Source organism: Virgibacillus sp. M23, from assembly GCF_034190895.1.
In the GTDB taxonomy this organism is placed as follows: Bacteria; Bacillota; Bacilli; order Bacillales; family Amphibacillaceae; genus Virgibacillus; species Virgibacillus salarius.
On the sequence record NZ_JAWDHA010000016.1, the window covers coordinates 1 to 57,671 of the forward strand.

A 57,671-nucleotide genomic window follows, 5' to 3' on the forward strand; every position below is an offset into this window, starting at 1 on the left:
GCAACGTGTTCTTCTTTGCAAAGTTAGTTGAGGCCGTGCCCACGGAAAGCGAAGTAATTAGTCGGAGCATTGCCAATATACATCTAACATTTCAAAATAACTACTTGGCTTAACGCAGTCATTGCACCGATTTTATACTTTCTTAACTTATAAAAAAGAGCTTGAATTTTTTCAAGCTCTTTACTAGATTATTGTCTTCTATTTTTGGAATTTATATGGACTTCTTTACTAACTTGTTTCATTCTTTCAATAATACGACCAGCTTTGACTTGCTCTACACCACTTTTCGTTTGAGCAAGGTGATCTTCCAGCTGCCCCATACTATAATTGGAAGTGAAAAAAACTGGGAGTCCTTCCATCATTCGATATTGTAGCAACGAACCGAGAATCTCATCTCGAAACCAGGAAGATTGCATTTCCGCGCCAATATCATCAAGCATTAAAACATCTGCTTTTTTGAAGTAATCCAATTTTTTATTAACGGTATCGTCTTTCATCGAGGATTTTATCTCGCGTACAAACTCTGGCATATAAATGAGTGTAGAGGAAATATGAAGTTCTTTTAATTTATTAGCCAATGCTCCTAAAAAATATGTTTTTCCTACTCCAAACGGGCCATAAAAGTAAATACCTTTTTCAGGTATTCCAGATTTTGCTTCTTCAACAAATTGCAACAAGTCTCGGACTGCCTTACTACGTTTTGGATCTGTATCGATATCATCAATAGCTGCTTCTAAGATTTGCTTAGGCATGTATAAGCTTTGCACTAACTTTTGTTGCTCTTGTTGTCTCTCATGATCTATACGAAGATGGCATTTTTCATAAGATAAATGTATCTCTTTTCCCTCTACATATAGATTTGGAGAATATCCCTGAAGCATATTTTTACATTCAGCGAAGCAAGTACAATTATCACACTGTTTTGATTGTGACTTGTATTCATATAGTTTCATTAAGTTTTTATCAATTTCAGACTGTGGTAATTGAGGATGCTGAGATAGAAATACCGATATTTCAGGGTCACTTAAAATTTCATGCTTAATTTTTGTATAGTTTTCTTGAAAGTTATTATTTCCCCTCATCCACTTTTTTAGTGAAGATTGTACTGGCTTCATTTCAATCATCCTTAATCATGCTTATTTATTGTTACTAGAATATCGCCTTAGCAATTCCTCTAATTCACGCTGTTCCTTCGCTTCGTCGATTTCCTCTTCTTTGGTAGCAGTCGCCTGTAGTTGTTTTTTCTTTTGCTCTTTAAACCAGTCTGGAATAACCTCTTTTTTGTTTCTTACACCATAACTACTATTGGTTTTTTTAACTTTTTGGTAGCTATCTTTTTCTTTCTTTGCAAATGCCATAGCCTCTTTTGCAGTTTGTAAATTCGCTCTTGACCAATGACTGGCAATTTTTTCTACATATGCTTTAGATAATTTCATATTGGATTGCAGCAAAACGTAATGAATTAACACATTCATAACTGGTGATGGCAGACCTTGTGACGTCATAATATCACGAATCAATCGCAAATCTTGCTCTGAAGCATGGTTCCCGCTAGATAAATCTTCTAGCAATTGTCTAGGAGAAATGGTTTCTAATTGCTCAATTAATTGCTCCTCTTTAGTGAGTGGCTGTTTGGATTTTGAAGTAGCGTTTTTCATTTGACTTGTTTTAGCTGAAAGTCTTATATTATTCCCTCTATACTTTTGCTTAAATACATCGTGACACGCCGCTTTAAACTCTTCTGTGTTTAAACAATTTTCCTCCGTTAAAGCCCATAATACCGATTTTTCAATATCATGGGACTCTAAATTATACAGAAACATCATTTGCGAAATGAGTTTTCGATTTTGAGTAGTAAGTACTTTTCTTATAGGTATCATACGCTGTTTTAAAGCATGCTCCATCCACGAGAAATCTACATCCAGCATATCCAATTCAGCTTCTTCCACATCCATATTTTCTTGCTGGTACGATGGTGTTACCGTTTCAAAGACATCCTGGAACGTAGCTGTAATGTTTACACCAAAGGACTCGTTTGGTGATGGAGTGAAATGCTGCTTTAAAAATTGAAATTTATCATTACCTATATGATGATACAGCAGCTGTGAAAGCATTGGATCTTTAAAAAAATGCGCTGGTGAAAATAGCTGTTGTAATTCATACGTAAAAACATTATTCGACCCTTCCGATCTTTTAAATGTTTTTAACATTCCAATTGCTTCTAGTTTTAATCTGGCGCTATAGATCTCATCTAATGGTAAATTTAAATAATTCATCAATGTATGGTGTGTTTGGGGTTCTGATTTATTAAGCTGTAATTCGATTTCATGAAGAAGTGTTTGATATAATGTGACCGCTTGAATTCCAATTAACGGTTGGTACAAATGCGTTAGGGATTTAGCATAATCTACCGGTAGTGTTTCTTTAAGTACAACATAATATCCTTCAACAGGTAAAATCTTTCCTATCCTGTTCACCATTGCTCTAATCCTTTCATTTAAGCATATAATGTTTATTTATTCTCTGTATTAATTAAGTCTTTTAATTCATCAAGAAAAACGCTAATATCTTTAAATTGACGGTACACAGAAGCAAAACGAACATAAGCTACTTCATCCACTTTTGAAAGTCGATCCATAACCCTTTCGCCTACCTCTTTACTATCAATTTCTGATACTCCTTCATTACGCAGTTCTTTTTCTACCTCAACTGCAATTTCCTCTATTTTTTCTAGTGGAACCGGTCGTTTTTCACAAGCTCTGATTAAGCCTCGTATTAATTTCTCACGATTGAATTCTTGGCGCACTCCATCCTTCTTTACAACAATTAAGGGAACATCTTCAATTCGTTCAAATGTTGTAAATCGAAAGCCACACTGCTCACATTCCCTACGTCTACGGATGGATTGTCCTTCTTCAATTGGTCTCGAATCTAGTACCTTTGTGCTTTTGTTATGGCAATTTGAACACCTCATACCGTTCAACCCCACTCCTCATGTCTACCTATGCATGTCTTGTTTTGTAATGATTGGTAACTCTTTACTTATTTCGTTATAAAGTCGCTGTATTACCTTTGTACTATAGCCAAAATCAAATGGTAAAATCGATTCCGTAGTTACGGAAAAATCTATTGCAGTTTGATAGGGACGTACCATTATAATAGTTGCAATGATAAATGCCTTTTTTCCCTTTTTTATATTTACACTGATTTCACCATGTTCTTTCGATATTGAATGTAGTTGATACGTATCAGAACGTCTGAACATATCTTCTAGCGTACCCATTCCTTTATCTCTGGTTGTTTTATAATAATGTGTTTGGAGTGAGGTATCCCAATGGTTATCTCTAGTTTCAGCATGGTTGCTAAAAAATTTGGCCATCGTATTTCGTAACGACATTCTCAACACCCCAATTGCGTATATTTTTCATATGTATAGTATTACTATATTAACATGTTTTGCTTAAAACCTCTAACAGAAATAATTCGCTGTTAACTTCATAGTTTCAGAGAACAAAAGCCCAAGCGCTCGATTAGAAACGTAGTGACTGGAGCGAGGCAACGGAGATAAAGGTATTACGGTGAGCTTGCGAGCCGATGATAACTTAGATTAGGGTGATTCGTGGAGTCGCCTCGTTTCTGAAGCTGGACGTAGCTCAACACGCGCCTATTTATCCACACGACTAATTTTATAATTTCTTAGACAGTAAAAAAGGTCGATATTCTGCTGCAAGTTCCACAGACCATCGACCTTTTTGTACTTATTGAACTATTCATTAAGCCTTTTTACGACTTTCCTTTATATTAACAGAACCTAGCCCTCGTGGTATTTCAACTTTTTCAAAACGCTTTGCCTCAAGTGCATTTGCAATATACTGAGCCGCTATATTCGGATCGATAACCTCCCCGCATGTGTATACATCTATACTCGCATACCCATGTTCAGGAAAGCTATGAATCGTTAAATGCGATTCTGAAATAATGACTACACCGCTCACGCCATGTGGGGCAAATTTGTGAAAAGCAACCTCACGAATCTCAGCTCCTGCTTTTAAAGCAGCATCCACAAAAATTCGTTCGATTAAACGCATATCATTTAATTTATTAACATTGCACTGCCAAAGTTCCGCAATAACGTGCCTTCCCATTGTATCCATGTATTTATCCCCCTCATGGTATTGTTTCTTGAAGCCCTACTTTCTGCCACGGGGGAAAGTTAGTCCGATGAGGTCCTAACCCTTTAAGCAGAAAAACAAATTAATCAAGAATACAACGAAAAGTATAACCTGTTTCACAGACATTTGCAATATTTTTCACATTGCTTAGACAGTACATGTATATGCGCTAATGAACATTCCAGTTAGCTAATTTGCGCTTGTTTTTGATAAAGGTAACTTCCAACATACTTTGTTAAATCGATCACTCGTTTGGAGTAACCCCACTCATTATCATACCAAGCAAGAACCTTTACTTTATGATTATCCATTACCATCGTAGATAAACCATCAACAACTGCTGAAAAATCAGTTGTAGTATAATCAATTGAAACCAATGGTTCTTCACTATAGCTAACTATACCTTTAAAATCTGTTTCTTGAGCTTGTTTAAAAATATGATTAACCTCTTCAACCGAAATGGAATTCTTTACATCGACAACCAAATCAACTAGGGATACATTAGGTGTTGGTACACGTAATGCCATTCCATGTAATCTTCCGTTTAAGTGTGGGATTACTTCTCCTAGTGCCTTCGCAGCACCAGTAGACGTAGGAATAATAGATTGTGTGCAACCCCGAGCTCGTCTAAGATCCTTGTGCGGGTTATCTATATTCTTTTGATCATTTGTAAATGCATGCACTGTGGTCATTAATCCATTTTCAATTGAAAAATGGTCGTCAATTATTTTGACAATCGGTGCTAAACAGTTTGTTGTACATGATGCATTTGATATTACATCATCCTTTTCTGGATTATATACTCCTTCGTTTACTCCCATAACAATAGTTTGATCAACTTCCTTACCAGGTGCAGTAATCACTACTTTTTTCGCTCCAGCACGAATGTGCCCTCCTGCACTTTCTTTCGTTTTAAATTTTCCTGTTGCTTCAATAACAATATCGATATTTAACTCATCCCACGGTAAATTTTCAGGAACACGAGAATTTACAAGTTTAATTTTCTTATCACTAATCATAATTCCTTCATTAACCGCTTTCACTTCTTTATCAAAAATACCGTGAACACTATCGTATTTAATAAGATGCGCCAGTGTCTCTGCAGGATAACTTGCATTTATAGCAACAACTTCAAGTTGTTCATCCAAAATCGCTTGACGAAATACCATTCGTCCGATTCGTCCAAATCCATTTATAGCAACACGAGTTTTATTCATACAAAGTCCTCCCACTATAAGTTATACTTTTTCTCTTTATTTATTAATTAGTATAACACATTAGGAGGTATATGTGTGTTTTATTTTAGATTTATCCAGATATTTTAGTTTTCAAACAATTAACCAAAGGTATTAATGTGTTTGAGATTAAAAAAGAGCAAGAACAAACGTATGTAATATTGTGAAATTTAAATCAGTTGGGGTAAGCAATACCTCAACTGATTGTTAGTGGAACCAATCGGACATTTACTGGCAATCGATCCATATTGGGTTCACTTTATTGCTTAAAGTGGGGATCTTACTGCCAGTAAATACGAGATCCATTTATAAGCCAAACAACATAATACCGACCCTCGGAAGTTAGATTTTTCACTCTAACTTCACGGGGTCGGTATCAATCCGTTCGACTTTAGTTATGAAATGATGATTAGCTCCATTTAGTAATGGAAAATATCTAGACGACTCCTTGAGGGAAAAGGGCACGGTAAGATCTATACTGAATGAGAAGTATTTACCGCTACATTACTCAAGCACTCCTCTCATACTACACAAATCGGTTATAATTTTTTAGAAATGTAGGGTTTCTTTACAAGTTAACGAATTCCCCAAGTACGTAAGATTTCCTCCAGTTGTTCATAAGAAGCATGTTTTGTTCCATTGTTATCAATAACAGCATCTGCCATAGCAGCTTTTTCTTTAACAGGTATTTGTGAAGCGATCCGCTGCTTGGCTTCTTTCTCAGAATAACCATTTCGCTTCATCAGTCTTTCGATTTGCACATGCTCATCAACATAGACAACAATTGTTTTATCAACTAGATAGGCTAGTTTGCTTTCAAATAGTAGTGGAATATCTAGAACGACACACGCTGCTCCCGCTTTTACATAACCTTCTTTTCGCATTAGCATTTTTTCTCTTACGGCCGGATGAACGATATCGTTTAATTGCTTTCGCTTCGCTTCATCTGCAAAAATAATTTCGCCTAATTTTTCACGATTGAGCGTTTTATCCTCTCGTAATACCTGTTTGCCAAAGGCTTCAATGATTTGATCGTAAGCTATCTCTCCCGGATTAACCACTTCTCTTGAGATTTTGTCGGCGTCGACAACTGGTATGTTATGATCGTCAAACATAAGGGATACGGTACTTTTACCACTAGCAATACTTCCGGTTAACCCAATAATTAGTGCCATGTCCTCACCTCTTTAATAGTTGGCAGGTTGTACAGATATGAGTGCCTCGTCCACCTATCTTCATTTTAATAATTTGTTTACCACATTTTTTACATGCCTTATCCTCTTGTCCATAAACGAATAACTCTTGTTGAAACATCCCCATTTCTCCTTGACCATTTACATAAGAACGTATCGTTGTCCCACCCTGTTTTACTGCTTCCTGAATGGTTACAATTGCCTGTTTGCGAACTTCTGTAATTTCTTTATGCGTTAGCTTATTAGCTTGCCGCAATGGGTGAACTCCTGCACGAAATAATGTTTCATCAACATAAATATTTCCCAATCCAGCGACAATTCCCTGATCAAGTAAGGCCGATTTAATAACTCGTTCTGTTTTTTTTAATTTATTTATAAAGTAATCCGTTGTAAATGCAGGATCAAAAGGATCTGGCCCTAATAAGTTTAATGGTTTACTTTTCATTTCTTCCCCTTTTTTGAAAAGGTGCATTGTTCCAAACTTACGAACATCATTATACCGAAGCTCTTCCCCATTCGTAAAAGAAAAAATAATATGGGTATGTTTCTTTAGTGGTTCAGACGACTTCGTAACACGATATTTACCTTCCATCCGTAAATGTGAAACTAATACGTAATCATCTAATTGGAATAATAGAAACTTTCCTTTCCGCAAAATATCATGTATTGTCTGTCCAACAAGTTCCATTTTAAATTGTTCCAAGTCATCAGGCCGTTTTATTATTTTTCCCCAATGAACATCAACATGATCGATTGTTTTATTTAAAACGAACTGTTTTAACGTTTTTCTAATCGTTTCAACTTCTGGTAATTCAGGCATCTTATTATCTCCTTATTTTGCATCAAACCAGCTATCACCAAAGGCATAATCAACCTTTAATGGAACCATTAATTCTACAGTGTTTTCCATCATAGCTGGGACTATTTCTTTTAGTTTTTCTATTTCTGATTTTGGTGCTTCTAAAATGAGTTCATCATGAACTTGAAGCAGCATACGTGCCTGTAGTTTTTCATCTTTTAGCTTTCCATGCAGGTCGATCATCGCTTTTTTTATAATATCAGCAGCACTTCCTTGAATCGGCGTATTCATGGCAGTCCTTTCGGCAAAGCTCCGCAAATTAAAATTCCTACTTGTGATTTCTGGTAAATACCTTCTCCGATTCATCAATGTACTTACGAAGCCTTTGTGCTTCGCTTCTTGTACGATTTCATCCATATATGTTTTAACACCCGGATAGCTCTCGAAGTATCGCTCAATGAATTGCTTAGCTTCCTTCCTTGTAATTCCAAGGTTTTGAGAGAGTCCATAATCACTAATTCCATAAACAATACCAAAGTTTACAGCTTTTGCTTGACGGCGCATATTAGCAGTTACTTCGTCTTTATCAACATGGAATACATCCATCGCTGTTTGTGTGTGGATATCTGAGTCATTTTTAAAAGCAGCAATCAATTTTTCATCTTTAGCAATATGTGCTAATACCCGTAATTCTATCTGTGAGTAATCAGCTGCAAACATAACCCAATCCTCATTTGCAGGTATAAATGCATGACGTATTTTTCTACCTTCCTCTAAACGAATAGGTATGTTTTGCAGATTTGGATCAATGGAGCTTAACCTGCCAGTTTGCGTTAACGCCTGGTTAAATCGGGTATGGATTTTATTAGACTGTTTATTTACTACTTTTAATAAACCTTCAATATACGTAGATTGTAACTTTCCAAGCTGACGATATAACAACAGCTTTGGAATTATTTCGTGCTCACCTTGCAGCTGCTCTAAAACATCAGCAGCAGTAGAATAACCTGTCTTCGTTTTTTTTATAACAGGAAGCTTTAGCTTTTCAAATAGGATAGGGCCTAGCTGTTTGGGAGAATTTAAATTAAATGACTCGCCTGCCAATTCATGCACTTCTCGCTCAAGATCCGCTAATCGCTCTTTTAAATCAGTACGCATTTCTTCCAAACGATCCGCGTCCACTAAAACTCCGGTATGCTCCATTTCTCCTAAAATTAATGCTAATGGCATCTCAAGCTCTTTAAACAGCTCATATTGTTCGTTATCTTTTAGTTGTTGTTGCATCGTATCTCTTAAGCTAAACAATATGTTGGCTTTTCGAGCTACATGCTCCGCTAAAATATCCAATTCCGGTACCTTTTGTTTAGCACCCTTACCATACACTTCTTCATCAAATAGACAATCAGCCTGTCCCAGTCGGTTCGCTATCGCGGGAATATCGTGATTATTCTCAGATGGATTCAGTAAATACGATGCTAGTAGCATATCAAAGATTATGCCTTTTGTATGAATGTCATACCTCAGCAAAGAAACCAGTGTTTTTTTCGCATCAAATACGACCTTATGTTTACTCGCATCCTCCAACCAATTTTTAAATGCTTCAGAATTCAAGGCATTTTCAGTGGATATAAAGTAGGCATTGTCCTTATTGACTATACCAAACCCTTCAATTGCTGACTGATGGTAGTTTTCTCCTAGCATCTCTATAATCAATGCCTCTTCACCTGTAAACGTATCATTAGTAACGTTTGATAGAATAGTGTAATCTATTTCTTTCTTTGGAACATGATTACTTCCTACTTCTACTTCTCCTCCGTCAATTCGATTTAGTAGGGATTGAAAGCCTAGTTGCTTAAAAATATTAGTTACATTGTTTTGCTGATAGCCTTTGTAAGGAATATCATCTGTAGAAATAGTTATAGGCGAATCTTGATTTATTGTTACTAGCTCTTTACTCATAAATGCGTCATCTTTATGCGTAATGAGCTTTTCTTTTAATTTCTTACCACCAATATCATCAATATTTTCGTAGACTTGTTCTAAGGTATGAAATTGTTTTAAAAGTTTTACTGCAGTCTTTTCTCCAACACCAGGAACACCGGGTATATTATCCGATTTATCACCCATTAATGCCTTTAAATCGATAATCTGATCTTGGGTGATTTCCATTTTCTCTTTTAAAAATTGAGGTGTATATCGTTCAACATCACTAATTCCCTTTTTCGTCAAACTAACAGTAACCTTGTCGGAAACAAGCTGTAACAAATCCTTGTCACCAGAAATGACCGTTACATTCCATTCATCTGGTGTTACAAGCTTCGATAACGTTCCGATGATGTCATCCGCTTCATAATTCTCCAGTTGGTAATGGGCAATTTCAAATGCGTCCAATACTTCCTTAAGTAATGGAAATTGTTCCGATAACTCCGGTGGTGTTTTTTGGCGTCCCCCTTTATATTCTTTATATGTAGCATGTCTAAAGGTTGTTTTACCTGCATCAAATGCTACTAACATATGTGTTGGCTTTTCTTCTTCTAGTATTCTTAACAGCATTGTGGTAAACCCATATACAGCGTTCGTGTAAACACCTTTATCATTATTTAATAATGGCAACGCAAAGAATGCTCGATAGATAATACTGTTCCCGTCAATTAAAACCAGTTTATTGCCCATCTTCTCGCCTCCGTTAATTTCTTCATTAACCATATTTTATCATCCTAGCTTCATAAAGTGAAACGACATTCTCTATGTAAGCATATAACAGAAAAGATTACTGCCTTCCTTATCATTTTGTTCTTTCTTACTATGATGTGACTTCTTTCTAAACAGCTCTAAAAAAGAAGAAGATGGGACAAAACAAAACTTCATTACTCAAATACGAATAATCATGTTATCAATAGGAGCATCACCGACGCATCATGAAAATATACTCGCTTTCCGCGGGAACGGCCTTAGCTAACTTGGTAAAGAAAAACACGTTACCAAGTGGAGCTTCGAACTCGTGCTGTTCCTGCTAGATAAGGAAGGCTTCGGCAGCGATACATCGGCGCAGAAAAACGTTCTTCTTTTGAAGGAGCATTGCATTTTCAGGTGCTTCATTAATTATTCTAAGAACAAAAGCGCAAGCACCCGATTAGAAACGTAGCGAATGATGCGAGTCAACGGAGATAAAAGAATCACGGTGTGCTTGCGAGCCGAATTAGATTAGGGCGATTCGTGAAGTCGCCTTGTTTCTGGGTGCTGGAGCTGGGCGCGGCTCAACACGCCCCTATTTATCCACATCGGCACATTTTATACTTTCCTAGACCACCAAAAAGCGAACGATAATTAGTTTTAACTAATTATCGTTCGCTTTTTATTGTTTATTCATTACTTTTGTCGTATGCTGTTAGTCATCTATTCTCACCTTTGGTAAATACACAGTTACAGCTGTCCCTTGCCCAGGTTCGCTTTCTATTTGTATGTCTCCGTCATGAACCTCAACAATATGTTTAACGATGGCGAGGCCAAGCCCTGTACCACCTGTATTTCTACTCCGTGCTTTATCTACCCGGTAAAAACGCTCGAAGATACGAGGAAGTGCATCTTTTTCAATCCCAATTCCAGAATCTTTCACTTGAATACTAACGGTGTCATCACTTCGCTTTACTTCCAAGTTAACTCTACCTTTTTCGGGGGTATAATTAATAGCATTATCTAATAAGTTAATCATAATTTGTTTTATTTTTTCCATATCTGCAGTTAATTCTAACCCCTCTTCTACATCAACAGAAAATGATAGGTCCTTTTTTTTCATCTTATGTTCTACAATTAGCTTAACTTCTCGAACGAGCTCCTTCACATTAAATGTCGTTAAAACCAATTGAAAATTTTCTTTCTCCAGCCTCGAAAGTATTAGTAAATCCTCTATTAACAGCTGGAGGCGATGACTTTCTTTATAAATAATTTCTAGAAATTCCTTGTTATCTTCTGAATGTGGCATGGAGTTATCCAAAAGCGTTTCAGCGAATCCTTTAATAGAAGTAATCGGCGTTTTTAACTCATGGGATACATTTGCTACAAAATCCTTACGCATTAATTCAAGCTTCTTCATTTCTGTAATATCGTATAAAACTAACACAGCTCCTTTTAGCATATTTCGATCATTAAAAATAGGAGCACCAACGATTTCAATATAAAACTTATCAATTCCTTTAAAATGCGTGAATTCCTCTTTTACATTTCGTTCGTATAAGAAGGTTTTTTGGACTGTTTCATGGATAATTTCATTGTCCAACACATCATAATATAAATAACCTTGATAATCCTTTGCGGTTAATCCGAATAACGAAATAAATTTACCGTTAACGAAATGGATGTAGCCTTTTGAATCAATTAAAACGAGCCCACTTTGTGTATTTTCTATAATCGTAGACAGCTGTTCAGACTGCATTTGTTCTTGAATAGATAATTCGCTTAAGTTCCGCGCTAACGAATTGATCTTATTACTTAACATACCAATACTGTCTCCACTTGGGTGATGAAATCTAGCACGGTAATTACCTTTAACAATCTCATCCACAGTCTTCGTTGCTTTTTTAATTGGTTTTATAAATCTTTCATGAAAATGAAGTAAAAACAGTAATAATATTATAAATTGAATGAATAACACTGCAGTTAGCGTAACATAGTTTCCTAGTAATACGCTTAATAAAATTCCTGTTATCGCAACAACCATAAAGATTCCGATAACATAACCAAAAATTGGCTTCCTAAATAAAAATTGCATTAACTAGGGTCCTCCATTTTATACCCCAGACCCCTTACCGTTTTAATATAAACAGGTTTTTTAGAATCTGGTTCTATTTTATCGCGAAGATGAGAAACATGAACATCCACAATTCGCGTATCACCAACAAAATCATAATCCCAAACACCGCTAAGCAGTTGATCTCTAGAGATGACTTTCCCTTTATTTTTCGCCAGATAGTAAAGGAGTTCAAACTCCTTTCGCGTAAATGTAATTACTTTATCATTCATTTCTGCCTCGTATCTCTCAGGATAGACTGTCAAATCTCCAATTTGTATATAAGAAAAATTTGATTTCTCTACTTTATTCGATCTTCTTAATATCGCTTTTATTCGTGCTATTACTTCCTTCGGACTAAAAGGCTTTGTTAAGTAATCATCAGCGCCAAGCTCAAGTCCGAGCACCTTATCAAACTCTTCATCCTTTGCAGTTAACATTAAGATTGGTGTATCTATTTTATTGTTACGCAAATACCTACAAACTTCCATTCCATCCATTTCAGGAAGCATAAGGTCTAGAACAATTAAATCATAATCATTTCCTTCAGCTTTCTTTACAGCCTCTGCTCCATCATAGGCAACATCGGTAATAAAGCCTGCTTTTTCAATATTAAAGTTTAGTAATGTAACAATCGACTTTTCATCATCGACAATTAAGATTTTCTCGTTCATGTACAGTCCCCGTTTCTGTTCGCAAGTAGAATATTTGGTACACCTTTCATCTTACAATGAATAGTAGTTAATGTGAACAAGTTAGGAGTTTGTAAATTATTTTTTACAAAATCAAAAAGAAATACTACCCCTCTTTAGAATAGTATTTCCTAACATTAGAAATTATTAAAAAAAGTTTTCTAATGATTTTGCAGTCAATGAATTAGGTTTACAAGCTGGACTTACATACAGCTTACCGCGAACGACAATCTCATTTTCATGATTCGTTCCAGTCACACTCATAGCAACTTGCTTGTTCTGGTAATCGATTGCAATTACTTCTAACGTAAAAGCTACTGTTGTACTATGGTAAACTGGAGCAGGAAAAGTCATTTCATGTTGTGTAATGTGGCTACCAGGTCCCGGAAGAGACATAGATACTAATGATGAGACCATGCCAAATAACATAACAGATGGTACAATCGGCTTTTCATAAGCAGTTAATGATGCATAATCATGTTGAAGATACAAAGGGTTTGCATCACCTGTTAAACCTAAATATAATAATAAATCCCTATCATCCATTTTTTTCGTTTCCGAGTAAGTATCTCCCACTTGAATTTCATTTAATTCTTTTCCTAATGGTCGTTTCTTACCTAGCATAACTACACCCCCGTAATGTAAGCGCTTTCTATTATAACAAAAACTCAGCTATATTACCACTTTTTACAGATAAAACGAGCGAAGAGCCATAAAGAAACATAGCTAAACAGAGTAATATCTAAAGCCGAAATAATCCTTATTCTATCATCGCATCGCAAACGGAAGTATGGGGCAGCGGGGTCTAGCTACGTGACTAAGCAAAATTATTGTAGTTGCGTAAACCTGCAAATTCATGCTGTTTTCCGCAATTCGTAGGTCGGCTCGGCTTTGATTAACGGACCATTGTATCCATGCTTTGGCAGTAATCATCACTATGTCGAAAAAGGGGAATAATAAAACACCCTCCAAGTGTCAGATTGTATTTTTTAATCTGTCTACTTAGAGGGAGCATTCAGTATAACTTCGTATCCTAAGATTGTGCTCTTTTTATATATACAATAATTAATCTAATATGTTTAAAACATTTTTAACAGAGTCAGCTGATTTATCTAAAGCTGCTTTCTCTTCATCTGTTAATTCTAACTCAATGATCTCTTCAATTCCTTTTCCGCCTAGCACAGTAGGAACACCTAGGTAAATATCAGAATAGCCGTATTCACCTTCTAAATATGCAATTGCTGGAAGAACGCGACGCTGATCCTTCAGAATAGCCTCGGCCATAACTGTTAATGATGCAGCAGGAGCATAATAGGCACTTCCATTCCCTAATAGACCGACAATTTCTCCCCCGCCTTTACGTGTACGTTCCACAATTGCATCTAAGCGATCCTTCGAAATTAGCTTTTCTAATGGAATTCCACCTGCATAGGAATAACGAATTAATGGCACCATGTCATCACCGTGTCCACCTAACACAAATCCAGTAACATCTTTAACCGATAAATTAAGTTCTTGGGCAACAAATGTACGGAACCTTGCTGTATCAAGTACACCAGACTGACCAATAACACGTTCTTTTGGAAGACCAGATTCTTTAAAAATTGTATAAGTCATGGCATCAACAGGATTTGTTAACACTACAATATACGTTTCAGGCGAATAGTTAACAACTTCTTTTGCAACGGATTTCATGATTTTAGCATTTGTATTAACTAAATCATCACGGCTCATACCTGGTTTTCGAGCAATTCCAGCTGTAATGATTACCAGGTCAGAGTCTTTTGTATCTTCATAATTTGATGTTCCACTAATGGAAGCATCAAAGCCCTGTACAGGACTAGCTTCTAGCATATCAAGGGCTTTTCCTTTTGTTGGGTCTTCCATGTTTGGAATATCAACAAGGACTATATCTCCTAGTTCTTTTTGAGCTAGCATTAAAGCAGTAGTTGCCCCTGTAAAGCCTGAGCCAATTACAGATATCTTACTTCTCTTTATAGCCATTTAAAAAATCCCCTTTGTGTATTAGTCCATGTTTTTAATAAGTTCGTTACCAAATTCTGAACATTTAACCTCTGTTGCACCATCCATCAAGCGAGCAAAATCATAGGTTACCACTTTAGAAGCAATTGTTTTATCCATTGCATTTGTAATAAGATCAGCTGCTTCTCTCCATCCTAAATGCTCTAACATAAGAACAGCTGATAAAATAACAGATGACGGATTTACTTTATCTAACCCTGCATATTTAGGAGCTGTACCATGAGTAGCTTCAAAAATAGCATGACCTGTATCGTAATTAATATTAGCGCCTGGTGCTATACCAATTCCACCTACTTGTGCAGCAAGTGCATCTGAAATGTAGTCCCCATTTAAGTTCATTGTCGCTACAACATCAAACTCATTTGGACGAGTAAGAATTTGTTGTAGGAAAATATCAGCGATTGCATCTTTAACTAAAATTTTACCAGCTGCTAATGCATCATCTTGCGCTTTGTTAGCTGCATCTTTTCCTTCTTTTTCAACAATACGATCATACTCTGCCCATGTAAATACTTTATCACCAAACTCTTCTTCTGCTACTTCATAGCCCCAAGCTTTAAATGCACCTTCTGTAAACTTCATGATGTTACCTTTATGTACTAAAGTAACACTTTTACGCCCTTCATTTAATGCGTATTGAATACTTGAGCGTACAAGTCGTTTTGTACCTTCTTCAGAAACTGGTTTTACTCCAATACCAGAAGTTTCCGGGAATCGGATATTAGAAACGTTCATTTCATTTTTTAGAAACTTAATCACTTTCTTAACTTCATCCGAGCCTTTTTGCCATTCAATTCCAGCGTAGATGTCCTCCGTATTTTCACGGAAAATTACCATGTCCACATCTTCTGGACGTTTAACTGGTGACGGAACACCTTCAAAATAACGAACTGGGCGTAAGCAAGTAAATAGATCTAATTCTTGACGAAGCGCTACATTAAGAGAACGAATTCCTCCACCAATCGGTGTTGTAAGCGGACCTTTAATCGCAATCTTATATTCATTAATTTTATCAAGTGTATCCTTTGGTAACCACTCACCTGTTTTGTCATAGGCTTTTTGACCAGCATAAACTTCTAACCATTCAATTTTTTTCGTTCCATTGTAAGCTTTCTCAACCGCAGCTTCAATTACTTTACTAGCAGCAGCCCAAATATCCGGACCAGTACCATCCCCTTCAATAAACGGTACAATCGGTGTATCTGGAACATTCATTTGTCCATTTTCTACAATAATTTTTTCCCCTTGTGTCATAGCAATCGTTACCTCCTATAATTCATTCTGCATCTATAGTTTAGCAAAGAATTACTTATGTGAAAATCTTTGCTTGCTACCAAACTAGTAGTGATGTTGTTTCTTTCCCCTCATAACGGCATAAAGATTACGCTAATAACACGATATTAGCGTTTGTCTATAGCTACATATTCGGGCGATTTTGGACCAATGTAATCAGCACGAGGGCGAATTAATCGGTTATTATCGTATTGTTCAAGAATATGAGCTAACCATCCCGAAACACGGCTTATGGCAAATATCGGTGTAAATAAGTCGTGGTCTATTCCCAAGCTGTGGTATACAGAAGCCGAATAGAAATCTACGTTTGCAGGAAGCCCTTTATGCTCTTTAATGTAATCTTCAATTTTAACGGACATATTATACCATTTCGGTTGACCAGTTAATTCTGTGAGCTGTCTTGACATTTCTTTTAAAAACTTGGCACGTGGATCACCATTACGATAAACGCGGTGTCCCATACCCATGATTTTCTCTTTGCTTTCTAGTTTTTTCTTAATATATGGTATAGCATTTTCCTCTTCGCCAATTTCGGTTAGCATTTTCATAACACCTTCATTGGCTCCCCCATGAAGTGGGCCTTTTAAAGCACCTATTGCAGCAGTAACGCCTGAGTAGATATCAGATAACGTTGCCACACATACACGAGCAGTGAATGTGGAAGCATTCAATTCATGATCTGCATGAAGCACGAATGCTTTATTAATTGCTTCTACTTCGACATCTTTTGGTTCTACACCGTTAAGCATATACAAGAAGTTCTCGGAGTAACTATATTCTTTTTTTGGCTTAATAGGGTCTTTACCCTGACGAATTCTTGCAAAAGCAGTAACAATTGTAGAGATTTTCGCTTGTATACGGATTGCTTTCTTCTTATTGACTTCCCTCTCCATGACATCTGCCTCTTCATCATAAAGCCCTAATAAAGAAATAGCAGTTCGCAGCGCTGCCATTGGGTGAACAGAAGAAAGATCATAGGATCGTAGATGATTAAGTACTGCATCAGGCAATTCCATATTTGCAGCAAGCTCTTTTTTCATAGCATCTAATTCAGTTTTTGTTGGAAGTTTTTGATTCCATAACAGGTAAATGATCTCTTCAAAGCTCGAATTCTCGGCTAAATCATCAATCTTATATCCAACATATGTCAGCTGGTCATCTATGATAGAACTAATTGACGATTGAGTTGCTACAACTCCTTCAAGGCCTTTCGTTGTTGCTGTCATAACAAACCCTCTCCTTTATTAATTATTCAGGATATTATCTTTTTTTCGACAATATTCTTACAAAATTATAATTATCCCCATGGATAATTATAAAGTATTATGAATCTAATGTGAATTGAAACCGATTAATTTTACCAATAAATTTTACAAGAACCACGTATTTCTTGCAAAAAATGGATTTACTTCAATAAATATTCCCCAAATTTAAATTCATATAAAGTGAAGCTTCAATCCTTAGGGTTTTGTTTACCCCCCAAGGTTTTACCACAAGAGGTATGACCTAAAGGCCTTTGAACCACTCGGACATTTACTGGCAGTCGATTCCCACTTACATATCGCTTGATTGCTTAAAGTCAAGGTCAGTTATATGTAGAAAAAAAGAAAACCAACGCTCGTTTGTACAATGAACATCGATTTTACTAATTTATACGTCTATTCCTCATTAAAATTTCATATGTAATTAAAAGAAGCTATTAGAATTCTATAAAAATGAGGTTACATTATGTACAAGCCAATTTTATTTCAAACATTACGTTTTTTTATTGTTGCTATCGTCTTCATTGTTTTGTGCATCGTTGTTACGAAAAGCTTTGCATATTTATACCCTTTAGTGATTGCAATACTTCTATCAGCTCTAATAAATCCAGTAGTATCAATCCTTGAAAGAAAGCTGAAATTCCCTAGAATGCTAGCAGTTACCTTTATCATGATTATAATCATTGCCACTCTAGGGGGTATTCTACTATTCATTTTTTCCGAGCTATTACAAGGCACACAATTTTTAGCAGATGAGATACCACAGCATTTCCAAACAATTAGTCTCTTCGTAACAGATTTTATTAATAACACCATCATACCATTATATCAGAAAATTATTTCTTATGTTCGCATGTTAGACACTTCTCAACAATTAGCGATCAGTGAAAATATAAAACAGTTTGTTACTAATCTTACTGCAAGCGGAACCACTTTTGTACAAGATCTACTCTTCAAGATACCAGCTTTCATTACTAGCTTACCTAGTTCTATCACTGTCATTCTCTTTATTCTTCTTGCGGTTTTTTTAATTACAAATGATTATGACAGCCTAAAGCATCTTTTAAAGAATTTGAGTCCAAGCTTCGCCAAGCAACCAATGGCTAATATCGCGAGACATTTAAAAAGAACAATATCTGGATATATCAAAGCTCAATGTATTCTTGTATTGATAACTGCTTTACTCGTTTATGTTGGTTTATTACTATTAAACATCGAACATGCTTTTACAATTGCACTCTACTCGGCAATGATGGACATCCTCCCATATATTGGCTCGGGAATTATCTTTATTCCTTGGATGGTCTACGTATTCCTAATTGGTAATTATTCTATGACTATTAGTTTAGCTATTCTATATGGTTTAATTATTATTATTCGTCAGTTTATTGAGCCAAAAATCCTTGCTTCAAGTATGGGACTTCACCCTTTAGCAGCATTAATTACATTGTTTGTAGGTATACAGCTTTGGGGCGTAGTTGGATTTATACTAGCGCCTGTCTTCTTGATCATCATAAATGCATTACATCAAGCAGGTACATTTCAAGAAATTTTGCAGTTTATTAAAGGCTAATATTACCATCTACGGTAGATTATCTTTCGATTTGTAATCAATCGTTTTATAAATTGCTCTATCTTTTTCCTAAACGGTCTCCGTGTTGTTGGGATTACTAACATAAACCCAATAAAATCTGATATAAAACCTGGCGTTACTAATAAAACAGCACCAATTAAAATACAGATGCCATCAATAATGTAGCCAGTAGGCGCTTCTCCTTTCTGCATAGAAAGTTGTGCGCGCTTCCATGTTTCAATACCCTGTTGCTTCGCTAATAAAAACCCTACTGCACCAGTTAGTAATATTAATAGAACAACCCACCATGCGCCTATCATACCACCAACCCATATAAATACACCTATCTCTAACGCGGATAATAAAAACGCTATCAACAAAAACCAACGCATAGATTTAGCTCCCTCTACAAAGTATTGTCATAATATGATACGAATTAAAGAAAAAAGTAAACAGTGAAAAAGGATTATCGTCCTTTTTCACTGTTTCTTCGTTAAAGGACTCTTGTATGTCCTTGATAAATATCACCTTTTGCGCCATCAATTGTAATATCTTCTGCATTTTTGATAACATCAAATACGTTTTTAACACCTACAACAACCGGAATACCAAGGCTTAAACCAACAACCGCCGCATGAGAAGTTAAGCCACCTTCTTCTGTTATGATGCCACTGGCTTTTTCAATTGCTGGCATCATTTCTCTGTCTGTACCATATGTTACTAAAATATCTCCTTCTTGTACTTGCCTCACTGCTTCTTCAGCAGATTTCACAACGACTGCTTTGCCATATGCACTTTTTCTCCCAATTCCTTGTCCCTTTGCGATAACGTCACCTATCACGTGTACCTTCATCAGATTTGTTGTACCACTCTCACCAACGGGAACTCCAGCTGTAATGATTACTCTATTCCCGTGTTCAACAATCCCTGATTGCAATCCACGCTCAACTGCGACATCGAGCATTTCGTCCGTTGAATTTGCTCGATCACCCATTACTGCATGAATTCCCCAGACCAATGCTAGTTGACGATTTACTCTTTCTGAGAAGGTTACTGCCAATATTGGTACCTGTGGACGATATTTGGAAATCATGCGTGCGGTATGCCCACTCTCTGTTGGTGTAATAATGGAACTAACAGACAAATTCATTGCCGTATGCGTAACCGACTGACTAATAGCATCTGTGATTGTCATATCAACGTGTTTGGATCGATCTCGTAAAATAGAATGATGATCTAAACCAGTTTCTGCTTTTATTGCAATATTGCTCATTGTTTGTACCGATTCAACTGGATAATCACCAGCAGCGGTTTCTCCTGATAGCATAATTGCGTCCGTACCATCGAATATAGCATTTGCAACATCAGATGCCTCTGCTCTTGTGGGACGTGGATTTCGTTGCATAGAATCTAACATTTGCGTTGCTGTAATCACTGGTTTACCTGCTGTATTACATTGTTTAATTAATTTTTTCTGTACTAACGGCACATCTTCAGCAGGAATTTCTACTCCCAAATCTCCACGTGCAACCATTAGTCCATCGCTCACTTCAAGAATACTGTCGATATTATCAACACCTTCTTGATTTTCAATTTTAGGGATAATTTGTATATGTGTAGCATGATGTTTTTCTAAAAGCTCTTTAATTTCTAATATATCAGATGGACGTCTGACAAATGATGCGGCAATGAAATCGACATTTTGTTCAATACCGAACTCAATATCCTTAGCATCCTTTTCAGTAATACCTGGAAGGTTTACGGATACATTTGGCACGTTTACCCCTTTTTTATTTTTTATTAGTCCAGAATTTAAGGCTGTCGTCTTTAATTCTTGGTTCGCTTTATCAACATCGGTAACCTCTAGTTCAATAAGACCGTCATCTAATAGTATCTTAGAACCTTCGTGTACATCATTTATTAATCCCGGATACGTGATAGAAAAACGCTCAGCAGTACCTTCAACTTCTTTCATGGAAACATATACATCATTACCTTGAACAAGCTCTGCCTTTCCATCTTTAAAGTTCCCTGTACGAATTTCTGGCCCTTTTGTATCTAATAGTATACCTACTGTTTTCCCTGTTTTTTCGGCAGCCTTACGAATATTACGTATACGAGCACCATGCTCTTCAAAATCACCATGCGAAAAGTTTAACCTAGCAACATTCATACCTGCTTCAATCAGTTTTTCTAATTTGTCGATTGATTCCGAAGCGGGTCCAATCGTACATACAATCTTTGTATTTCTCATTTCTTGCTTCCTCCTTAGCTAATACCAATAAAGTAACACTTATTTAAAAGAATTCATTCCCTTAGAGAAACGGTGCTAACGGCAGTTCTTTTATCGTCTATACGTCAATAAAAATATGTTGAGTGAAAATAAATTACAATTCGTTACCATCCGAAAAAACAACTAAACTATATAGATAATTCTTGTGACAGCTTGTACATCTCATCATTAATGGTATGTTCTTCGTTCAATGTCGTAATGATGTCATGATCTACTAAAGAATTATTTTTAATTCCTACCATTCTTCCAGCTTTTCCTTGCAGCAACAGATCTACCGCTTTTGCTCCTAGTCTGCTAGCTAAGACTCGATCTGAAGCAGTTGGTGATCCGCCACGCTGAATATGTCCCAATACGGTAACACGCGTATCAAGATCTGTTGCTTTTTCAATACGTTTACCATACTCAAAACCACTTCCAACACCTTCAGCGAGCACAATTATACTATGCTTCTTACCACGCTTATGCCCACGCCTTAGCTTTTCTATAACCATATTAAAATCTTCTTGTTTTTCAGGGATAAGAATACTCTCGGCACCATCTGCTAAGCCAGCCCAGAGTGCAAGATCTCCTGCATCTCTTCCCATCACTTCTATAATATATGTTCGTTCATGCGAAGTAGCTGTATCACGTATCTTATCAATAGCCTCGATGACAGTATTAAGTGCTGTATCGAAACCAATGGTAAAATCAGTTCCAGCAATGTCATTATCAATGGTTCCTGGCACACCTATACAAGGATAGCCTTTTTCGGTTAGTTTTTGAGCACCACGAAAACTACCGTCACCGCCTATAATGATTAATCCTTCAATTCCAAATTTCTCCAACTGCTTAATACCTTTTTGTTGCCCTTCCTCTGTTTTAAATTCTTGACTTCTTGCAGAATAAAGAATTGTACCACCACGATGAATAATATCACCTACTGAACCAATTTCCATTCGTTCAATATTACCTTCCATTAATCCTTGATAGCCATATTTAATACCGTAAACCTCTATATTATGATAAATGGCTTTTCGTACTACTGCTCGAATGGCTGCATTCATTCCTGGAGCATCTCCACCACTAGTCAATACACCAATTTTTTTCATAAATACAATTCACCTCTAGTCGAACTTTTTATCTATGTTTAATAATACCCTCTCTTAAAGATAATTGGAATTTAGTAAAATAGCAATTGAAAGCATGTAGAACATAGAGAATTTCATCAAAAACACGAAGATGAGGTTGACATAAAATGTCAACCTCTAAAAATAATGTACGCGCCTGATATGCTTAACACTTTACAAACTGCCTTGCAATCTTTAAAAGAAGAAAGAACAGCACTTGAGTTATAACAGATTATAATCACCGATCTGTTTATATTTTTGCCATCTATTCTCAAGCAATGTGTCTGCAGAGCATTTACTTAACGTATGCAACGATTGCTCTAATACCTCATCCAAATAAGCCGCTTGTTGGTCTAAATCTCGATGTGCTCCACCTTTAGGCTCAGGTACTATCTTATCAATCACTTGCAATTTCTTCAAATCATATGCGGTAATTTTCATTGATTCAGCTGCACGCTGAGCATATGCCGAATCTTTCCACAGGATGGATGCAGCTCCCTCCGGAGATATAACAGAGTACGTACTGTTTTCCAGCATATGTATCTCATCACCAACTCCTAAGGCAAGGGCACCACCGCTGCCTCCTTCGCCAATAACCACACATACGATGGGGACTCTTAAGCCTGCCATTTCCATTAGATTACGGGCTATCGCCTCACTTTGGCCTCTTTCTTCAGCAGCTTTTCCTGGATATGCACCCTTTGTATCTATAAAACAAATGATTGGTCGTCCGAACTTCTCTGCCTGCTTCATATGTCTTAATGCCTTACGGTAGCCTTCTGGATGTGGCATACCGAAATTTCTTCGTAAATTTTCTTTTGTATCTTTCCCACGTTGATGCCCTATAACAGTAACTGGATTATCTTTATAATATGCTATTCCAGCAATTATTGCCTCATCATCACCAAATAACCGATCTCCATGAAATTCAATAAAATCGGTGAACAGTTTATGAACATAGTCTAATGTAGTCGGACGCTCTGAATGTCTTGCAAGTTGGACTCGATCCCAGGGTTTTAAGTTTCCGTAAATATCATTTTCTAATACAGCTAGCCTTTTCTCTAATGTTGTAATTTCATCCGATAAATCAATCTCACTATCCTGTGTAAATCGCTTAAGTTCAGAGATTTTCTCTTTTAAATCAACGATGGGTTTCTCAAATTCTAAAACTTGTTTCACGCTTCTTCCCCACCTTTCTGATGAAACTTAAGCAACTTTGATAATAGTTCCTGCATTTCTTGACGGTGAACAACCTTATCGAGCTGTCCATGCTTTAATTGAAACTCAGCAGTCTGAAAATCTTCTGGTAATTTTTCCCTAATTGTTTGTTCAATAATTCGTCTACCTGCAAATCCGATTAACGCTCCAGGTTCTGCGATATTATAATCACCTATTGATGCAAAACTTGCAGATACTCCGCCAGTTGTAGGATGCGTCATGACAGAAACCATAAACCCACCTGCATCGCTAAAACGTTTCACGGCAATAGAAGTCTTTGTCATTTGCATTAAGCTTAATAAACCTTCCTGCATCCTCGCTCCACCAGATGCAGTAAATATAATAAAGGGCAGTCCTTCATTCTTTGCGTTTTCTAATGCTCTTGCAATTTTTTCACCGATTACAGATCCCATACTTCCCATTCGAAAAGTCGAATCCATGACAGCAAACGCTGTAGCTTGTCCTTCAATTGTACCTTTTCCTGTAACGACACCCTCATTTAAACCTGTTTTTTTACGATCTTTTACCACTTTTTCTTCATAACCAGGAAACTGAAGTGGGTTACTCGTAATAAGATCATTATCCCATTCTTCAAAGCTGTTTTCATCAAATAATGTATCGATACGATCCCAAGCTTGTAAGGGGTGATGATACCCACAATTTGGACAAACTTGTAAATTCTTATTCATTTCTTTTCGATAATATATTTTATGACATCCGTTACATTTTTGCATTAGCCCTTCTGGAACATCTGCTTTTGCTTGTTCGCTAGGAATGGATGCGTATTTTCTTCGCTTGCCAAAAAAATCCTTAAGCAAGGCAATTCCTCCTTTTTTCAACAAAACCATGGCATACGAGCAACAAAGCCTGGTGCCTTAAAGACAGCAAGAATGAAACCCTATAATATATAGTATAGCGAACTCAAATTAAAAAAATTGTCATAATCCGCCGTCTAAAAACCTTTATTTATCAGCTAAAGCGTCGAATAACGTTTCAATCGAATTAAAATTTCGTTCAACGTACAGCTGAATGAGTTCTTGATAAAATATGGAACTCGTATAAACATCCTCTACGGTGATAGCAAATTCATACATTAAACGCCATACCTTCGTAAATAACAAATTATCTGTTCTTTCAAAGATATAACTAAAAAAAGCAGCGTGCCTATCGTTTGGCTTTCGTTCATCACTAGTTATAATCGTTTTCAACGCTTTGATTTCTGTTTCATGTATCCTATCAAAAGCAAGTTTTGCTGCCTCTTTTTCTAATATTCGAATAGTAAGTAATAATTCAACCTTTATTTGATCTCCTTGTAATATAAAAGAAGAGAGCAATTCAACCGTCTGATAAGAACGATAAGCACTTAAATAAGTACCCTCACCATGCCGTGTCTCAATTAAACCTAGTAGTTCCATTGCGCGTAATGCCTCACGTATGGAAGACCTTCCGGCTTGGAGCTTTTCAGCAAGCTCTCTTTCCGAAGGAAGCTTGTCTCCTGGTTGTAAATTATTACTATTAATAAAGTGTCGAATCTCGGTTAATACACCGTGATATACTTTTTGTTTTGATGGCATGGACACAGCCATGACTCACTCCTTTTAACACATCATTTTTCATCAATCTGTGTTAATCTTCTCGTTTTCTCCGCTACGTCTTCTGGATCAACTTCTATTCTAGCCACACCTGATTCCATTGCGGCAAGTGCGACACTTTTGGCGACGATAGGCGCAACTCTAGCATCAAATGGAGCAGGAATTACATAGTCCTCATTTAACTCACTTTCTGAAATTAGCGAAGCAATAGCATTTGCTGCTGCAACCTTCATACGTTCGTTAATTCTAGTAGCTCGGACATCCAATGCACCACGAAAGATCCCAGGAAAGGCAAGTACATTATTAACTTGGTTCGGAAAGTCAGAACGGCCAGTCCCAATCACCTTTGCGCCAGCTTCCTTAGCCAACTCCGGCATGATTTCAGGATCAGGGTTTGCCATCGCAAATATAATCGAATCATCATTCATTTTCTCTACCATTTCCTTCGTTAGTGCACCACCTACGGATACACCAATAAATACGTCAGCACCATCAAGCATTTCTTCAAGACTACCTTCTTTTTTAGCCTGATTCGTATATTTTGCCACTTTTTCTTTCACGTCGTTCATACCATATGAACGTCCCTCAAATATGGCACCTCTAGAGTCACACATAACCATATCACGTACGCCAAAGCTATATAATAATTTAATAATTGCAATCCCAGCTGCTCCAGCTCCGTTTGCTACAACTTTAATATCCGAAAAAGACTTACCGACTAATTTAAGTGCATTGATTAATCCTGCAACAGTTACAATAGCAGTCCCATGCTGATCATCGTGGAATATAGGTATATTTGTTTCCTTTTTAAGACGCTCTTCAATGATAAAACAATTTGGTGCTGCTATATCCTCTAGATTCACTCCACCAAATGTAGGCTCCATCAGCTTTACAGCATTTACAATTTCTTCTACATTTTGGGTAGCCAAGCAAATAGGAAAGGAATCTACACCAGCAAAGCTTTTAAATAAGACAGACTTCCCTTCCATTACTGGAAGTGCTGCCTCTGGCCCAATATTTCCAAGTCCTAACACCGCTGAGCCATCACTGACAACCGCAACCATATTCCCCTTCATTGTATAATCATAAACCGTTTCCTTATGGTCATGAATTTCCTTACAAGGTTCAGCTACTCCAGGAGAATATGCTAGACTCAACTCCTTTGCATTGGTAACTGGTATCTTTGATTGTGTCGTTAGTTTACCTTTATTTACTTTATGCAAGTGCAACGCTTTATCTCTTAAGCTTGCCATCTTTACTAATCGCTCCCTTTCGCAGAAAAAATACTAATTACCTTCGATGCTTATAGTGGTCTGACCACCCTTAACCTCTCCATTATAACAGATGCTTCGTGTCTGTAAAGTAATGATTATTGTTTGTCTGAATCGAACACAACAGATTCTTTTCCAAAGTATGTTTCCAAGTTTTTGATGCTTTCTCTATTTGGATGAATGAAATATTCCTCAGAAAGCTGATATGTCCTTCTTGTATCTTCCTGAAAAATAATGATTGGCGTATTACCAGGGTTATAATTCGCTATTTGCTTGATCTTTTTTAATTCCGACTCACTACTATTCCCAGAAATTTTTATAAACAGCCTACCTGTTGTTAATTTGTATAGCACCTCCTCCGATAACAGCTCTACTGATGAGAGTAACCATTGTATTCGTTGATTTCGAGATTCTATTTTCCCTTCCATAATAACAAGCAACTCTTCCTTCAACCACCGATTAATTTGACGATATAAATCTGGGAAGACCACTGCCTCCATTTCACCTGTTTCATCTCCTAATGTAAGAAAAGCCATTGGGTCTCCACGCTTTGTCCGAATCGTTTTAATTTGTTGAATAACAGCCGCACTCTTTACGTTTCTTTTTCCAATTAACTTACGTGCATGTGCTAGCCTTATATAGCCACTTCGCTGTAACTGTTTTCTGTACGAAGTTAATGGATGATCAGAGACATAGATACCTAGTAATTCTTTTTCATCTGCTAGCTTTTTTATTTGCGTAAAGTCTTCAATTAGTACATACTCACCTTCTAATTCTATTTGATCATCGAATAAACGAGGCTGTCCTTGAAACTCTTTAAAGAGCTCACCTTGTTCTATTGCTTGATCAATAGTTGCCATCAAGCTAGCTCGGTTGCCATGGAATTCATCCATTGCGCCTGACATAACCAAAAGTTCAATTGTTTGTCTGTTCACTGTCTTTAATGAAATACGTAAACAAAAATCAAAAAGATTCTTAAATGGACGTTCTTTGCGGGCTTGGACAATCTCATGTACTACTTGCTTCCCAATACCTTTGATTTGAAGAAGGCCTATGCGAATACAATCCCCTTCTACCGAATAACGCCCGTAGCTTTTATTGATAGATGGTGGTAACAGCGTTAATTGTAACTCCTTCATTTCCCTTACATACGTTTGTAGTTTGTCATGTTGATTAACGGAAGAGCTTAAGAGTTCAGCAAAAAAAGCAGCAGGAAAATGTGTTTTTAAATAAGCTAATTGATAAGTTATTTTACTATATGCTACTGCATGACTGCGATTAAATCCATAATTAGAAAATTTAACAATCCAAGCGAATAGCTCTTCAGCAACAGATAGATCATAGCCATTTCCAATACAGCCATCAATGAATTTCCCTTTTTGTTCCTCCATTACCGATTCCTGTTTTTTACTTACTGCTCTACGTAATATATCAGCTTCCCCTAGAGAAAAACCAGCAATCTTACTAGCAATTTGCATAATTTGCTCTTGATAAACAAGGACTCCGTAAGTTTTAACCAAAATGGAAGCAAGATCAGGATGTGGATAAACAATAGCTTCTTGCTGATGTTTTCGTTTTATATATGTCGGAATATATTCCATCGGACCAGGCCGATATAGTGCGTTAACAGCTACGATATCCTCAAATGTTGATGGTTGTAATTCGCGAAGTACTTGTTTCATCCCTTGGGATTCAAGCTGAAATACACCATTGGTTTTCCCCTCTTTAAGCAAAGCAAATGTTTCCTGATCATCAGCAGGGATTTCGTTCAGATGAATTGTTTTATTTTTCGAGTAATTTATCGTTCTATTAACACGCTCCATTAATGTTAAATTTCGTAGCCCTAGTAAATCAATTTTTAATAATCCTATATCCTCTAAATCATTCATTGGAAATTGAGTTAGCCAGATATCTGACCCGCTTGTTGCTAAAGGAATATACTCTACAAGCGGATCCTGTGTTATGACAATTCCAGCAGCATGTGTCGAAATATGCCTAGGAATTCCCTCTAATGTTGTTGCAACGGTAAACAGCACTTTTAATTGTTCAGATCCCTTTACATACTCTTTTAATTCCTTTGATTCGTTAACAATGTGAACAATACTTTTCTTTGACTGAACTGGAATATGTCGCAAAATGAAGGATGCATCCTGTTGATTGATATCCATTGTCTTTATGAGCTCCCTCAGCAATGAACGAGCTGCATAGGTTCCAAATGTTATGATCTGAGCCACATGATCATGCCCGTATTTCTCACGAATGTACATCAACACTTCGTCGCGTCTAGTATCAGAAAAATCTATATCGATATCCGGCATGGTCATGCGCTCTGGATTTAGAAAACGTTCAAATAGAAGGTCATATTCTATCGGATCTATCTCCGTAATCCCCAGAATATAAGCGACTAATGAGCCTGCAGCAGATCCCCTACCTGGTCCAACAAAAATATTATTTTGTTTAGCGAAACGAATGAAATCTGCCACAATAAGAAAATAATCACTAAACTGCATAGATTCAATGACACGTAGTTCATAGGTTAACCGACTACGTAGTTCATCTGTTAGCAAGGTATATTTAGAGTTTACTGCCTTCCAGCATAACTTTTCTAAAAACTCATGTGCATCCTCATTCCCATTTGGAAGTGGAAAAGATGGAAGATGACGTTGATTAAATTGAAAGTTAACGTCACATTTGGCTTTTATGTTTTCCGTTTCTGTCAATACTTCTGGCCAGGAAATAAATATATGATCCATCTCTACTTTAGAACGAAGATGATGATGCTGAAGATGCGTACTTATTTGTTTTCCATTCCACTTTTCATTCATTTTCATCGCTTGTAAGCAATCAAAGGCAATGGCTTCTTTCTCCTCTAAATAGCGAACATCATTTAATGCAACTACAGGAATGGAGTATTGATCCTTGAACTCCATTCCTTTTTGAATCAGTACCGTGTCTATTTCAGTGCGACTAGCTTCGATGCCAAGATAGAAATCTCCTTGCTTAAACAAGTTCATAAATCCTGATAAAAGTGTATGAATATCCTCATATAGGTTTGATGATAGTATTTTTGCTATAGAGGAATGATTAATCGAAAGAATACCAACGCAGTCCGCCACATAAGGAGATAGCTCATTTATAGTAATACCTCCTTCTCCATTTTTCTGAATGTGTGTACTTAGCTTAGCTAAGTTCTGATAACCGTGATTATTTTTAGCTAATAATGTTACTTGTTCTTTATCATTATTTTTCTCGCCTCTCACTGTGATAATCATCCCTATGATAGGCTTGATCCCATACGCTTTGCATTGCCTATAAAAATCAATTGCTCCGTACAGCACCTGATAATCCGTAAGTGCTAAAGCATCATACTCTAACTCAATAGCTTTTTTCACTAATTTTTCGATTGTAATCGTACTGTCCAGCAAACTATAGCTGCTACGTACTTGTAAATGTGTAAACGACATCGTATCCCGTCCTTTAAAATCTCTACTTCTTATTATACCAATCTAGATAGAACATGCATACGGAAAAGCTGATTCAAAAGCATAACCTGTCCTTATTAATCATACAATGGAACTAACATGGCTCACGAGGAGTGCGTTCTTATGGAAGAACGATTTTTTGAGACGTTTATACATTGTTACTTTATTGCTTTTGGTGTCATAATTGGTGGATCAATTATTGGAAGTATCGGTGCATTTGTCACTGGAGATGCACCAATATATGATATTGGTCGAATTGCTAACCGTTTACGTATTTGGGCAATAGTAGCTGCGATTGGTGGAACCTTTGATGCAATTGCGAATTTTGAAAAGGGTATCTATGATGGATCAACCATGGATTTAGTAAAACAGGCATTATTTATTCTTTCCGCAATGGGTGGCGTGAAAACAGCGATACTTTTGTTAAATTGGCTTATTCAGGAGGAAATTAATTGATGCATATCCCTCCTTATCATAAAAAAGTAACTTGGCAGCGTTTTTTTGTTGGAGTAATGATCGGTGGTGTAATTGCCTACTGTACCCTTCTTTATATGTATGGATCGATGTATGAATCATTACTTGAGGAAAACAATCAATTTCGCAGTAAAATAAATGATTTACAAAATCAAAACGAATCCTTATTAGAAGATAACGATGAGTTAAGCGAAAAATCGCAGAAGGCGGTAACTATTGAGTCCGTATCGTTAACCATTGAAAATACAGATGAGTTGCCTTTGGATCGACTTATTATTGATAATTTAGAAGAGATGGTAAAAACCGAGTTAAAACATATTTACGGAAAGGATCTTTCTCTTATCGCAGAAAGTGAAAAATTACTTGTATCCACCATTGAAAACAAAGCCTATACTGTAGACGAGTTTACCTACAACTTTACAATAACAAAGCTAGTTATATCCAAACATATTAAAATAACCGTTAAAGCAGATCTTGCTAACTAATGTGAACGTTTTATGAAATATTTGAAAATTTATGGTAATATCGTTATTTTTTGTTTAAAATAAAAATAAGAAAAGAACATTTGCGATTAACTTTCATATACTGCTTAAGATGAAAGGAGTGGATTTTCATGTTGGTAATGAATCATAGACGGATGCGTGATGAAAAAATAGCTCGACTAAAAGAGGGCCATTCCGCTTATGCTGAATCACATGAGCTCATTCGCTTAATAAAACGTGATATTGAGAAGGAACACTTGGACGTCATTTATGACAACACAAATTCAGGTTGCTGGTTTATCCCGAACTCCAATAGAAAAAGTAGTTAATTACTTACGATGAATAAACGAGCCGGTACTTTCGGCTCGTTTTTTATGCGTTATTATATGTTACACATATTTCATCTAATTCACGTACTAGTCTATCCGCTTCCTCCCACGTACTTACAGAAGCGCCCGATGCCATGGGATGACCTCCACCATTAAATTTAGCGGCTAACTCATTAATAACAGGTCCCTTCGACCGCAAGCGAACTCGGATGATCTCATCCTCTTCAATAAATATTACCCATGCACAAATTCCTTCAACATCTCCTAAAGCTGTTACCAATTGACCTGTATCGGTTGGTTGTACTTGAAATTCTTCTAAAATTTGTTTTGTTAGCTTAACAGAAGACATACCTGATGGAGATAATGTAAAGTTTTGCAAAATATAGCCACGTAACTTCGCTATATTCGCTTTCACATTATATATTCCATCATATAATGCTGTGCGATCAAATGAATAGGTTACTAGTTCTGCAGCATATTGGAACGTTTTTTTCGATGTGCTCGGATATAAAAATCTACCCGTGTCTCCTACTATGCCTGCATAAAGAAGACGTGCTGCTTCATGATTACATGAAAAGCCATGATTCTTTGCTTGTATAAAAAATTCATAGATCATTTCACTTGTAGAGCTAGCCCCAATATTTATCCACTGTATATCACCGTATTCATCCGTATTGGGGTGATGATCAATTTTAATCCATTTACTACCTAATTGATAACGTTCATCAGATATTCGCTCCGTATTTGCTGTGTCACATACAATAACAAGTGCGCCTCGATATTGCTCATCAGAAATAGTATCCATTCTTGCTAAAAAAGTTAATGTATCCTCTTCTTCACCAACAGCATAGACATTTTTTTCTGGAAATGAATGCTTAATAAGTGCTTTTAATCCTACTTGTGATCCAATGGCGTCTGGATCTGGGCGAACGTGTCGATGAATAATGATTGTATTATACTGTTTTATTGCTTCAATTATTTCCTGCAAAATATCACCTTTTTCGTAGCTTTTATTCTCTCATTGTAGCTAAAATTTAAGAAAAACGTTACAATTAATTTTGTGGATAATGGTAATTTAGATTAGGGGCGATTACATATGTTTATATTTTCTATATTTATTGTAATATCTATTGTACTTTATGTATATTATAAAGTTGCTATTGTAAAAAGCAAGGATGGTCTAACACAGGCATACTTCAATGCTAAATCCAGAATATGTCTTGGTAGTTTTGTGCTTTTCTTCACGGCTAATCAATATATTCTTTACCAAACAAAGCTATCATTATTTATAGGTATAGTTCTCCTCATCGTCGGAGTTCCACAGATTTATCGAGGTATAAAAGAAGTAAAACACTATCGAAATGAATGGAAGAGATTAAATCCATCCTAAACAAATAAAAGCGCAAGCGCGAATAGAAACGTAGCGACTGGAGAGAGTCAACGGAGATAAAGGAATCACGGTTAGCTTTCGAGCCAATGATAACTTAGATTAGGGCGATTCATGAAGTCGCCTAGTTTCTGGGCACTGGAGCTGGACGTGGCTCAACACGCCCGTATTTATCCATAGGCTCAAATTTTATAATTGACTTATAAAGCTACCGGAGTGAGTGCTTCTTATCCATTAAGCACTCCCCCCAGTAGCTTTATTCCTTCAGTCCCTACTGATCAACACAAACCTCATTAACCGTTTATTACTGATAGATTAATTAACGGTTAATGAGCTGAGCCATCAGCAATCCTTTACCAACTAGTTTTCTCTCGTCAAATACTTCCACATCAATTTTTGCATACATCCTACCGATTTCAAGCAGCTTCGGTTTTATTTTCAATGTGCTGTCAATTTGTACTGGCTTAATAAAATACACGGACAGATTTTCCGCTACAAGATCACCTTTTTTATACTGAAGAAGCATTCTCCTACTCGCTTCTGTTATTAATGATGTAAATACTCCATTTGATAATGTTCCAAGTTGATTCGTCATCTGTGGTGCAACGGTTGTTAAATAGGTATCCTTCTGATTGTCCGCTTCTCGCAAATTACGAGAAACAATATCATCTATTGTCTCACCAACCTGAGGCTGCCTTTGTATTTGTTGTAATGCTTTTAATACATCCTGTCGAGAAATGACTCCTTGTAAATGATTGGATTCATCTGCTACTGGCATTACTTCTATACCTTCCCAAACCATCATGTGGGCCACAGAAGCTAAAGAAGTCTTTGTCTGAACAATCTTCGGATGCCTACTCATTACTTTTTCGATAGTTGTCTGATTCTCTTTCCCAATGATATCTTTTGAAGTAGCCATACCAATAACACGTTTTTTTTCATCAACTACCGGAAAACGAGTATGTGTCGATCTATGATTAAGTTCATACCAATCATGTATGGTGTCCTTTGCACGTAAATAAAACGATCGTTCAAATGGAGTAAAAATATCGCCCACTAATACGATTTCTTTTTTTATTAATTGATCATAAATCGCTCTATTTATCATCGCAGCCACTGTAAACGTATCATAACTAGTAGAAATAATTGGAAGCTGTCTTTCATCAGCTAACCGCTTAATATAGTCCTCCGTATCAAACCCACCAGTTATAAGTACTGCCGCACCCTCTTTCAAAGCTAATTCATGCGCTTTAATACGATTTCCTACGATCAGTAAAGATCCTGCCTCAGTATAACGCATCATCGCATCAAGTTGCATAGCTCCAATTACAAATTTCGATAATGTCTTATGAAGCCCTTCTCTACCACCTAGAACCTGTCCATCTACAATATTGATTACCTCTGCAAACGTAAGGCGCTCGAAGTTTTCTTTTTTCTTCCGTTCAATACGAATTGTACCTACACGTTCGATTGTGCTTACAAGTCCTTGATTTTCAGCTTCTTTAATCGCTCGATATGCTGTGCCATCACTTACATTTAAATCCTTAGCGATTTGTCTTACCGATATCTTATGACCAATTTCCAATGATATAATATGCTGAATTATTTGCTCATGTTTACTCGCCATTGGTACATACACCATCTTTCAACTGTACTAATGAATTATTTACCATTTATTATACAGTTGAAAGAGCTGAAACTCAATAATTATAGGTTTGACGCTGTCTTTCCTTTTGCTGTTCCATAATTGGTGGTTGAATCATTTGTAAAAGTGAAGCAATATTTGCTCCAACAATTAATAAGAAAAAAATTAACCATCCACCCCAAAAAGCAAGTTCAATCGGCGTAACAGCATACGGTATAGAGGGCCACGCCATGTATAAGAAGAAACCTGCAAGCAATAATCGTAGTACTGCATAATGTCTCACCATTATTGTCTACCTCCTTGGTAACAATGTATGAAAGAATCCATGCATTAAGAACTTACACGGTTCTTCTATTCATCATATTGTCCATAATAAAGTGAGCGTTCATTTAGTAGGGGGGTTATACCACCAATAGTGGTTTCACCTTATTACTTGAAGTGGGTTTTACTGCCAATTATATATGGGATAAAACAGATCTAAATAGCAATATTCATAACTACCAGTATCTAAAGGTATCTAAAATACCAATCGATAATAGCATCTCCATAAAAATAGGTAATTAAAGTCGCAATTACTATATATGGTCCAAATGCTACAGGCTGCTTACGTTGAATTTTTTTGATTACTAGTAACAACATTCCAAAGACAGCCCCAACTACACAAGATAGAAAAAAGCAAAGCAATAGTTTCTCATACCCCAATACAATACCTAGTACACCGAAAAGTTTCATATCCCCTGCTCCCATACCACCACGACTAATTAAAATGATGAACATAGTGATACATACACCCAATAGTCCTCCAAGTAATGGCGACCACCATGGCGTTAATGGATAGATAATTCGCAGTATAAAAAATAGCGGAAGAAAGAATAGCAATAACTTATTAGGTATGACCATATATGTTAAGTCGGAAACTGTAATGATCATCAGCATGGAAACTAATAGCAATGCTATAATTAGCTCGCTATTCCAACCTAACATCAAATAACTATATACAAATAATAATCCAGTAGAGATTTCAATCAATGGATAGAGATAGGATATACGGTTACTACATTTACTACATCTACCTTTTAAACACAAGAAGGATAAAATGGGTATTAGCTCATACCAGTGAAGCTGATGACTACAATATATACAATTAGAACGGTTCATGATAAACGATAATTGTTTAGGTAATCGCAATCCTACTACATTATAAAAAGATCCAAACAGTAAACCAACTAGAAAAAATAACGAGAGCGTAAAAGTGTTCAATCGGATTTCACCTTATTTCTACTTGAATATCTTTTAATAAAATAAAATATAGCTTTTTCAGAGAGACGGGATAAAGTGTTTTGAATGGATCGTTTTTAATAGTGTCCCAACCCCAATATACGTTTGCCACTTTATCTATTTCTGCTACGACATATGCTACTTTATGCCTAAATTATAGTATAAAAAGATGGAAATAACTAGTAGCAAAAAGGGAATATTTGCATGCTTCTACAGCAAGGGGCTGGCAAGAAAAAAGTTAACCCAAAAGCCGAACGATAAAACGATAAAATAAAATGAAACTTCAATCAGCGTGCGATGTAACGCTGCCGATTCCCTTATCCTATCGGTAAAAAAGCGCGAGCTGAAGATCGTGCAAGAAAGTGGTCCTTAGGAGCCGCGTCACGGAAGGCGAAGTATTTTATAGAGGGTGATAGAACCTGTTTGACGTAAACAAATCATCCGAACTGAATCCGTTCGGATGATGATGTGAATAAGATACTTTTTTCTCAGTCTAAACGATTATAATTGCAACGCATCGCCAATCTCCATTACTTTTCCTTCTCCCGATTTAATTTGACTGATGAACTTGTGCGGGTCCTGTTCAATGACAGGAAAGGTATTATAATGTATAGGAACCGTTACATCTGCATGAATCCATTCCGAGGCAATTAGCGCATCTTCGGGCCCCATTGTAAAATTATCCCCGATTGGAACAAACGCAATATCAATATTATTCATATCACCTATTAATTTTAAATCTGAAAATAAACCAGTATCTCCAACATGGTAGATCGTTTTCTCATTCACCGTTAGAAGGATTCCTGCTGGCATACCAGTGTATACAATTGAACCATCATCCTCTGTAAACGCCGAGCCATGAAAGGCCTGGGTGAGCTTGACTGTACCAAAATCAAATTCATGCTTCCCACCTATATGCATCGGATGTACACGTAATCCTTTTGAACCCATATAGTCTGCTAATTCATTAGGAGCAACGATTAAAGCGTTTGTCCGCTTTGCAATATCTATCGTATCACCAACATGGTCATTATGACCATGTGTCAACAGGATAACATCTGGATTTACTGAGTTTGCATCCAAATCACATTTTTCATTTCCAGTAATAAAGGGATCAATTAAAATCTGATGTGTATCCGTTTTAACCATTACTACTGAATGTCCATGATAAGAAATTTGCACGATTACCACTCCTCTGATAAAACATTATACTATCTATCTTAAACAAGCATTCTTATTTTTTCTACCCGAAATTAGTTATTTTCATGCTAGTTATTCGTATTTTTTTATCCCACCTATAACTGGCAATAATATCCCCGCTTCAATCATTAAAGTAAAACCAATATGGATAAGCGGGGCATACCCTTGTGGTGCTAACAATCCGCAGGGATAAACACCCCCCACGGATTGAAGTTTCACTTTATATTGTCTGTTCAATCTATGTATATATTATCAGCTTTCTTATCACAGTAATAGTTTTGGAAACAAATATTAAAAATACGTTGCCATCAACTTGTCGTTAATGCCATCCATTTTAATTCCATACACTATTTTTGCTATAATAAAAATATTACATATAAAAGAGGTGTACAAAGAAATGGCAGAAAGAATTCAAGCATTACTAAAAAGCATGAAAAAACAGAATATCGATAGTATGTTTATTACATCTAAGGCGAATGTATACTATATTACTAATTACTATACAGAACCACATGAAAGGCTAGTGGCTGTCTACATTAGTAATCATTTTGATCCATTATTAATTATTCCGGCAATGGAAGAAGAGGATGCAAAAGCAGCTGGATGGCGTTATCAAATAATCACCTATCATGATCATGAAAATCCTTGGGAGATGTTTTACCAGAAATTAAAAACGAATGAACATATTCCAAATACAATTGGTGTCGAGCATACAAATCTAACATTAGATCGATATCAACTGATGCAGCAACTCTTTTCAAATACACGTATTGTAAATGGTGAAGAACTATTAGCAAACCTACGTGTCATTAAAAGTGAGAAGGAATATAATTTATTAAAACATGCTGCTGAATTAGCTGACTTTGGAATAAAGACTGGGATAGCGGCAATTCAGGAAGGCGTAGGTGAACTCGAAGTAATTGCTAAAATTGAGTATGAGCTTAAAAAACAAGGAATTCAGGAAATGTCCTTCTCTACAATGACACTTTCTGGTACAAAGACCGCTTCACCGCATGGGACACCTTCCATGAAAAAGATAAAATCAGGTGATATCGTATTATTTGATCTTGGGGTAGTGTATGAGGGCTATTGTTCAGATATATCCAGAACAGTAGCATTTAAATCAATAACCGAGCAACAAAAAAAGATATACAATACCGTTTTAGAGGCGGAACAAAAAGCGATAGCTGCATCTAAGATTGGTGTAGCAACTGGTAAATTAGACCAAATAGCAAGAAATCATATTGCAGATGCAGGCTTTGGTGAATACTTCACACATCGCATTGGACATGGATTAGGAATTGAAACACATGAGTATCCTTCTATGCATAGCAACAATGATCTACCGTTACAAGCAGGAATGTGCTATACCATTGAGCCAGGTATTTATGTACCAGGGGTTGCCGGTGTTCGGATCGAAGACATGATTTATATGACAGAACAAGGGCCAGAAGTTTTAACTACATCTCCAAAAGAATTAATGATTTTGGAATAACTTAGCATGCGTATAAGTTTAGTAATTTTTAGATTAACCTAAACCGGCTCCATATTCATATTTATTGAAAAAGGGCTTTCTTCCAAATTCTACGTTAGATTTTGGAGACCGCCCTTATCTTCTTATATTACTATCTTTAGTTATCCAATAGCGTATGTGGATCCGCGTATTCCAAGCTATGAGATGTTGCTACTGCTTGATATGTTACATACCCATCGAGTGTATTAATTCCCTTTAATAACGCCTCGTTATCCTTGCATGCACCTACATAGCCTTTATTTGCTAATTGTAATGCGTAAGGAACAGTAACATTGGTTAAACCAATTGTCGAGGTTCTTGGAACTGCTCCAGGCATATTTGCAACGGAATAATGCAATACACCATGTTTGGTATATGTTGGATTATCATGCGTAGTAACATGGTCACTTGTTTCAAATATTCCGCCTTGATCAATTGCTACATCAACAATCACTGAACCGGCTGTCATAGCTTGAACCATTTCTTCAGTCACCAACTTCGGAGCTTTGGCACCTGGTATTAACACTGCACCAATAACAAGATCCGACTCTGCTAAAGCGAGACTAATATTCAGCGGGTTCGACATCATTGTATTAATAGATGATCCAAAAATATCATCCAACTGACGCAATCGCTCTGGATTTAAATCAATTATTGTAACGTCTGCACCTAAACCAACCGCAATTTTTGCTGCATTTGTACCAACAACACCACCGCCAATAACCGTAACCTTGCCACGTTTAACTCCTGGTATTCCACTTAAAAGGATTCCCTTTCCACCTTTTGTCTTCTCTAGAAACTGAGCACCAAGTTGCGAAGCCATCCTTCCTGCTACTTCACTCATAGGTGTTAGAAGCGGTAGTGAATTATTTGGTAACTGCACCGTTTCATAGGCGATCCCAGTTACCTTTTTATCAATCAGCGCCTTTGTTAAGCTAGGTTCCGCTGCTAAATGCAAATATGTAAACAAAATAAGCCCTTCATAGAAGTAATCATATTCTTCAGGTAGTGGTTCTTTTACCTTCATTACCATTTCCTGTTCCCAAGCTTCCTTGGCTGTAGCTACGATAATTGCACCGGCTTCCGCATATTGTTGGTCCGTGAATCCAGAACCTAAACCAGCCTCTGTCTCAATATAAATAGTATGACCGGCATTTTTCAAAGTTAGGACACCAGAAGGCGCCATAGCAACCCTATTCTCATTATTTTTTATTTCTTTTGGAACACCGATATTCATTTAACTACCTCCAATTCTCTAATATAACACTTTTTTGAAAGCACTTTCATACTTCATATACGTATATTGTAACAGTACCAAATTTTTTCTCAAAGTAAAAGGGAAATGAGGCTGACAAAACACAACTTCTTTACTCAAAATACGAATAATCATGTTATCAATAGGAGGATCATCGCCACACTGTGAAACTATACGCGCTTTCCACGGGCACGGCCTCAGCTAACTTGGTAAAGAAAAACACGTTACCACGTGAATCTTCGGACTCGTGCTGTTCCCGCCGGAGTCTCGCTTATTTCAGGTGCTAAATGAATGATTCTGATCAAAAAACGAGCGATGAGGTAATTTCATCAACTCATCGTTCGTTTTTTATTGTTTCTTCATTCTTTTGTCTCAGCCTCATTCTCCACTTTAATTTTTACGATTATTAAACGTGTAGATTCCCTTATTATTGTGCCTTTCTTCAATGACACCACTTTGGTAACTTTCATTTAACTGATTCTGTACAGCCGCAACACCTTTTTCATCCTCAAAAATGTTTTGTGGCTGATTATCACGCTTCTCTTTGGACAATCTAATCACCCCCATTTATAGTATGTCCACAATACTGCAACACTCTCTAAAATTTAATTAGTAAAAGTGGCAAATTTTGATTGTTGTCCTTAAAATACGGGTATATAATTTATATGAAAGGGGAGATCTATATGGAATATAAGAATATTGTAGTAGCAGTTGATGGATCAGAAGCATCTGAGAAAGCTTTTACTAAATCATTAGATATCGCAAAACGAAATGATGCACGCATTATTTTAGCTCATGTTGTTGATTCACGGACATTTGCCACTGCCGAAGCCTATGATCGTACATTAGCAGATCGTGCAGAGGAATATGCTAAGGAATTATTAGACAGCTATGTAGACAATGCAAAATCAGCAGGTATTGATAATTTAATTCGATGTGTAGAATATGGGTCTCCAAAAGTAAAAATTGCAAAAGATATTGCTAATGACTTTCATGCGGACCTTATTATCTGTGGGGCAACAGGGATGAATGCTGTTGAACGTTTTCTTATAGGAAGTGTTTCTGAGAGCATAACAAGATACGCTTCATGTGATGTATTAGTTGTCAGATAACTATATAACATTAAAACGATATACTCACTACATCACTAAGAATATTCCTCAATTACATTAGAAGCACTTCCACATTATTGTTGGAAGCGCTTCTAATGTGGTGATTCTTTTCTTAATTCGTGGATGATATGAGATAATTCTGGAATGATTAATTTTTCCATGGCTAACTTTACCGCTCCAGTAGAACCAGGGAGTGCAAAAATAACTGTTTGGTTTCGAGTACCTGCAACTGCTCTTGAAAGAATAGCGGCTGACCCAATATCTTCTTTGTAACTCAACATTCGAAATATCTCTCCAAAGCCAGGGATTTCTTTCGTAAAAAGTTCTTTTATTGCTTCAATGGTAACGTCTCTATCAGCAATACCAGTTCCACCATTACAAATGATTACTTCAACACCGGGATTGACACAAGCTCTCGTAACTATTTTTTGAATGTCATTTCGATCATCTTTAATAATATCTCTGACACTTATCCAATGTCCGTTCGCCTTCAATTGTTCTTCAATAAGCCCTCCACTCATATCAGTTTCCAATGTCCGTGTATCGCTAATAGTTAAAATCATGCAATTTACTACGTGGTTTTCACGCTTATGTTCCTTTACTGACAATTAATACCTCTCCCATCCATTATGATTTTATAAAAAAGGTTTTGCTATGGTTCAACCACACCAAAACCTTTTAACTAACTAATTTGTGAAAGTCTGATTGTATCTCTGGCAATCATAACCTCTTCATTTGTAGGGATTACGATTACTTTAACTGGAGAGTGTGGATAATTAATAAATTGTTCTTTTCCTCGAACTTTATTGAGTGCTTGATCCCAGTAAACCCCCATAAATTCAAGACCATGTAAAACCTTTTCTCGGATCACATCACTATTTTCTCCAACTCCAGCAGTAAAGATAATGGCATCTACGCCAGACATTTTCGCTGCATAGGAACCTAAATATTTATGAATACGACCTGCAAATACTTCTAAAGCTAATTCTGCTCGCTTATTCTCTTGAGCTGTCTGTTCAATATCTCTTAAATCACTTGAGAATCCAGATAAAGCTAGCATACCACTTTCCTTATTCAACACATGAATCACTTCATCCGCGGACTTTCCTGTTTTTTCCATAATATAAGGGATAAGCGCCGGATCTATATTACCTGAGCGTGTTCCCATAGTTACCCCAGCTAATGGAGTGAAGCCCATTGATGTGTCAATTGACTTACCACCTTGAATAGCTGCAATACTTGCACCATTACCAAGGTGACAAGATATAAGGCGCAGGTTCTCCAATGGCAGACCCATCAGATCCGCTGCTCGCTGCGAAACATACTTATGTGATGTACCATGAAATCCGTATTTACGTATGCCATAATCTTTATAGTACTCATATGGTAAGCTATAAAGATAAGATGACTCTGGCATCGTTTGATGGAATGCAGTATCAAACACAGCCACCATTGGTACCTCCGGTAAAATTTCACGGAAAGCATGAATTCCCGTCAAATTTGCAGGGTTATGCAAAGGTGCCAATTCCGACACTTGTTCAATCGTTTCAATAACTTTGTCGTTAATGACAACTGAATCACTAAAACGTTCCCCACCATGAACTACGCGATGACCAACTGCATTTATTTCATCAAGTGAAGTAATGACCCCAGAAGACGTTAATGATGCTAGTAGTTTCTTTACTGCTTCTTCATGGTTTGGAATCTCTTCCACAAATTTATCTTTTTCACCTTGAACATCCATTGTAAATACTGACTCATTTAGACCAATTCGTTCCACTAGCCCTTTTGCTAGAACGCGCTCGTTTGGCATTTGTATTAATTGGAATTTCAAAGATGAACTACCGGCGTTTATTGCCAATACATTACTCATTGCTGTTCAACTCCTTTTTATACGTTTGGAACCAATTATTTATTTGACCTAAAATATCTCCCATTGCTCTCGTATTGTTGAAAGAAGGCATTTTAACCAATAGTGGTTGTTTAGGAGATGCTGTCTGCTGTCCTTTTTTTTGTAGTATTAAGATACTTTTTCGATGCTTATCAGATTTGAAGGCACTTTCTGGCAACCTTAGGATGCCAACCATATGAGCATAATCATGAATAAATTGTTGAAGCTTGTCTGATTGATCACTATCAAATAAAAATTCTGGAATAACTAGAATAAGGTATCCGCCTGGTTTTGTGTAATTAAGACTTTGCTCTATAAATAAGTGATGCGCATAAGAATGACCTTTATCGGCCTTAAGTTTAAAGTCACTCGCACGTAAGTCGTCTGGATAGTATCCAACAGGTAGATCAGCTACGATTAAATCTACAGGGTCCAATAAAAATGGACGAAGACTATCTTGATGGAAAAACTCAATATTCTTTTTCTGCAAGTTCGCATTCCAAACAGCTAGTTGAATTAACGTTGAATCAACTTCACTTGCAAATGCTTCTTTGATTTGTGGTAGTTGACTTAGAACCGCAGTTATTAAATTTCCAGTTCCACCAGCTGGATCAAACAAGCGAATGTTTTCGGCGTCATCGAATAATTTATTTGCCAAATACGCAATCATTAGCGATACTGTTTCTGGTGTCATTAAATGCTGCTGTTGAGTAGAGCCTTTCATTCCTTTTAGAATAGCAAGCTGATTAGCTTTTCTTACTTCCTCAGCTGAGAATGAATCTATTTTTAATTCGACTAAAGCTTGCTGTAATTTGATTGCTAGGCTTTCATCTATATTATCTGGCACTTCTTGCATAAATACGATTTCCATCGTATAACCTAAGCTTTCCAGATATGGTTCATTAACATACTGTTGAATCTTATTTGTCGTTTCATCTATCCATTCATACAATGTTTCGACATTTGATTTCTCCATATAGCATCCTCCATTCGTTCCTTCAGAGCGTTTCTATTGTACCAAAGGAAATGGGACTATGTACAAAATAATGCTAATTAAGTTCTGTAGCACACAGTAAAAATCCCCCTCATTTACTGAGAGAGATTCCGTTCGAGTTATTTAGCTTGTCTGGCAGCTTCCAGGGCAGCATCATAATCCGGATGATTACTCACTTCTTTAACATATTCTACATAAGTAACTATATTATTGGAGTCAACAACAAATATAGATCTTGCTAGCAGACGTAACTCCTCTATAAGAACACCATAGTTCTTTCCAAAATGAGCATCTCGGTGGTCTGACAATGTATCAAGCTTCTTAATATCATGTTGGTTAACCCAGCGTTTTTGTGCAAATGGTAAATCCATACTCACCGTTAAAACTTTAACATTTTCAATCTGATCAGCTTCTTCATTAAAACGTTTTGTTTGCTCTGCACATACACCTGTATCAATGGAAGGAACAACACTAATCAGCTTAACCTTCTCTTTATAATCAGTTAATGTAACTTCTTCTAAATCATTAGATAGTACTTTAAAAGAAGGTGCTTCATCACCAACTTTCACTTCATTACCTACAAGTGTGACAGGTTCTTGTTGGAATGTAACATTTGCCATATGAATCATTCCTCCTAAATAATTGTATTCCTTCTTCATTATGAATTGAATAGCGGTGCATGTCCAATAATTTATGGCTATGAAATCTAGAAATATTTGTGAACGGAATTAGCTACGCTTACATTATAGAATGGTGTATGAGTTGCATTTATACAACCATTAAATATCATATTGGGTAGGCATCTCTTTAGGTTTCTTATTTTCTTGTTTCTTTGAACCTTGCTGTTGACTTGACTCTTTCATTATCTGTTGCACCTTTTCTACAACCTGTGGCGCAAAATCAATCATTTTTTCATAGATATGTGTATGATGATCTAAATGAACCATCTTAATTCCTCTTTCACTGACAATCAAAAATGCTACCGGTGTAATTGATACTCCTCCACCGCTACCTCCTCCAAATGGAAGTGTTGCTTCACCACTTTCACTACTGCTATCGGATTGGGATTGACTACTTGTAGAATTAAACTCACTACCACCTGCAGCAAATCCAAAACCAACTTTGGACACAGGTATAATAACACTGCCATCCGGAGATTGAACAGGATCTCCAATAATTGTGTTTACCTCTACCATATCCTTCAAATTTTCCATTGCAGTAGTCATTAGCCCTTGAATAGGATGCTCTTCCATCACAATCAACTCCTTTTATACATTTGTGCTTGATGTATCAATAGCTTCTTATTATTAGCCATTATTCTCATGACTTGAAGAAATCCACTTATAGCTTGTGCTATTCGAATAGAAACAATACAATAAATTTCGGATTGTATATATTTCTGTTGAAAAAGTGGTACAACTTTAATATCTGGATGACAATTAAAAATCCCATGTTCTTGAAGCCATGCTATGATAACACCTTTTACTGTCCAGACACCTCCTGATACAATACCTGTAAGTGATGCATCACCAGTACCACCTACCGTATGCCACTTCATTTGTTTGAATTTCATCTTCTGTAGCATAACCGAAATTGCTTTATGACCTTGACGTAGGATATGAAGCGCCTCATTAAGTTTACTCGGTAATTCACGAAAATTAATAGCAGGCGTGTTACTTTCGAAATCATCTAACATCATCGTTCGTCTTATAATCGGAATTTTCCACCAATAAATCCGTATCGTTATAGAAGTATTTGCTTGGCAATATGCTCCTTGAACATGAATGATTAGCTTTGAGAATAAAAAGATAACAGCAATCGCGATCACGGTTATCATAAATATAGCCCACCCCCACATTTTCATCACCTCAGTTTCATAGCTGTTCCTATTTTTCCTCAAATTTCCTATTTTAATCATTCGTTTTACTCCACTAGGATAATAGCAACAAAACATGATAGAATATGGTTATACTGCTTTGCTTAATAGCTTAAAGTAGATAGTAGTATAAAGTGCATCTCGTCATCACATTTGGGAGGGTATCAAAAGAATATGACTGATCGAAAAAATATTTTCTTCTATTATTTAAGTGACCAAGGGCTTGAAGATAAATTAAATGCCCTATACCAATTAGCAGAGTCAAATGGTTTTACAATTGTAAACGATTTCGAACATGCTAATATTATTGTAAGTATTGGAGGTGACGGTGCTTTCTTACAAGCTGTACGTAAGACAGGCTTTCGTCAAGATTGCCTTTATACAGGAATAACTCGTTCGGGGGAATCAGGTCTATATTGCGATTTTAATATGGATAATGTTGATGAAATGTTGAAGACAATCCAATATGAAGAAATGGAAGTTCGTCGTTTTCCTGTGATTAATGCGGAATTAAATGGTGAGACGAGTTTTTATTGCCTTAATGAAATTAGTGTCCGCTCGACTATTATTAAATCCATCGTTATGGATGTGTTTATTGATGACATTCACTTCGAAACCTTCAGAGGGGACGGACTAATTGTTGCAACACCAACAGGAAGTACAGGTTATAATAAATCTACGAATGGAGCGGTCATTGACCCAAAAATTCCTTGTTTTCAAGTTACCGAGTTAGCATCCATAAATAATAATCGTTATCGCACCCTGGGTTCTTCTTTTGTTCTTAATAGTGATAGAAAGTTAACGTTATCAGTCCAGCAGGATGGTAATGATTATCCAATTATCGGTCTTGACAATGAAGCATACTCCATTCGAAATATAAGGGATATTTCTGTTACATTAAGTGACCATGTTATTAAAACCGTGAAATTAAAAAATAACTCCTATTGGGACAGAGTAAAACGTACGTTTTTATAACTAGAGCGTGAAGCAGCATATAACGTATAATACGGACAAGAACCGATCTAATTAAATAGAAGAAAGGTTCTTGTCATATACAATTTTCCCGTCAATTACTGTCATTGCAACGTCAATTTCGTGAATCTCATTTGGATTGACTTGGAAAATATCTTTCTCCAAAATAGTGAAATCAGCGTGATAACCTTCCGTAATCAAACCTCTACTATTCTCTTGATTAATTACATAAGCACTACCAGTCGTATATAATTGTACGGCTTCAAATATAGTCAGCGCTTCTTTAGGTAAGTATGTTTTTCCATCAAAAGAGGATTTACGAATAACCGCAGCTTGAATTCCAAGTAACGGATCCACTTTCTCAATTGGTGCATCAGACCCACCAGCACAATGTATTCCGTGCTGAAGCATAGATTTCCAAGCATACGCTAAGTCTAGCCGTTTTTGTCCCAGCCGATCAATTACCCAAGGGAAATCTGAAGCAACAAAGGTCGGTTGGATGTCTACGACAGCAGGAAGCTCCTTTAGTAATTCAAAGGCTTGTTTATTTAAAATTTGTCCATGGATAATTCGATCGCGAGCATTCGTTGCTAACGGATATTTACTCAATATGGATGCAATTTCTAAAACGGCTTGATCTCCAATGGCGTGAACTGCTACTGGCAACTGATAGACACGTGCCCTAGCCACGAGTTCCTCTAACTCAGGTATGCTGTGAATTGCAAAACCTCTGTTTCCAATGTCATCCGCATAATCTGTAGACAACCATGCTGTCCTCCCCCCCAATGCTCCGTCCGAAAATATTTTGACTGCGCCAAGCTCTGCATAACGTGGCCCCTTCAAATACCCTAGCCCAGCATGAATCATGTCTTCCATAACTTCATGATGGACGAGTAAATGCGCTTTAAATATTTTCTCCTTCCCATCCAACACATGTTTAAAAGCACCAAAAGTCTTATCAAATCCACCAAAATAATTAAGGTCTTCACTGTGTCCTCCAACTAAGCCCTTTGAAAGAAGATCATCTATAGCGATTGAGATTACTTGTTCTAGATAAGCCTGTGAAACAGTTGGCATTGCTTGCTTTATTAATTCCTGAGCAGTATCCAAGAAATAACCCGTTGTCTCTTCATCATCATCTCGTTCAATAACGCCACCTTTTGGATTAGCTGTTTTATTTACAGTATCAATACCTGCCAGTTCTATTGCTTTGCTGTTAGCTAAAATAGCGTGACGGCATACTCGAGATAACATGACAGGATTATGAGGTACAATTTCGTCAAGTGCAGTTTTGTGAATAATGAGTGGTTCATCCCAATGGTTTTCATTCCAGCCCTCACCCACAAGCCACTCTCCCTCAGAAAGATTTGTAGCTCGGTTAAACAGTGCTTCTAATACTTCTTCGGCTGATTGCATTTGGGAAAGATCAAGCCGAAGTAATTTCTCACCATGCCAAATAATATGCAAATGACTATCAACAAATCCTGGTAACATTGTTTTTCCGTTCAAATTTATTGCTTCATCTATTTGATTAAAATAAGTATGATACAAATATTCATATGTTCCAATAGCAACTATTTGATGTTCCTCGGTAAATACAGCATCTACCACTACATCCTCACGTTCCATCGTGTAGATCGGTCCACCAAACCATAGTGTTCCCATAGCTTCTTCGATCTCCTTCATTAGAAAAATGTTATATACATACCTTACTTATTTTCTGAATAGGAATCAAGAGGGATTATAGTCATAATAGGTTTATCAATGAGAACAAAGCGCAAGCGACTGGAGCGAGTCAACGGGGATAAAGGAATCACGGTGAGCTTGCGAGCAGATGATGACTTATGTAGGGCGATTCATGAAGTCACCTCGTTTCTGGGCACTGGCGCTGGACGCAGTTCAACACACCCTTATTTATCCATATGGGCAAATATTATAATTTCCTTCATTTCCTAGACAATTAAAAAGGACTACCCAAACCGGATAGCCCTATAGCCATTTTAACTATTTAATTTAAGTTATTTTGTTCCACCAAATTGTTGTTCAGCCATTTGAACAAGACGTTTAGTGATTTCACCACCAACAGAACCGTTGGAACGAGATGTTGAATCTGGTCCTAATTGTACACCAAATTCCTGAGCAATCTCATATTTCATTTGATCTAGAGCTTGTTGAACACCAGGGACTACTAATTGATTTGAAGAATTATTTGCTGCCATGTTAACTCACCTCCTTGGTACTTATAGAATGTGTACAAAGGAGAGAAAGCATACATATTTTTAAATGGTAGTTCCTGACAAATTAAGGGATATGGTCAGACATTAATAATCCAGTCTTCTGCCTTTCCTTAGAACAAACCATCAAACTTGGTCTCTGTATCTCGTGCTGATACTTTTATCGTTTCTATTCCAGCAATTGCTTCATCCATTAATTTTGTAAAATCCTTCTTCGATTCAAACAAATTTGCTTTTTCTCTTTTTGGTTTCGTTTTTGGCGACTTAGGTACAAATATCGTACAACAATCCTCATAAGGTAAAATAGACGTGTCGTAGGTACCAATCTCTCTTGATATGTTAATGATCTCTGTTTTGTCCATTGTTATCAATGGTCGAATAATCGGATAGTTAGTTACTTCATTAATTGTATTCATACTTTGCATGGTTTGACTCGCTACTTGTCCAAGATTTTCACCAGTAGTCAACGATAAGATCTCTTGGTTCACACACACCCGTTCACTTATACGCATCATCATTCTCCGCATGATTGTCATTGCATAACCGTCAGGCATTTCTCGAAAAATTTCTTGCTGGAGTTTGGTAAACGGTACGATATGCACTTGAATCGATTTACCATACTTTGTTAATTGTTTAGCTAAGTCCAGAACTTTTTGCTTTGCACGTTCACTTGTAAATGGCGGTGAATGAAAATGAATAGCTTCAATCTGCACCCCTCGCTTCATTGCTAGGTAGCCAGCAACAGGACTATCAATACCACCTGAAAGTAATAATAGTGATTTACCAGATGTGCCTACCGGAAGACCTCCAAGTCCCTGAATAACACTTGACGTAATATAAGCTGCTTCTAGTCTTATTTCGACTTTAATTTCTAAATCAGGATGATGCACATCCACTTTAATTTCATTCGTATTGATTAATAAATGTCTACCTAATACTTGATTCATTTCCTGTGAAGCAATGGGGAAATCTTTATTAATCCGCTTCACAGATACCTTAAATGTGTTTACATTTGTAGCATTTTTTAAAGCATATAAAGCGGCTTCTTTTATTTTATCGGGATCATTCTCCACCTTAATTGCCAAACTCATACTTTGAATTCCGAAGATATTCTTACATTTTTCGATAATTGGCTCAGGATCATGACCGTTTAGTAAAATAAACATTCTCCCTTGTGTTCGTTTTACTTTTATGTTTGGAAATGCAGCTAATTTATGTTGAATATTTTCTTGTAGACGGATAATAAATTGTTTTATATTTTTACCCTTTAACGCCATTTCTCCGTAGCGTATTAAAATATGATCATATTGCATGTTATCTACTCCATTACTTCTTTAAATTGTTGAATTTTCTCTTTCAGTACGTGAATAAAATTAGTTAATTCTTCCTCTGTATTTTGATAAGAAAGACTTACTCGTAATGCAGATACTGCTCTATCATCAGAAAACCCACAAGCCGCGAGAATTTTGCTTTCATCTGACTTTTTAGAAGAGCAAGCTGATTTTGTTGATATATAAATTTCTTCTTCACTGAGCATGTGTATCATTACCTCTGGTTTAATCCCTGGTATCGAAAAATTAATAATATGCGGTGCCGCATGTATAGGCGTATTTACTTTAACAGCTTCTATTTTTTCCAGTTCCTCACGAAGAAAACGTTGTAATTCATATAACCTCTGCTTGTATAAGCGTTCCTTTTCCATGATTAAGCGTAAGGCTTTTACTATCGAAACTGCTCCAGCTAAATTCTCCGTTCCCGAACGTATCGCCTGCTCCTGTTCTCCGCCATGAAATAACGGAAAAAGAGTTGTTCCATTCTTTACAAACAATAAGCCAGTTCCTTTTAAACCATGAATTTTGTGACCAGACATCGTACAAAGATCTATTCCACTATTTCTTAAGGTTAATGGAACTTTCCCTAACCCTTGGACATAATCGACATGGAAAAATAATTTTGGATATTGTTTTGCAATTTTTCCGATTTCTGCTATAGGTTGGACCGAACCTAGCTCATTGTTCACGTGCATAATACTAATTAAAATGGTATCATTTCTTATCGCTTGCTTTAGATCAGATAAGGCAATCACCCCATTCCTATTCACTGGTAGATATGTTATTTCAAAGCCTAATTTTTCCAAGCTTTTACAGGCATTATCTACGGAAGGATGCTCAACCTGAGTGGTGATAATATGTTTACCCCTGTTTTGATGCTCTAAAGCAATACCTTTAATAGCAATATTATTACCTTCTGTACCTCCAGAAGTGAATATAATTTCATTTTCCGCTACATGTAGAATTTCAGCAGCCTGTTTCTTAGCTTGAATTAAAAGTTTTTCTGCCTCTCCTCCCAAGGGATGGATAGATGATGGATTGGCAAAAAAAGTAGTAGATACTTGTTCAAAACTTTTTAATACTGCTGGATCAGGCACTGTTGTAGCACTATTATCTAAATAAATCATTCAACTAACTCCTAACTTCCTAGATGAATTATACCAAGCAGCCTTCTTTAATTAATTTCTTTGCTTAGAAAAAAGGATATTATATAATATCCTTTTTCTATTAAGTCCTATTTACTTAATTCAATACCTCTTGATATTCCTCAATTCGTTTTAGCGCGCCAGGTTCAACTTCTTCGATTGCTTTAGCTGCATGCTCCAACGATAGTTCATACTCGTAATTTCGGAATAACCGTTCTGATTCGGCTAGCTTTGCAGCTAATAATGGATACTGACTACGATATCTATTCGCATATTGGATAACCTGCTCCGTTAAATAAGCTTGTTCCAACATAAGATCTGTTTGTTCCATGGAATACTCTACAGCATTCTTCGCATCATTTAAAGCTTGTTGCACCTCTGCCATATCTAGCGGTTGTTTTTCCAATGTTTTCATCACACGTTGATTTTTTTCTCCGGCTGTTTCTATTAAGTTCCATATATTACTTGGAATTCCAGGAACATTACTTTTCTTGAGCTTACGCTGAATACTATACAACTGATTTCGCATTTCCGTCAACTTATCCTTCGCCTCAAGCTCATCTTTACGAAGATTACGAATGCGCTTTTTAAACGCTTCATGTTTTTCTTTTAGCTCTTCAATTTGCACAAAGCCAGCTTCTAACTCATCACGTAGCTTTGTGTGTGGAGATTTCTCTTTCTCGATTTTATCTAGTAGTTCTTCAAATTGCGTGTTTAGTTTTCCGATTGCCTTTTCTAATGTTAAATACTTCTCCATATCACTATCTTCAAAATAATAAGCCTTCTTTAATAGCTCAACATCCGCTTTAGTACCAGCAAATGTGTCTGTAATTTCCTTTAACGTACTCTGATAGGTCGGAACTTTTGTTTCCACAAAATTCCTAGCTATTGCTTCTTTTTCGAGCAGCTGATACATTTCCTTTATCCGTCCATCTATCTCCTCTATGGCACCTTCTGCCTCAGAAAAGTCACCACTTTCCATAGCGCCAACTATATGTAAAAGTCTTTCCTGATATTTGCGTATTTCTTTTTCAAAAGCCAGATGATCCACACGATAACCTTCATTTTTCATTTCCTTTAAACCTGTATATAAATCATCTAACTGACTAGGTAATTCCTGCTTACATGATTTATATAATTGTGGAAAATCATCTAACTCTCCCTCTAGGCTATCCACAGATAGCTTTAATTGATCGACGAGCTGCTTCGCTTCTATATAATTTCCATTCTCGACAAGTTGATGATAATTAGTTAGCTGTGCTTCCAGTTCATCCATTTTTTTATCAAAATAGGCTTCCGCTTTTCCATATTGATATCTGTTTTGCGAAAGCTGTTTACGTAACGCCTTTACTGTAGGTTCAACATGCTCTATTTCTTTTCTACTGGACTCTTCGGATTCAAGCAGTTCTTCTACTTCCATTAAAATCTTCTCTATATCCTTTTCCACGGATTGCAATATCTGATCGACTTTAGCCAGGATTTTTTTAGCTTTCGAGAACCGATATCGATCCGCCGCTTCTTCTGCATCAAATAAATGTTCTTCAATATCAGTAAGCTCTTTTGTTACTATATATTCCCATTGATCCTTCCACGCTTCAAATTTATCTTGTGTTTCCCCTGATAAGTTTAATATTTTTATACGGGAGAGCTCTGAAGCGATGTTTCGACCCATAATGTCCATTTTCCAGGCTTCATAACGATCAACAACATCATATACCCTTTTTCGTAAGATAAGTCCTGTAATAATAAGTGCTATAACTATTAGTATAATGCCTATGATGTATGCCATAAAATGCCTCCCAACTAAATTCCTAAAGAGGATGGACGTTTACAAAAATAAAATAATCGTCGCTAATAATAATCTAATTATAATAATACCATGTTAAACACAATTTTTGCTAAAAAAATACAAATAAATTGGGGTTTCAGCCAATTTTTTATTCTACACGCTATAGGCAAGTCCGTACTCATTTATACATAATAAAAATTAGCAAGTGATTGTATAGTATTGTACGACAATCGTCAGCGTGCCTATTTCACTAGTAAATCGCGACATCATCTGCCATGTGCATCCTCAGCTATTTTTTCACCTGAAACCTCGACTAAAAAGTCCAACCATCGATGAATCGTCTTTACATAATTTGTAACGAATAAATCATGCGAACCATCACCAATAATATGATTTTTCCATTCATTATGCATAATATATGGCGTAATTAGCATGCCTTTTAACTGCATTAATAAATAATTTCGATCATTAATTGATGAATGCTGTTTATCAAGTACACTAAAAAATGCCCTGCTAATAAAATAATTTTCCTTCGCTAAATAGGTCACAGCCATCTCTCTAACGAATACAGAATCTAGCGACAATTCTCTATGTATAAAACAAGAGAATTGATGATTACTTTGTTTATACTGTATAATGATGAAAATTAATTCCTTTAACTGATCCAAAGCATGTAAGTCTTGATAATGCTCTAACGCTTCTTCCATGGTATCAAGATATTTTTCGTAATAGTCCGTAACCGCATATTCCAGCAGCCCTTGCTTTCCTTTAAAATAATAACTAATAAGCGAAACATTAACATTGGCCTTCTCCGCAATATCCCGAACAGAAGTGCCATGAAATCCTTTTTGAAAAAATAATGCGGAAGCTGCTTCTATTACTTTTTGTTTCGAGAGATTAGTCTTCATACGATTCAACTCCTTACATCTCCATTACGACATAGAGATGATTTATCCTGCAATTTTCGCTCGACAATATTTATCATACATGTCGAAATACTAAAGAGAGAGGAAAATCTAAATGTTCCAAACAAGTATATATTCTGGAAATAAACTAAAAGATTATGAGTTATTAATTCGTCAACTGCAAGCATTAAGTGAAGATGAAACGGATGCTATTGCCATACTTTCCAACGCATCAGCCTTATTAAATCAATTTCTTTCCGATACAAATTGGGTTGGTTTTTACTTATGGAAAGAAGATGAGCTTGTGTTAGGTCCGTTCCAAGGATTACCAGCATGTATCCGTATTGGTTATGGAAAAGGTGTTTGTGGAACTGCTGTTAAAGAGCAATCAACCCAACGGGTAGCTGACGTTCATAATTTTTCTGGTCATATCGCATGCGATAGTGCTACCAAATCTGAAATCGTTGTCCCTATCATTATAGATAATAAGGTTTACGGTGTTCTTGATATTGACAGTCCGATGATGGATCGCTTTGATGAAATTGATCAGGAATATTTAGAAAAGTTTGTTCATGCATTACAAACTTATTTACCCTAAGTATACCTAATAATAGATCATAACTGGAAATCGGCTGTGCGGAAAGCCCAGCCGATTTAATTCTTCCATTTATAAGAACTTATCTATCTTTTACACGCTTCACTACACTATTTTTCCCTCTATGCTTCGCTTCATATAGTGCTTTATCTGCACGAATAAAAAGCTCACTTACGGAATCATCGAAATCCTCTGACCAAGAAGAAACGCCACAAGATAGTGTTACAGTTGGATTAGTCCGTTCCTCTACTTGCTCACGAATGCCTGCAGCTATTTGGACCGCATCATCAATTGATAGGTTAGGAGTGTATATGGCTAATTCTTCCCCTCCCCATCTGGAAGGAATAGCATCTTGTTCAGAAAACCTCATTATTACATCAGCCACTTGTTTAAGTACTTCATCTCCAACATGATGACCGTATGTATCATTAATTCGTTTGAAATCGTCAATATCAAATAAAATTAATGAGCCCATTCTAGCTGTTTTCATTTGATTTATGACAACTTTTTCTAAATAATTCCTCGAATATAATTTTGTTAAGTAATCTGTGATAACCGCTTTTTCCAATTCCTCTTTTAAGATAGCATTAGCGAGTGCTAAAGAGCAATGTTGAATCAATGATTGCAATAATTTAAACACTTCAAACGAGAAGAAATAGGACGCTTCATGCATAATCACAACATGACCATATGTATGGATGTCTTGTCGCAACGGAATAATCATAAGCGAATGATAAGGAAATGTTGGAATATATTCAAACTTCCCATAAAATGTTGGATGAACGATATCCTTCAGTAATTTATCCACTAGACTCTGATTTTCTTCTTTTTTAAAGTAGGCAGTGCTCGCAGTTAGAACATCAGCATACGATCCATCAGACCGTTGAAAAATAAAACCTATTTCCGAAGCACGACATACCTCTTTGATTTTTTTTCGAACAAATTCTGTAATATCAGTCAAATTTAAATTGGAATTCAATTGATGTGTAACTTCATTAATTAGTTTTAAATCCGCGATCAGCAAATTTGCATTTTCGAGTAGACTTGCGTTTTCTATTGCTTTTCCAGCTGTTTGAGCAATATGTGTTATAAAATCTACATCGCTTTTCGCGAATACATCACAGCTTTTTGAAATCAATTGGATAACACCATACACACCTTGCCTTCCCGTTAGAGGAACATATAATTTTTCACCTGCACCTCCTTTTCTTTTCTCGATTTGAACCTCCTCAGTCATGAACGCTTTAGATCCAAAACCATTTGTACTATCATCCGTATACGCCATCGACTTTACTGAAAAATTATAATCAACTTCCGTATCATGTGCGAGTAATAAGTGTAGCGAATGGGTTGGATATATTTCACGAATTGCATCAATGACTTCATTTAAGATGGAAGATTTCCGTTTCATGGTAAATATACAAATGGAAAGATCATATAAAAACGGGTAGTTTATTTGTTGTGGATAATATTGATCCAATTGCATTATCAACCTCTGAGATTCTGATTGAACAATCGCAAGTATAGTAGGATCGATTTGAAATGCTTTAAAACACACTAATACCTTGGAAAAATTTCTATCTTTTAGCTTTAAATAAAATACAGAAGATCGATCAATTATGCACTTTCCAAACTGATTATCATTTGATATAGCATTCAATGGTAATTGGTTTAATACGTTTATTTCATTTGAAGGGTCCATCAACTGAATGTGATACGAATTAGTTGAACGTAGATAGTGATATACACCTACCCATTTTAGATGCAATACCTGCTTGATCGCTTTTATCATATTATGTAGACTTTCTTCATAAGAGAGATGGGATAGATTAGAGGTAATTTGAAAGTATGCCTGCTGCAGGTTCCCTTGAATCAAATCTCTGTCTTTCATCATTTATCACCTCTCATTCATTATCATCAATGAGTCCAATGAACTATTTTATAGTTTTATTATATATGAAATAGTTCATTTTTCCTATATGAAGTTGATAATTTTTCCAAATTTTATTTATGGTTGACTATATTCATTAAAAATTATATACTAGTCTTTGTGTAAAATAATTAAGTAGCCTTAGTGAACCAACACTTGTATGCATGTTGTTCCTCTGTAATGAGGTGTATCGCGTAACTCTTAGCTGCTGGAGCGATGATACATGAAAACATCATGGTCAGGTGATTAGGAACACGGCTTTTTGTTTTATGCAAATAAAATAAAAAGGAGGAAATGTCTTATGGCTCGCTATACTGGATCAGTATGGAAAAAATCACGTCGTCTTGGCATTTCATTAACTGGAACTGGTAAGGAATTAGATAAACGCCCTTACGCTCCTGGTCAACATGGACCTAACCAACGCAAGAAAATCTCAGAATTTGGTTTACAACAACAAGAGAAGCAAAAGCTTCGCTTTATGTATGGATTGAACGAACGTCAATTCCGTACGTTGTTTAACAAAGCTGGTAAAATGAAAGGTATTCACGGCGAAAACTTCATGATTTTGCTTGACTCTCGTTTAGATAACCTTGTATATCGTTTAGGTCTTGCTCGTACACGCAGACAAGCACGTCAGCTTGTAAATCATGGTCATATTACTGTAGACGGTGGTCGCGTTGATATTCCATCATACATGGTAAAACCAGGTCAAGTTATCAGCCTACGTGAAAAATCTAAGAATCTTGATATTGTTAAAGAAGCAGTGGAAGTAAATAACTTCATCCATGAATATTTAACATTTGATGCTGATAAATTAGAGGGTACGTTCACTCGCTATGCAGAGCGCGAAGAACTTCCAGCTGAAATTAACGAAGCGCTTATTGTTGAATTCTACTCTCGTTAATCCTTTTAGATTGCAAAGTAATGCACAAAAAGCCCTTGTAATGTTGTTGTATCAACGTTTAAAGGGTTTTTTATTTTTATCTACTTTGCAAAATGATGCAGGATAATGAACTAAATTAGAGCCTATTTTGGGATCAAATAAATTACTGGCATGGATGAAGGGATGGAAAGAAAAGATCAGTTCACTACATGTGTTGCGGGCTGACTGATGAAATATAGATGTAGTAGTCCATCTATTATTTGATTACACCCTCTAGTGATATGTACCTCCTTGCCATAGTTTTTGAAATCAAAAATGTTATTATAGTTGGTATATAAATTGGGTTGATTTCAAATAAGGTCAGTCTTCCACAAACAAGCCGTATTGTGGGAGTAACTCTTATATTGCGTAGTAGACACATACTGTGCAACAAACAACTTT

53 protein-coding genes are annotated in these 57,671 nt (G+C 36.4%); 10 read left to right on the top strand and 43 right to left on the bottom strand.

Translation table 11 applies throughout. The features are described 5' to 3' along the window. Window positions 1-188 precede the first annotated feature (188 nt). The 15 genes from dnaI to citZ all read right to left on the bottom strand — a co-directional run bounded on the left by dnaI (window position 189) and on the right by citZ (window position 17,439). Complete coding sequence (dnaI, locus tag RVS70_RS08495; protein WP_321132858.1) at window positions 189-1,115, bottom strand: primosomal protein DnaI; 927 nt, start codon at window positions 1,113-1,115, stop codon at window positions 189-191. A 21-nt stretch (window positions 1,116-1,136) separates the two neighbouring features. Beyond that, complete coding sequence (locus RVS70_RS08500; protein WP_321132860.1) at window positions 1,137-2,480, bottom strand: replication initiation and membrane attachment family protein; 1,344 nt, start codon at window positions 2,478-2,480, stop codon at window positions 1,137-1,139. Between the two features lie 32 nt (window positions 2,481-2,512). Next, entirely contained in the window at window positions 2,513-2,974 is a 462-nt protein-coding gene (nrdR, locus tag RVS70_RS08505; protein ID WP_026681407.1) for a transcriptional regulator NrdR, read from the bottom strand. 24 nt (window positions 2,975-2,998) lie between these two features. Continuing rightward, window positions 2,999-3,397: a hypothetical protein gene (locus RVS70_RS08510; RefSeq protein ID WP_026681408.1), complete on the bottom strand. Its 399-nt coding sequence runs from the start codon at window positions 3,395-3,397 to the stop codon at window positions 2,999-3,001. 376 nt (window positions 3,398-3,773) lie between these two features. Next, complete coding sequence (speD, locus tag RVS70_RS08515) at window positions 3,774-4,154, bottom strand: adenosylmethionine decarboxylase (protein WP_026681409.1); 381 nt, start codon at window positions 4,152-4,154, stop codon at window positions 3,774-3,776. A 203-nt stretch (window positions 4,155-4,357) separates the two neighbouring features. Beyond that, window positions 4,358-5,389: a glyceraldehyde-3-phosphate dehydrogenase gene (locus tag RVS70_RS08520; RefSeq protein ID WP_026681410.1), complete on the bottom strand. Its 1,032-nt coding sequence runs from the start codon at window positions 5,387-5,389 to the stop codon at window positions 4,358-4,360. A 593-nt stretch (window positions 5,390-5,982) separates the two neighbouring features. Next, window positions 5,983-6,582, bottom strand: coding sequence for a dephospho-CoA kinase (coaE, locus tag RVS70_RS08525; protein ID WP_166530171.1), 600 nt, complete (start codon window positions 6,580-6,582; stop codon window positions 5,983-5,985). 4 nt (window positions 6,583-6,586) lie between these two features. Further along, window positions 6,587-7,420 (bottom strand): DNA-formamidopyrimidine glycosylase, encoded by an 834-nt coding sequence (gene mutM / locus RVS70_RS08530; protein ID WP_166530172.1) that lies wholly within the window; start codon window positions 7,418-7,420, stop codon window positions 6,587-6,589. Window positions 7,421-7,432: 12 nt separating this feature from the next. Beyond that, on the bottom strand, window positions 7,433-10,072 hold the full coding sequence (polA, locus tag RVS70_RS08535) for a DNA polymerase I (protein ID WP_166530179.1): 2,640 nt from the start codon (window positions 10,070-10,072) through the stop codon (window positions 7,433-7,435). Window positions 10,073-10,787: 715 nt separating this feature from the next. Further along, complete coding sequence (pnpS, locus tag RVS70_RS08540) at window positions 10,788-12,167, bottom strand: two-component system histidine kinase PnpS (protein ID WP_121605474.1); 1,380 nt, start codon at window positions 12,165-12,167, stop codon at window positions 10,788-10,790. After that, window positions 12,167-12,859: a response regulator transcription factor gene (locus tag RVS70_RS08545; RefSeq protein WP_166530173.1), complete on the bottom strand. Its 693-nt coding sequence runs from the start codon at window positions 12,857-12,859 to the stop codon at window positions 12,167-12,169. The genes pnpS and RVS70_RS08545 overlap by 1 nt, the downstream gene beginning before the upstream one ends. A gap of 165 nt (window positions 12,860-13,024) precedes the next feature. Further along, window positions 13,025-13,501 (bottom strand): MaoC/PaaZ C-terminal domain-containing protein, encoded by a 477-nt coding sequence (locus RVS70_RS08550; protein ID WP_121605475.1) that lies wholly within the window; start codon window positions 13,499-13,501, stop codon window positions 13,025-13,027. A gap of 441 nt (window positions 13,502-13,942) precedes the next feature. After that, entirely contained in the window at window positions 13,943-14,881 is a 939-nt protein-coding gene (gene mdh / locus RVS70_RS08555; RefSeq protein WP_321132868.1) for a malate dehydrogenase, read from the bottom strand. Between the two features lie 21 nt (window positions 14,882-14,902). Further along, window positions 14,903-16,174 carry an NADP-dependent isocitrate dehydrogenase gene (icd, locus tag RVS70_RS08560; RefSeq protein ID WP_321132870.1) on the bottom strand — a complete coding sequence of 424 codons (1,272 nt, stop codon included), beginning with the start codon at window positions 16,172-16,174 and terminating at the stop codon, window positions 14,903-14,905. Window positions 16,175-16,320: 146 nt separating this feature from the next. Further along, a complete protein-coding gene (gene citZ, locus RVS70_RS08565; protein ID WP_321132873.1) occupies window positions 16,321-17,439 on the bottom strand; it encodes a citrate synthase in 1,119 nt (372 codons plus the stop codon). Window positions 17,440-17,941: 502 nt separating this feature from the next. Here citZ and ytvI point away from each other — a divergent pair. Next, window positions 17,942-19,048, top strand: a complete 1,107-nt coding sequence (ytvI, locus tag RVS70_RS08570; RefSeq protein WP_321132875.1) for a sporulation integral membrane protein YtvI — start codon at window positions 17,942-17,944, stop codon at window positions 19,046-19,048. 2 nt (window positions 19,049-19,050) lie between these two features. Here ytvI and RVS70_RS08575 read toward each other — a convergent pair whose 3' ends face one another. The 8 genes from RVS70_RS08575 to dnaE all read right to left on the bottom strand — a co-directional run bounded on the left by RVS70_RS08575 (window position 19,051) and on the right by dnaE (window position 29,992). Then, window positions 19,051-19,440 carry an FxsA family protein gene (locus RVS70_RS08575; RefSeq protein WP_026681421.1) on the bottom strand — a complete coding sequence of 130 codons (390 nt, stop codon included), beginning with the start codon at window positions 19,438-19,440 and terminating at the stop codon, window positions 19,051-19,053. Between the two features lie 101 nt (window positions 19,441-19,541). Further along, window positions 19,542-21,302, bottom strand: coding sequence for a pyruvate kinase (gene pyk / locus RVS70_RS08580; protein WP_026681422.1), 1,761 nt, complete (start codon window positions 21,300-21,302; stop codon window positions 19,542-19,544). 167 nt (window positions 21,303-21,469) lie between these two features. Then, window positions 21,470-22,429, bottom strand: coding sequence for a 6-phosphofructokinase (gene pfkA, locus RVS70_RS08585; protein ID WP_026681423.1), 960 nt, complete (start codon window positions 22,427-22,429; stop codon window positions 21,470-21,472). Window positions 22,430-22,669: 240 nt separating this feature from the next. Next, window positions 22,670-23,626 (bottom strand): acetyl-CoA carboxylase carboxyl transferase subunit alpha, encoded by a 957-nt coding sequence (gene accA, locus RVS70_RS08590; RefSeq protein ID WP_026681424.1) that lies wholly within the window; start codon window positions 23,624-23,626, stop codon window positions 22,670-22,672. Then, window positions 23,623-24,483 carry an acetyl-CoA carboxylase, carboxyltransferase subunit beta gene (gene accD, locus RVS70_RS08595; RefSeq protein WP_026681425.1) on the bottom strand — a complete coding sequence of 287 codons (861 nt, stop codon included), beginning with the start codon at window positions 24,481-24,483 and terminating at the stop codon, window positions 23,623-23,625. Before accD ends, accA begins: the two co-directional genes overlap by 4 nt. Window positions 24,484-24,627: 144 nt before the next feature. Continuing rightward, window positions 24,628-25,251, bottom strand: a complete 624-nt coding sequence (locus RVS70_RS08600; protein WP_321132877.1) for a FadR/GntR family transcriptional regulator — start codon at window positions 25,249-25,251, stop codon at window positions 24,628-24,630. Window positions 25,252-25,271: 20 nt separating this feature from the next. Continuing rightward, entirely contained in the window at window positions 25,272-26,510 is a 1,239-nt protein-coding gene (locus RVS70_RS08605; RefSeq protein ID WP_205388702.1) for an NADP-dependent malic enzyme, read from the bottom strand. Between the two features lie 116 nt (window positions 26,511-26,626). Beyond that, window positions 26,627-29,992, bottom strand: coding sequence for a DNA polymerase III subunit alpha (dnaE, locus tag RVS70_RS08610; RefSeq protein WP_321132879.1), 3,366 nt, complete (start codon window positions 29,990-29,992; stop codon window positions 26,627-26,629). A gap of 141 nt (window positions 29,993-30,133) precedes the next feature. Here dnaE and RVS70_RS08615 point away from each other — a divergent pair, with 141 nt between their 5' ends. From RVS70_RS08615 to RVS70_RS08625, 3 genes are all read left to right on the top strand, one after another. Beyond that, complete coding sequence (locus RVS70_RS08615) at window positions 30,134-30,466, top strand: YtrH family sporulation protein (protein WP_026681429.1); 333 nt, start codon at window positions 30,134-30,136, stop codon at window positions 30,464-30,466. Further along, on the top strand, window positions 30,466-30,969 hold the full coding sequence (gene ytrI, locus RVS70_RS08620) for a sporulation membrane protein YtrI (RefSeq protein ID WP_026681430.1): 504 nt from the start codon (window positions 30,466-30,468) through the stop codon (window positions 30,967-30,969). Before RVS70_RS08615 ends, ytrI begins: the two co-directional genes overlap by 1 nt. Before the next feature lie 128 nt (window positions 30,970-31,097). After that, window positions 31,098-31,295: a hypothetical protein gene (locus RVS70_RS08625; RefSeq protein WP_026681431.1), complete on the top strand. Its 198-nt coding sequence runs from the start codon at window positions 31,098-31,100 to the stop codon at window positions 31,293-31,295. A 43-nt stretch (window positions 31,296-31,338) separates the two neighbouring features. On the opposite strand, the gene RVS70_RS08630 is transcribed toward RVS70_RS08625, so the two are convergent. Then, entirely contained in the window at window positions 31,339-32,286 is a 948-nt protein-coding gene (locus tag RVS70_RS08630) for a DHH family phosphoesterase (RefSeq protein ID WP_026681432.1), read from the bottom strand. Between the two features lie 105 nt (window positions 32,287-32,391). Here RVS70_RS08630 and RVS70_RS08635 point away from each other — a divergent pair, with 105 nt between their 5' ends. Next, the gene (locus RVS70_RS08635) at window positions 32,392-32,685 is read left to right on the top strand and encodes a YtpI family protein (RefSeq protein WP_026681433.1); all 294 of its coding nucleotides are present in this window, start codon (window positions 32,392-32,394) and stop codon (window positions 32,683-32,685) included. A 316-nt stretch (window positions 32,686-33,001) separates the two neighbouring features. Here RVS70_RS08635 and RVS70_RS08640 read toward each other — a convergent pair whose 3' ends face one another. The 4 genes from RVS70_RS08640 to RVS70_RS08655 all read right to left on the bottom strand — a co-directional run bounded on the left by RVS70_RS08640 (window position 33,002) and on the right by RVS70_RS08655 (window position 36,787). Next, a complete protein-coding gene (locus RVS70_RS08640) occupies window positions 33,002-34,309 on the bottom strand; it encodes a DRTGG domain-containing protein (RefSeq protein WP_026681434.1) in 1,308 nt (435 codons plus the stop codon). 73 nt (window positions 34,310-34,382) lie between these two features. Further along, window positions 34,383-34,613, bottom strand: coding sequence for a hypothetical protein (locus RVS70_RS08645; protein ID WP_226983527.1), 231 nt, complete (start codon window positions 34,611-34,613; stop codon window positions 34,383-34,385). 221 nt (window positions 34,614-34,834) lie between these two features. Then, complete coding sequence (locus RVS70_RS08650; protein WP_321132883.1) at window positions 34,835-35,587, bottom strand: prepilin peptidase; 753 nt, start codon at window positions 35,585-35,587, stop codon at window positions 34,835-34,837. Between the two features lie 519 nt (window positions 35,588-36,106). Further along, entirely contained in the window at window positions 36,107-36,787 is a 681-nt protein-coding gene (locus tag RVS70_RS08655) for a metal-dependent hydrolase (protein WP_121605482.1), read from the bottom strand. Window positions 36,788-37,202: 415 nt separating this feature from the next. Between RVS70_RS08655 and RVS70_RS08660 the strand changes: the two genes are divergently transcribed. Continuing rightward, the gene (locus RVS70_RS08660; protein ID WP_026681438.1) at window positions 37,203-38,300 is read left to right on the top strand and encodes a M24 family metallopeptidase; all 1,098 of its coding nucleotides are present in this window, start codon (window positions 37,203-37,205) and stop codon (window positions 38,298-38,300) included. A gap of 136 nt (window positions 38,301-38,436) precedes the next feature. Here the strand turns inward: RVS70_RS08660 and ald are convergent, their stop codons facing one another. Together ald and RVS70_RS08670 are read right to left on the bottom strand one after the other, a co-directional pair. Beyond that, window positions 38,437-39,555 (bottom strand): alanine dehydrogenase, encoded by a 1,119-nt coding sequence (gene ald / locus RVS70_RS08665; RefSeq protein ID WP_026681439.1) that lies wholly within the window; start codon window positions 39,553-39,555, stop codon window positions 38,437-38,439. A 408-nt stretch (window positions 39,556-39,963) separates the two neighbouring features. Next, entirely contained in the window at window positions 39,964-40,125 is a 162-nt protein-coding gene (locus RVS70_RS08670) for a hypothetical protein (RefSeq protein WP_162986290.1), read from the bottom strand. A gap of 131 nt (window positions 40,126-40,256) precedes the next feature. On the opposite strand from RVS70_RS08670, the gene RVS70_RS08675 reads away from it, so the two are divergent. Continuing rightward, window positions 40,257-40,685 (top strand): universal stress protein, encoded by a 429-nt coding sequence (locus RVS70_RS08675; RefSeq protein ID WP_026681440.1) that lies wholly within the window; start codon window positions 40,257-40,259, stop codon window positions 40,683-40,685. Window positions 40,686-40,777: 92 nt separating this feature from the next. Here the strand turns inward: RVS70_RS08675 and RVS70_RS08680 are convergent, their stop codons facing one another. The 6 genes from RVS70_RS08680 to RVS70_RS08705 form a co-directional block, all read right to left on the bottom strand. Continuing rightward, window positions 40,778-41,293, bottom strand: coding sequence for a molybdenum cofactor biosynthesis protein B (locus RVS70_RS08680; RefSeq protein WP_026681441.1), 516 nt, complete (start codon window positions 41,291-41,293; stop codon window positions 40,778-40,780). Window positions 41,294-41,367: 74 nt separating this feature from the next. After that, entirely contained in the window at window positions 41,368-42,558 is a 1,191-nt protein-coding gene (locus tag RVS70_RS08685) for an acetate kinase (protein ID WP_026681442.1), read from the bottom strand. Further along, complete coding sequence (locus RVS70_RS08690) at window positions 42,551-43,552, bottom strand: class I SAM-dependent methyltransferase (protein ID WP_026681443.1); 1,002 nt, start codon at window positions 43,550-43,552, stop codon at window positions 42,551-42,553. The genes RVS70_RS08685 and RVS70_RS08690 overlap by 8 nt, the downstream gene beginning before the upstream one ends. 137 nt (window positions 43,553-43,689) lie before the next feature. Further along, window positions 43,690-44,190 carry a thiol peroxidase gene (gene tpx / locus RVS70_RS08695; RefSeq protein WP_026681444.1) on the bottom strand — a complete coding sequence of 167 codons (501 nt, stop codon included), beginning with the start codon at window positions 44,188-44,190 and terminating at the stop codon, window positions 43,690-43,692. Between the two features lie 159 nt (window positions 44,191-44,349). Continuing rightward, entirely contained in the window at window positions 44,350-44,823 is a 474-nt protein-coding gene (gene ytfJ / locus RVS70_RS08700) for a GerW family sporulation protein (RefSeq protein ID WP_034679108.1), read from the bottom strand. Between the two features lie 5 nt (window positions 44,824-44,828). After that, window positions 44,829-45,407, bottom strand: coding sequence for a DUF2953 domain-containing protein (locus RVS70_RS08705; RefSeq protein WP_161629273.1), 579 nt, complete (start codon window positions 45,405-45,407; stop codon window positions 44,829-44,831). Between the two features lie 213 nt (window positions 45,408-45,620). Here RVS70_RS08705 and RVS70_RS08710 point away from each other — a divergent pair, with 213 nt between their 5' ends. Beyond that, window positions 45,621-46,421 (top strand): NAD kinase, encoded by an 801-nt coding sequence (locus RVS70_RS08710; RefSeq protein WP_026681447.1) that lies wholly within the window; start codon window positions 45,621-45,623, stop codon window positions 46,419-46,421. Window positions 46,422-46,472: 51 nt separating this feature from the next. Here RVS70_RS08710 and RVS70_RS08715 read toward each other — a convergent pair whose 3' ends face one another. The 6 genes from RVS70_RS08715 to refZ form a co-directional block, all read right to left on the bottom strand. Next, the gene (locus tag RVS70_RS08715) at window positions 46,473-48,083 is read right to left on the bottom strand and encodes an amidohydrolase (protein ID WP_026681448.1); all 1,611 of its coding nucleotides are present in this window, start codon (window positions 48,081-48,083) and stop codon (window positions 46,473-46,475) included. A 353-nt stretch (window positions 48,084-48,436) separates the two neighbouring features. Further along, window positions 48,437-48,637 carry an alpha/beta-type small acid-soluble spore protein gene (locus RVS70_RS08720; protein ID WP_026681449.1) on the bottom strand — a complete coding sequence of 67 codons (201 nt, stop codon included), beginning with the start codon at window positions 48,635-48,637 and terminating at the stop codon, window positions 48,437-48,439. Between the two features lie 128 nt (window positions 48,638-48,765). Further along, window positions 48,766-49,965: a tRNA uracil 4-sulfurtransferase ThiI gene (gene thiI / locus RVS70_RS08725; RefSeq protein ID WP_026681450.1), complete on the bottom strand. Its 1,200-nt coding sequence runs from the start codon at window positions 49,963-49,965 to the stop codon at window positions 48,766-48,768. Window positions 49,966-49,970: 5 nt separating this feature from the next. Further along, the gene (locus RVS70_RS08730; protein ID WP_121605486.1) at window positions 49,971-51,110 is read right to left on the bottom strand and encodes a cysteine desulfurase family protein; all 1,140 of its coding nucleotides are present in this window, start codon (window positions 51,108-51,110) and stop codon (window positions 49,971-49,973) included. A 115-nt stretch (window positions 51,111-51,225) separates the two neighbouring features. Next, on the bottom strand, window positions 51,226-52,917 hold the full coding sequence (gene ezrA / locus RVS70_RS08735; RefSeq protein WP_121605487.1) for a septation ring formation regulator EzrA: 1,692 nt from the start codon (window positions 52,915-52,917) through the stop codon (window positions 51,226-51,228). A 266-nt stretch (window positions 52,918-53,183) separates the two neighbouring features. Continuing rightward, a complete protein-coding gene (refZ, locus tag RVS70_RS08740) occupies window positions 53,184-53,825 on the bottom strand; it encodes a forespore capture DNA-binding protein RefZ (protein ID WP_121605488.1) in 642 nt (213 codons plus the stop codon). 112 nt (window positions 53,826-53,937) lie between these two features. Here refZ and RVS70_RS08745 point away from each other — a divergent pair, with 112 nt between their 5' ends. Continuing rightward, window positions 53,938-54,420 carry a GAF domain-containing protein gene (locus RVS70_RS08745; RefSeq protein WP_026681454.1) on the top strand — a complete coding sequence of 161 codons (483 nt, stop codon included), beginning with the start codon at window positions 53,938-53,940 and terminating at the stop codon, window positions 54,418-54,420. 79 nt (window positions 54,421-54,499) lie between these two features. Here the strand turns inward: RVS70_RS08745 and RVS70_RS08750 are convergent, their stop codons facing one another. Further along, window positions 54,500-56,311 (bottom strand): diguanylate cyclase, encoded by a 1,812-nt coding sequence (locus RVS70_RS08750; protein ID WP_166530176.1) that lies wholly within the window; start codon window positions 56,309-56,311, stop codon window positions 54,500-54,502. 337 nt (window positions 56,312-56,648) lie between these two features. Here RVS70_RS08750 and rpsD point away from each other — a divergent pair, with 337 nt between their 5' ends. Continuing rightward, entirely contained in the window at window positions 56,649-57,251 is a 603-nt protein-coding gene (gene rpsD / locus RVS70_RS08755) for a 30S ribosomal protein S4 (protein WP_321132891.1), read from the top strand. Window positions 57,252-57,671: the final 420 nt, after the last annotated feature.

Coding starts and splice junctions, on each gene's coding strand:
- dnaI (WP_321132858.1), bottom strand. CDS start 1,115: ATGAAGCCAGTACAATCTTCACTAAAAAAGTGGATGAGGGGAAATAAT.
- RVS70_RS08500 (WP_321132860.1), bottom strand. CDS start 2,480: ATGGTGAACAGGATAGGAAAGATTTTACCTGTTGAAGGATATTATGTT.
- refZ (WP_121605488.1), bottom strand. CDS start 53,825: ATGAAGACTAATCTCTCGAAACAAAAAGTAATAGAAGCAGCTTCCGCA.
- RVS70_RS08720 (WP_026681449.1), bottom strand. CDS start 48,637: ATGGCAGCAAATAATTCTTCAAATCAATTAGTAGTCCCTGGTGTTCAA.
- ald (WP_026681439.1), bottom strand. CDS start 39,555: ATGAATATCGGTGTTCCAAAAGAAATAAAAAATAATGAGAATAGGGTT.
- RVS70_RS08715 (WP_026681448.1), bottom strand. CDS start 48,083: ATGGGAACACTATGGTTTGGTGGACCGATCTACACGATGGAACGTGAG.
- RVS70_RS08660 (WP_026681438.1), top strand. CDS start 37,203: ATGGCAGAAAGAATTCAAGCATTACTAAAAAGCATGAAAAAACAGAAT.
- pfkA (WP_026681423.1), bottom strand. CDS start 22,429: ATGAAAAAAATTGGTGTATTGACTAGTGGTGGAGATGCTCCAGGAATG.
- mdh (WP_321132868.1), bottom strand. CDS start 14,881: ATGGCTATAAAGAGAAGTAAGATATCTGTAATTGGCTCAGGCTTTACA.
- RVS70_RS08685 (WP_026681442.1), bottom strand. CDS start 42,558: ATGAGTAATGTATTGGCAATAAACGCCGGTAGTTCATCTTTGAAATTC.
- RVS70_RS08625 (WP_026681431.1), top strand. CDS start 31,098: ATGTTGGTAATGAATCATAGACGGATGCGTGATGAAAAAATAGCTCGA.
- thiI (WP_026681450.1), bottom strand. CDS start 49,965: ATGCAATATGATCATATTTTAATACGCTACGGAGAAATGGCGTTAAAG.
- RVS70_RS08640 (WP_026681434.1), bottom strand. CDS start 34,309: ATGGCGAGTAAACATGAGCAAATAATTCAGCATATTATATCATTGGAA.
- citZ (WP_321132873.1), bottom strand. CDS start 17,439: ATGACAGCAACAACGAAAGGCCTTGAAGGAGTTGTAGCAACTCAATCG.
- nrdR (WP_026681407.1), bottom strand. CDS start 2,974: ATGAGGTGTTCAAATTGCCATAACAAAAGCACAAAGGTACTAGATTCG.
- RVS70_RS08745 (WP_026681454.1), top strand. CDS start 53,938: ATGTTCCAAACAAGTATATATTCTGGAAATAAACTAAAAGATTATGAG.
- RVS70_RS08675 (WP_026681440.1), top strand. CDS start 40,257: ATGGAATATAAGAATATTGTAGTAGCAGTTGATGGATCAGAAGCATCT.
- ytrI (WP_026681430.1), top strand. CDS start 30,466: ATGCATATCCCTCCTTATCATAAAAAAGTAACTTGGCAGCGTTTTTTT.
- RVS70_RS08550 (WP_121605475.1), bottom strand. CDS start 13,501: ATGCTAGGTAAGAAACGACCATTAGGAAAAGAATTAAATGAAATTCAA.
- RVS70_RS08510 (WP_026681408.1), bottom strand. CDS start 3,397: ATGTCGTTACGAAATACGATGGCCAAATTTTTTAGCAACCATGCTGAA.
- icd (WP_321132870.1), bottom strand. CDS start 16,174: ATGACACAAGGGGAAAAAATTATTGTAGAAAATGGACAAATGAATGTT.
- RVS70_RS08645 (WP_226983527.1), bottom strand. CDS start 34,613: ATGGTGAGACATTATGCAGTACTACGATTATTGCTTGCAGGTTTCTTC.
- ytvI (WP_321132875.1), top strand. CDS start 17,942: ATGTACAAGCCAATTTTATTTCAAACATTACGTTTTTTTATTGTTGCT.
- rpsD (WP_321132891.1), top strand. CDS start 56,649: ATGGCTCGCTATACTGGATCAGTATGGAAAAAATCACGTCGTCTTGGC.
- RVS70_RS08605 (WP_205388702.1), bottom strand. CDS start 26,510: ATGGCAAGCTTAAGAGATAAAGCGTTGCACTTGCATAAAGTAAATAAA.
- RVS70_RS08730 (WP_121605486.1), bottom strand. CDS start 51,110: ATGATTTATTTAGATAATAGTGCTACAACAGTGCCTGATCCAGCAGTA.
- mutM (WP_166530172.1), bottom strand. CDS start 7,420: ATGCCTGAATTACCAGAAGTTGAAACGATTAGAAAAACGTTAAAACAG.
- RVS70_RS08615 (WP_026681429.1), top strand. CDS start 30,134: ATGGAAGAACGATTTTTTGAGACGTTTATACATTGTTACTTTATTGCT.
- speD (WP_026681409.1), bottom strand. CDS start 4,154: ATGGATACAATGGGAAGGCACGTTATTGCGGAACTTTGGCAGTGCAAT.
- coaE (WP_166530171.1), bottom strand. CDS start 6,582: ATGGCACTAATTATTGGGTTAACCGGAAGTATTGCTAGTGGTAAAAGT.
- RVS70_RS08710 (WP_026681447.1), top strand. CDS start 45,621: ATGACTGATCGAAAAAATATTTTCTTCTATTATTTAAGTGACCAAGGG.
- RVS70_RS08600 (WP_321132877.1), bottom strand. CDS start 25,251: ATGGCTGTGTCCATGCCATCAAAACAAAAAGTATATCACGGTGTATTA.
- RVS70_RS08705 (WP_161629273.1), bottom strand. CDS start 45,407: ATGATAACCGTGATCGCGATTGCTGTTATCTTTTTATTCTCAAAGCTA.
- RVS70_RS08575 (WP_026681421.1), bottom strand. CDS start 19,440: ATGCGTTGGTTTTTGTTGATAGCGTTTTTATTATCCGCGTTAGAGATA.
- RVS70_RS08520 (WP_026681410.1), bottom strand. CDS start 5,389: ATGAATAAAACTCGTGTTGCTATAAATGGATTTGGACGAATCGGACGA.
- dnaE (WP_321132879.1), bottom strand. CDS start 29,992: ATGTCGTTTACACATTTACAAGTACGTAGCAGCTATAGTTTGCTGGAC.
- RVS70_RS08690 (WP_026681443.1), bottom strand. CDS start 43,552: ATGGAGAAATCAAATGTCGAAACATTGTATGAATGGATAGATGAAACG.
- pnpS (WP_121605474.1), bottom strand. CDS start 12,167: ATGCAATTTTTATTTAGGAAGCCAATTTTTGGTTATGTTATCGGAATC.
- ezrA (WP_121605487.1), bottom strand. CDS start 52,917: ATGGCATACATCATAGGCATTATACTAATAGTTATAGCACTTATTATT.
- pyk (WP_026681422.1), bottom strand. CDS start 21,302: ATGAGAAATACAAAGATTGTATGTACGATTGGACCCGCTTCGGAATCA.
- RVS70_RS08545 (WP_166530173.1), bottom strand. CDS start 12,859: ATGAACGAGAAAATCTTAATTGTCGATGATGAAAAGTCGATTGTTACA.
- tpx (WP_026681444.1), bottom strand. CDS start 44,190: ATGGCAAATGTTACATTCCAACAAGAACCTGTCACACTTGTAGGTAAT.
- RVS70_RS08635 (WP_026681433.1), top strand. CDS start 32,392: ATGTTTATATTTTCTATATTTATTGTAATATCTATTGTACTTTATGTA.
- polA (WP_166530179.1), bottom strand. CDS start 10,072: ATGGGCAATAAACTGGTTTTAATTGACGGGAACAGTATTATCTATCGA.
- RVS70_RS08750 (WP_166530176.1), bottom strand. CDS start 56,311: ATGATGAAAGACAGAGATTTGATTCAAGGGAACCTGCAGCAGGCATAC.
- ytfJ (WP_034679108.1), bottom strand. CDS start 44,823: ATGGAAGAGCATCCTATTCAAGGGCTAATGACTACTGCAATGGAAAAT.